The following is a 57,671-nucleotide window of genomic DNA, read 5'->3' on the forward strand; positions in this document are numbered from 1 at the left end:
TTTTCTTGAGCATAGAAGACGCCTACCACTGGATTTGGGTAATGGATTCCGGATTGTTGTTTCGCTGCACGGATTCGGTTTTGCCGTCTTTGATGGTGACGACCACATCGGCGATTCGCGCAATCGATGAATTATGCGTTACCACAATCACGGTTTTGCGGTATTGGCGAGACATCCGCATCAGAAGTTTTAGGACCGACTGTCCGGTTTTGGAATCCAACGCGCCTGTAGGTTCGTCGCACAGCAGCAGCTGCGGGTTCTTGCACAGGGCTCGCGCAATGGCCACACGTTGGAGCTGGCCGCCGGACAATTCTTGTGGGAAGGCATGGATTTTCTCGCCGAGACCAACGTCGGAGAGGACGGCTTGCGGATCGAAATTCTTTCCGCCGAAGCGTGCGACCATTTCCACATTTTCTAGAATGGTGAGGTTGGGGATGATGTTATAGAATTGGAACACAAAGCCGATGGAGTTGCGGCGATACTGTGTCAAGGCGCGTTCCCTCATGTCGGATATATCAGTGCCATCGACTGTGATGGAACCTGATGTGGGTGAGTCCATGCCGCCCAACATGTTGAGCAGCGTGGACTTTCCCGCGCCGCTCTGCCCAAGGACCACACAGAAATCACCCTCGTCGAGGGAGAAGCTGACATGATCCAAGGCCATAGTCTGCACGTCATTGCTGTTGTATTGTTTAGTCAGATTGATGACGTCAATGAACGACATGGTGTTTCTCCTTGCATAAGCTTTAGGATCCCGACTAGCAGTCGCTTGATGGACTGGAAGGTCGGCGTATCCGGTATGGTGTCGGGATTCGCAAATTTCTCACGCAGTATGCCGTTGAGCCCGTATACGATGAAGCATGACAGCTCATGCACATCCACCGCGGCCTCACGCGACGCGACGCCTTTCCTTTCCAGCAATTCGTTAATGATGTGTTCCGCCATAGGAATCTCTTCCGTCATCATGGTCATGCTGATGGTATCTAGAATCTGCTTGTTATCACCATGGTCCAGAAGATTGCGATACCTGTTGAAGTCGCATTCCACTGATTCGATGAGACGGTCAATCTTCCGTTCGGGATCGAGTGTTTCGTCGCGTACGATGCTCCATCGCTGGTCTAACTGCTGCTTGACGATGCGCTGCATGGCCGCTTCGTAGATATCCTGCTTTGACGCGAAATAGTAATAGAACAGGCCGGGGCCCGACGCGTCAGCCTCCTGAATGATGCTCCGGATGGACAGGCCTTCATACCCTTTCTCCAAAAGCATGCGTGAAGCTATGTCAATCATCTGCTCTTTGCGTTTGTCGTACTTAAGCATCCAAGCTCCCTGTCCCGCACATTAATTGAACGATGTTCAAAAATACTACTACGGCACCACAGTCACGTCAACGCATTGGCTTTATTTCACGCCCTTCTCTCCGCTGTCAGCGTAAATAGAGATGGAAATCGGCGACCGCTGCACAAGCCGAGAGGTGATCCAGCAACCACCGATTATCTTCCGCGCATTCATCGCAACAGTTCCCGACAGTGGGCGCACGAGCAAGAGACACGCTACGAGCCACCCCCTCTAGGCCGCTCCGCGTGCCAGCGTCCTGTAACGACGGACGGCTCGACGTCCAACATTCCCATTACGCGACTGCCGTCTCACCTTCGCCTACAAACAGTCCACTGGACTGACTGCTTCACGGCTCAATCGTCTGAGGAGACAGCTCGCCCATTATGGACAATGAATCAACGTCCTCTGGCTTTCGTTCATGTCCGTGGCCGTTCTCCACAGGCCGTCCTGCGTAAGCCCGTAGCGTTCGCGCAGCATGTCGAACGTGTGCAGGCCCTCGCGCATCGCTGCCCGGTATTCGTCGTCGTCCGCCGCGCTGTTGAGGTTGGCGGCGATGGCGAACGTTTCGGATACGAGGCGTTCCATGTCGTGCGTGGACAGATTCTCCGGGTGTCTTTCTCGTCCGTCATCGAGGAAGGGCGGGCGGTTCTCCATCGCGGCGCGCCATTCCTGGACGGCGAGGCTGCGGCTTCTGGCATCGTCCGCCCAGTCATCGCGCAGTCGTTTCAATCGCATGTCGTCGCCGAGCTCGAAGGCGTTGAACCGTTCCATCCGCCCATCCGTGCTATGCCACGTGATCCGGTAGCCGACCACGGGGTGGCCTATAGGAACTTTTGTGGTGCTTTAGGTCTGGTTCTCGGCGTCAGTCGGTGCCGTTGGGATATCGCGTGCCGGTGTGGAATTCGTTCCAGTCGACACCGATCCCGCATGCGGGCGAGACGTCGCCTTCCGGTTCGGGCGACGTCGCTTTCCCGTCCTCCAGCGGATCGTCGGAAATGAACGATTCCGGCCGCGGGTGCGCGGTCTTCATGTAGCACACCCATTCGCACGCGCGGAGCATGTGCTCCTCGGGCAGTCCGCGGTGGTTGCGCAACACGTTCTTGACAACCGAGTTGACGCCACCCTCCAGCCGGTTCGTGGTGCGGGCCACCGGCCCACCCGCGGCAAGCGCTGGCTCGAGAAAGGCGAAGAGCTTCCCCTCGCGGAACAGTTTCTCCAACCGCCGGCAGCGGCGCAGCTCCCCGTGCGTCCACCACCACACACGTCCGGACGCCTTGGGGTTGGCGGGGTCGTCCCTCGCGAAGATGCGTTCGGCGATGAATCCTTTCCAGCGTTCGTGCCAGGCGTTCAGCGCCTCGCCCCATCCGACGGCCTCCTCGGCGGTTTCCACGCCGGCCGGCGGGCCGGACAGTTTTTTCAATTCCCTGCCGGCCTGGAGTCTGGGTCTGGAGGTCAGGTCGGTGCGGGTGTTGCGTTGCACATGCACCAGACGGCGATGGATCCGGGTGCCGGGCCACGCCTCCAGGCACGCCGCCTCCGCGCCGCGCAGCCCGTCGGTGATCAGCACGTCGGGCGTGGGGATCCCGGAGAACAGGGCCAGGTAGGCGGCCTTGGACTCGTGCGCGCACCACTGGAAGGCGAGGACTTCTCCGCTCTCGCCGTCGATGGCGATGATCAGGCACCAGTCGTGGCCCATGTACGTGCCGTCGGCCATGACCGCGTGGCGCTTCGCGTCCGTCGGGGCGATGCGCGGCCGGATTGACCAGCACCATGCGATCCGCTTGCGCAGGGCGCGCGCGTCGCCCGTGGATTCCGACGCCGTCTGGGACGACGGCCCCAGCAGCCATGAGAGGAATTCCTCCAGCGTCTGCGCCCGTCTGCGGCCGCGCTGCGGCATCGTCGAGCTCAGCCGGCAGGCCCGGCATTTCCACCGTTGCGTGCCCTTGCCGGTCCGTCCGTTCTTCTTCATCGCACGCCCGCATACCGGGCATTTCTTCGCTTTGTTGGATGGCGTTCTCACACCATCCAGCCCACCACCGGGAGCACATCATTTTCCACGCGGGGAAAAAGACATGCCGACACGCCTACTCATACAAGGCCAGACCTCGATCATAAGCACCACAAAAGTTCCTATAGGCCCTGTCTATGGGTGGCCAGTTCCTCACCCAAGGCATCCAGTCCGACAAAAAGTTTCTGGCATTGGCCGGCTTGTAACGTCCTGAATCTTCCACCCACTGGGGAACCTTCCCGCCAAGAAGGCAGTTGGCGTACGGATTGTTCCCGCGGGTGGGTGTTTTGGGGACTCGGGAGGCGGGCTATTCTCTAACACGCATGCAGGAGACCTCGAATTTGCGCGTTTGACGGAGACTCTGCTACCGGTTGCGAGGATCCAGCGGATCACGGTCATCGTAGAATGCGTAGATATCCAGACCAAGTTCCTCCACGGGCAAAACTTAAGATTTTCCCAGCAAACGGCGTTTACCATGAACACGCAAGCAAGAAAAACACGGCAAATCATGGAAGGGAGTCCATATGTGCACTGGTGTTCGTTTCTCCGACGATGAGGGAAACACATATTTCGGCCGTAATCTCGACTGGAGCTTCTCCTACGGCGAGACCATTCTGGTCACTCCGCGAGGCTACCAGTACGACTATGTGTATGGGGCCGAAGGCAAGAACGAACCGAATGCGGTGATCGGCGTGGGCGTGGTCATGGCCGACCGCCCCATGTATTTCGACTGCGCCAACGAGCATGGTCTGGCCATTGCCGGACTGAACTTCCCCGGATACGCCTCCTTTGCACACGAGCCGGTCGAAGGAACCGAAAACGTCGCTACCTTCGAATTCCCGCTGTGGGTGGCGCGCAATTTCGACAGTGTCGACGAAGTCGAAGAAGCGTTGAAGAACGTGACGCTCGTTTCGCAGGTCGTGCCCGGCCAGCAGGAGTCCCTGCTGCACTGGTTCATTGGTGACGGCACCCGAAGCATCGTCGTCGAGCAGATGGCTGATGGCATGCACGTTCATCATGACGATGTGGATGTGCTCACCAACCAGCCGACCTTCGACTTCCATATGGAAAACCTGCGCAACTACATGTGCGTGAGCAACGAAATGGCGGAGCCGACCACTTGGGGCAAAGCGAAACTGAGCGCATGGGGTGCCGGCGTGAGCATGCACGGCATTCCCGGTGACGTGAGTTCGCCGTCGCGTTTCGTACGCGTTGCCTACACCAACACGCACTATCCACAGCAGAACAATGAGTCCGCCAATGTGTCTCGTCTGTTCCACACGCTGGCTTCCGTACAGATGGCTGACGGCATGTCCAAGATGGGCAACGACCAGTTCGAGCGCACACTGTTCACCAGCGGTTATTCCGGAAAGACTAACACGTATTACATGAACACGTATGAGGATCCGGCGATTCGCTCGTTTGCCATGTCCGACTTCGACATGGATTCGAGCGAGCTGATCACCGCCGATTGATTCCGGGAATTTCGAGTTCGAAGATTCCAGTTCCGAAGATTCCACAGCAATCGCACTACGTGAACAGTATAAAAGGGCACAACGTCGTAACCGTCGTTGTGCCCTTTTAATCAGTAAAACTGATGAGATTTGATTAAAAAATTAAAATGGTCGAGGCATGCTTTCGAACGTACTTTCAGGCGTTTTCTTCGTTATGTTCCTTATGCGAGGAAGCGAATCGCGACAGAACACCTGACTTACGTAAAGCGCAATACATTCCCCAAGAACCGAAACCGGCGAATGCCACCGCGCTAAGCAGCTCGCAAATAGTGCCGATGATGCCTCGCGGGCTGAAAAACGTGAATGCCTGATAGTAGAAGAACAGCAGGTAGAAGTTGTAGACGATTCCAATCGCCATAGCAGACAGAATGGTGACGCCGAGCGTCCAACGACGGTAGCGGAACAGCGCGAATACCGCTTCTGCGGCTGCCGCCTGCAACAACGCGATCACCACCAGGCTCACACTGTATTTCGTGCCGAGTACCACCTCGACGAACGATGCGACCAAAAGCACGTAGGCCGAAGCTCCCGGCTTGCGCACGATCAGAGAACCCAACGTGGCGGGGAAGTAGAACAAAGCATGAAGTAGCGCCGCTGAACCAGGAAGAATCAAAGTCATCAACGGAAAAAGACCATACGAGAGACCGTCGAACACCCAAAACATCACTCCCGACATCACGCCGACCGCCGCGCCGACCGCGATATCGACCACACGCCATGTGAGGGCCTTGTGTGTTCCTTGGTTTGTTTTCAAAGGCTGCCTTACCTGCTTCGACAGCTTCGCGTCTGTATTATGAATAACGGTTTTAGAGAATGGCTTCGCCATAATGATAATGAATCCTTGCGTTGGTCGATGCCGCGCACCGTGAGTCGGAGATCGCGGCAGTCGCCGTGGGCCGTTCCTCGACCTGCGCGGCTCGGGCAGGAACGACGAAAGGTATTATACGACGTGTTGTTTGCCGAACACGCATCATGGATTTCCCTGTATCCAAAATATCGTTACAAATACTCCAAATCCGGGCGTACGGTCCAGTCCAGTACACCTAATCCGCACGATTTCATTCAACTCAGCAGCATAAGAGCTTTTTGTTGTGAGGTGGCATTCGTCCAAAACAGCGTGATCCTATGTTCCTTACGATGAACACGTAAGTTACGCTTTGCAGACGCAACTTAGCTAATTGTCAGGATTACATGTTCTTTTGCTATGCGACAGCATGCAACACGCCAATTAGACTTCAAGCACTTTAAGTTTTTACAGTGCAGAGTATGAGCACTACAACATGGCATACGATTTGTGAAGCATCCATGATTTCCGGACTTCCCGAATCCACTTTGCGCTACTACGAGCAGATCGGCATCATTGCCCCGATCGCACGTGACCCAAGTTCTGGCCATCGTGCCTACACCGACGAAGACATTCAATCGTTGGTTACTATTTCCTGCTTGTCTGCGACTGGCATGCCGCTTGATGCCATGCGCGAGTATCTGAAAAACCGTTTCGACGGAACCGAAGGTGCGCGCAGGCAAATGGCGCTACTGGACGCGCAGGCGTTGCGCTTGGCCGCAAAAGCCGAAAGCATCCGCATGCAGCAAGCCTATGTTTCCCTCAAAACATTGTATTGGCGTGCCGTGGCGGAAGGCCATGACGACGAAGCGCAACGACTTCTGGAAGAAAACCACGATGTCATCGAAACAGTGAAAAAACAGATTCGTAGCAAGGCTGACGCATAAGTCGAGGCGTCATCGCAGACGTTACCTTAATTCAATTCGTACAACAAAGGAGCAACTCATGAAGGCAGCGATCTTCAAGGGAGTCAAGCAGATGGCATGTGAGGAACATGTCGAACCGACCATCATCGATGGGGGAGACGCCATCATCCGCGTGGTACGCGCATGCGTATGCGGATCCGACCTGTGGTTCTACCGTGACGGTAGCAAGGAGCCCAACACCCAGGCCGGCCATGAAGCCATCGGCGTGGTTGATCAGATCGGCGGCGACGTGACCGTGGCCAAGCCGGGCGATTTCGTGATCGTACCGTTCCCGTTCAGCTGCGGCAAGTGCCCGGTATGCAAGGCCGGTTTCGAATCCAGCTGCCCCCACGGCGGATATTTCGGAGACGAGGGATTGGGCTGCCAGGCGGAATACCTGCGCGTTCCCGAAGCCGACGGCACGCTGGTGGTCGTTCCGGGCGACGCGAAGAGCTTCTCCGACGGAATGCTCGCATCGCTGCTCACCCTCTCTGACGTGATGTCGACCGGTTACCATGCGGCCGCTTCCGCCGAAATCAAGCCGGGAGACACCGCAGTCGTGTTCGGCGACGGTGCGGTCGGCCTGTGCGGAGTGCTGTCCGCCAAGCTGATGGGCGCCACCCGCATCATTTCCATGAGCCGCCATGCCGACCGCCAACGTATCGCACGCGAATTCGGTGCCACCGATTTCGTGGAGGAACGTGGCGACGAGGCCGTGGCCAAGGTACTGGAAATGACTGATGGTTACGGTGCCGACGCCGTGCTTGAATGCGTAGGGTCCGCATTGTCGAACGACACTGCCATGAAGGTTGCGCGTGCGGGCGCTGTAGTCGGACGCGTTGGCTTGCCGCACGGCGTGGAAGCCGATATTCCAGGACTGTTCTACCGCAACGTTGGCCTGCGCGGCGGTCCGGCACCGGTGCGCACGTACGATCTGCAGCGACTGCTCAAGGAAGTGCTCGACGGCAACATCAATCCCGGCATCGTCTACACCTCCGAATACACGCTCGACGATATTCAGGAAGCGTACGCGGCCATGGACGAGCGCCGCACCGTAAAGTCGCTGCTGCGCATCAGCGAGGTCTGAGCAATATACCGACGATAGAATAAGCGCAAATCAAACGAAAGGAAGCAAGTCTTGTTTGAAGAGCTGCACAAACGGATGAATTCGTTCTGGAATAATGACAGGACATTGTCACAAACCGATCCGGAATTCATTGAATTCTTCTCGAATTTCGCTTATGACGAAGTGGTGAACGAACCGGGAGCAAATCATCCTGATTTGGATGACAAGACCCGTTCTTTGGCCATTCTTGCCGTGTTGGTCGGATGCCAAGGCTTGGATGCCTTCGAAATGATGCTGCCGGTGGCCTACGAAACCGGACTATCGTCCATCGCCATCAAGGAAATGGTGTATCAAGCGACCGCATACTGCGGCTTCGGCAAAACTCTGCCGTTCCTGAAGAAGCTCAACAACTTCCTCGGCGCGGCCAACGTGCATCTTCCGCTTGAACCGCAAGGCACCACCACGCCGGAAACGCGTGCCAAGGCGGGTGAAGACAAGCAGATCGAAATCTTCGGTGAAGGAATGCGTGGATTCGCGCAATCCGGTCCCGAAGATACACGGCACATCAACAAGTGGCTTGCCTGCAACTGCTTCGGCGACTACTACACGCGCGGTTGCTTGAGCACGCGTGAGCGTGAAATGATCACGTTGTGCTTCCTCGCCGCGCAGGGTGGTTGCGAACCGCAATTGACGTCTCATGCGAAGGCCAATATGGGCGTGGGCAATGAGAAGGCGCTTCTGATTGCCGTTATTTCGCAGTGCATGCCGTATATCGGATATCCGCGTACATTGAATGCGATTCGTTGCATCAATGATGCCGCCGAGCAGATGCAGGGCTGATTTGCTGTAAGGTTTTACATCGATCGATGCTTCGACAGCTTGCTTGATTCTCGCTCTGATATGGAGGGGGTCGTTTGCCAGTCACGATTGGATTGGCAAACGACCCCCTATATACGTTACTGCTCATATGCGAGCATCACTCGACCCATACGTCCTACTACAGGGAGGATTATTCCACCCACTGGATGAATCTGGACTCTAGAACACTCCTCAGCAATTCAACAGCAATTCAACAAGCTCATTGCGCGCGGCTACGAGACGATTTTGTGGTCGGTGCGGTAAAGGTCAGGCTCTACGTAGATTTCGAAACGGAACCATGGCAATGCGGCACGCACGCTTTGTTCGATCTTGTTCACGGTTTCGACGTCGTAATCGCGGTCGAGTTTGCTGGTCTGCACTTTGACACACAGCAGAATGTCATCCTCAGACATGTGCACAGTCTGCATGTTCAGCAGTCGTTCCACGCCAGGCGTCGAAATAACGGCCTGCTCAATCTCCTTTCGGGTATCAGCGTCAACTGCCTCGCCAATCAGCAATGAACCCGACTTGAACATCAGCAGCAACGATCCCGAGATCAATACAAGACCAACCATCAAACCGCCGATCGCATCGAATATCTCATTGTCGAGCAGAATCGCCAGACCGATGCCAGTTCCTGCGAATGCCAGACCAATCAGGGCAAGCGTGTCTTCCATGATGACGGATGCAAGCTCCGCCGATTTGGTGCGCTTCCAGAAACGGAACACGCCCATGTGGGGTACGCCCGTACGTTCCATGCGCTCGTTCGCTTCCTTGATGCTTTGATGCAGTCCGTAACCTTCCAGACAGGCGCTGATGACCACCACAATGAACGCCACCAGCAGTTCCATCTGGTTGGCATCACGCAACGCGGGATTTGCGGCAATGGCGAGCAGCTTCTTTACCGCTTCCGAAGTGGAGAAGAAACCTCCGACGAAGAACAGCAACGTCGCCACCACGAACGAGGCGAGATACTTGGCCCGATACAACCCGAACGGATGATCGCCGTCCGTTTTATGTTTGGCGAAGCGGCCGCCTACCATGAGTACGATCTCATTGGAGCAGTCGGCGATGGAGTGCACCGATTCGGAAAGCATTGCGGACGATCCGGTGAAGAACGCTGCCGCGAGCTTGGCGATGGCCACGCCAATATTGGCTCCGAGCGCCGCTTTGACGGCCGCACCCTGATGTTCCGTTTCCTGTTGGCGAATATTGTTTGCCGTATTCGCGTTACTGTCGTTCGTACTACTGTCGTTGGAATCTTGCGATTCGTTCATTGCCTTTCCGTTTCTTTCTGGAGTTAATACAGACACATTCAATCATATATAGGGGTGTGATATTCCCGTCGTATTCCGGAGGTGAAATGCCGAAAATGCGTGTAAGGCATGGGTGACTCCCCAATACCGGTAGATTTGCAAAAACCTGCTTTCTGCAACGAGGAGGGATGATTGGGCGGTATGGTTCGGATGTGGTTGGTTTGTTTATCTCGAGAGACGAGACGCTTACGGATGCCAAGGCCGCAGCTGCATGGTCGGCACATGCGAGAAGAATCGGCGGTATGACTGAAGCCGCACATGATGATTATCAGTTGCCCGAAGAATTCGAACACTGTTCGAAACTTGACCCTGTACGCGATGCGCCTAGCGCGTTGGACCGTGTCAAGCAAGTCGTACGCATTTTGCACGAACCAGGCGGATGCCCTTGGGACGGCGAGCAGACCAATACAAGCCTGCTTAAACCACTGTTGGAAGAAACCTACGAATACATCGACGCTGTGGAAACGAACGATCGCGACAACATGCGTGAAGAACTCGGCGACATGCTGCTGCAATCCGTTTTCCAAGCGCAAGTGTGCGCCGTGGATACGCAGGATCCGTTCAACATCGACGAAGTGTGCAACCGTCTCGTAGATAAGCTCATCACCCGCCATCCGCATGTCTTTCAAACGGACGATGCTGCCGACGATTCCGTACCGGCACCGGAAAATGCGCAAGATACGCTGAAACTGTGGGAAGCGATGAAGCAGAAAGAGAAGCATCGTAAGTCTGTGCTCGAAGGCATCTCCCATGCGCAAGGCGCATTGCCGCGTGCTACAAAAATCGTATCGAGAGTACACAAATCGCAGTATCGTAATCAGCTCGAAACCGCATTCAATCCAAGCGCAGAACAGACAGACGAACAGCATGATGTCCGTCATCCTTATGCAGACGAAATCATCGCCATCATCCGCAAAGCGCAATGTGATGGCGTAGACGTGGAATCCGACCTGCGTTGCCGCCTGCGCGGCATAGAATCCGAAATCGAACACATCGAAAGGACCATGAACCATGAGTGACATCAAAGCACTCGACCCAGCACTGCTCAAACAGTATTCCGCGGGCTTCAACGCCGACCGTGCCAATCTGGTGGCCGCCAATGCGGCAGTATCATCCGGAGTACTTGCCGCAGCTACTGACTACAAGGGCGAACGTGTGCTGCAGAATGATTTCTCCATTGAACTGAAGCAGGGGAGTATCACCAATCAGCGTAGCTCGGGGCGTTGTTGGATGTTTGCGGCGCTTAATACGTTGCGTTATGAGTTGATGCATCGTTGGAATTTGGAGGATTTCGAGTTTTCGGAAACCTACCTGTTTTTCTGGGATGCGATGGAGAAGTCGAACACGTATTTGGAGAATGTGCTTGCCACGTTGGATGAGCCGTTGGATAGTCGTGTGTTCGAGGCGATTAATTATGGTCCGGCCGATGATGGTGGTTGGTGGCAAATGTTTGCCAATTTGGTGAACAAGTATGGTTTGGTGCCGAAGAGTGCTTATCCGGAGTCAGCTAATTCGAGGAATTCGGATGCGTTCAAGCAGTATTTAAATACGAAGCTACGTGAGTTTGCGTCCGATTTGCGTGACCGTCATACAGCTGGAACGTCGTTGGATGAGTTGCGTGCGTTGAAGAATGAGGATATGGCCACGGTGTATCGCATGTGTGCGATCGCGTTGGGGGAGCCTCCGGAGCGTTTTGATTTTCTTGCGCGTATGAGCGATGACAAAGATGATGGCAAGAAGAAAACCGCGGGGGAGGGTTCGTCTGAAAAGGCTGCGAAGACCGGCAAGGATGAGCGTCCGCAGATTCGTGAATTCGGTATCACTCCGATGGAGTTTTATAAGAAGTATGTGCCGGTGGATGTGAACGATTTGGTTACGTTGTGCAATGTGCCGATGGAGAGTCGTCCGTTTGGCAAGCGGTATCGTATTCGTTTTTCGGCCAATGTGGCCGAGGCGGGTGATATGGAGTTTGTGAACGTGTCTCTTGACGTGTTCAAGAAGGCTGCTGTGGACCAGATCAGTGGTGGTCATCCGATTTGGTTCGCTTGTGATTGCATGCAGTTTTCGTTGCGTGGCGATGGCTATTTTGATTGCGATACTGTGCGCGTTGACCAGCTTTTCGGTACGGAATTCACGTTCGACAAGGCCACGGGATTGGAGTATGGCGATTGCCCAAGCAATCATGCCATGACGTTGACTGGCGTGAATTTGGATGCTGACGGGCGTCCAAACCGTTGGAAGGTGGAGAACAGTTGGGGCAAGGATAATGGTCAGGATGGCTATTATGTGGCGTCCGATGCTTGGTTCGACCGTTATGTTACCGAACTGATCATTCGCAAGGAGTATCTCGATGAGGCTACGCGCGAAGTATTGGCCACTCAGCCGGTTGAGCTTGAGCCTTGGGAGCCGCTCACCAAGCGAAGCCGGTGAAGGCTTGCGCATATCGCGCATGATTCGGTTTGATTGCAATAAGGAATGAGATAAACAGTGTAGGGCGTCGATTGACAGATTCGGCGCCCTCCACTTATTGCAGTATTTAGTTATTATTTAATTGCTATTCGGCAGTACCAAGGCATGCTTCGAAGGAACGGCGGGTGAGGCGTCCACGGTTGACGACGCCCACGATCTTGCCTTGTTCAACCACCGGCACTTTCTTGTACTGTTGATAGCCGAGCATCTGGCAGACTTGCGCGATATTGGCATCCGATTGCACGGTGACGGCCGGCTTTGTGGCAATAACCATGACGTTCATATCAAGCAGTTCTGCGTGAGACAGTTCCGGGAATTCGCCGCGGGCCATGCCAGTGACCAGCGTGGAAATGTCAGAAACCGGCGCGTTGTCTTGTGCGAAGCGGCGCAGTACGTCGCTATCGGAGATGAAGCCGACCACGTGGCGTTCGTCATCGACGATAGGCATGCCGCTGATGTTCTTTTCCAACATCATGCGCACTGCGTCACGTACCGTGGCATCCGAGGCTACCGTGTAAACGTCATGCTGCATCACATCGGCAACGGTCTTGACATCCAAAGCGGGAACATGCTGTTGCGCAGACTTGTTCCATCCGGCAGCATCGCCGATGGCGTGAACTATCTTGCCGGACAATGGCGCGACGATCAGCATCTGAATCGGCAACGCGATGGTGAAATTGTAGGGGAACATGCGCCAGAATCCCGTGAACGCGCCGAATGTGAAACCGAATGCCATGATGGCGCCGAATACGGTCATGAACACGGTCATCAGCACCACCATGAGGAATTTGACCGTGATGCCTTTCCATACCGCACGGTCGGTTGCCGCGCAGAATGTATTCATAATCGCGCGGGAGCTTGGCGTGCAGATGCACAAATCGCAAATCATGCCGACCACGTAGGCCAACGGCCAGTTGAACAATGCGTAGCTCCACGCCGCCGCACCGACGTCACCGATACGTACGCCGTAATTGAGTGCCGCCATCACATAAATCATGATCGCGGACATGATGAAACTGAAGAGAATGCCTTCCTTGCCGTTACGTGGCACGGAACTTCCTTTCGCTATGCGTTCGATGTGTTGCTGCATCGGCCCCTCTGGTCTGTTCCGCACGTCATGTTCCAACAGGAGCGCGGAAGGCTAGGGGCGCATAACGAAATCCGAAAAGGTTCGGGCGATCGCAATGGCGACTTCCTGGCAAACGAATCGACTCAAGCCCTCAATGGGCATGCAAGATGCGATTCATGAGTCGGGGCCGCTTGCAAATCACAGATTGTTCGCAGACCCCAAGACAAATACGGAAATACCGAACGTGCTCGAAACGCATGTGGAAAGAAAAAGCCGGACGTTTTCGCGTCCGGCATAAATACAATCCGAATAAAACTCGAATTACTCGGCTTACTCTTCGGCGACCAATTCCAGATAGGAATCATTCCACAGGTCTTCATCGCCGTCAGGCATGAGCAGCACACGTTCAGGGTTCAATGCCTGCACCGCACCCTCATCGTGGGTGACGAGCACAATAGCACCTTCATACTTGGCGATGGCCTTGAGGATCTCATCGCGTGAAGCCGGATCAAGATTGTTGGTCGGTTCGTCAAGCAGCAGCACGTTCGCACGGCTCGTCACCAATGTCGCCAACGCTAAGCGGGTCTTTTCGCCACCGGAAAGCACACGGGCCGGCTTCAACGCATCATCGCCCGAAAACAGGAACGAGCCAAGAATCGAACGCGCCTGCGTATCATTCAGTTCCGGAGCCACGTGAATGAGATTTTCGAGCACCGTGGCGTTCAGATCAAGCGTGTCATGTTCTTGTGCAAAATAGCCGATTTTACAGCCGTGACCGTAGTCCACGGAACCGGTGTCCGGCTCTTCCAAATGCGCGAGCAGACGCAGGGTGGTGGTCTTACCAGCACCGTTGTATCCCAAAATCACCACACGCGAACCCTTGTCAATAGCCAGATTCACGCCGGCGAATACAATGTTCGAACCATACGCTTTCGACACATCCTTCGCCATGATCGGCGTGCGACCGCACGGAGCCGGCTCCGGGAACCGGATATCCGCCACTTTCTCCTGCTTTTGTGCCTCGGACGTGTTCTCGAGAAGTTTCTCCGCACGACGCATCATGTTCTGCGCGGCCACGGCCTTGGTCGCCTTCGCATGCAGGCGGATACCCTGCTGCATGAGGCGTTCCGCCTTCTTCTCGGCCACTTCACGTTCGCGACGGCGACGTTCCTCATCAACCACGCGCTGATGCAGGTAGGCTTTCCAACCGAGGGAATACATGTCGATCTGTCCGAGCTGCGCATCCAGATGCCATACCTTGTTCACCACTTCGTCCAACAGTTCGGTGGAGTGGGAGATGACCAGGAATCCACCCTCGTATTTCTTCAGGTATCCGCGTAACCATTCGATGGAGTCGGCGTCCAAATGGTTGGTCGGTTCGTCGAGGATCAGTGTGTCCGCATCAGAGAACAGGATGCGGGCCAATTCGATACGACGACGCTGGCCGCCGGAAAGAGTACCCAACTGCTGGCCCATGACCTCCTGCGGCAGGCCAAGGCTTGCCGCCATTGCGGTCGCTTCGGACTGAGCCGCATAGCCGCCGGCCTTTTCGAAATCCTGCATAGCCTTGTCGTAACGGTTCATCGCTCGGGTCATGACGTCCGGATCCGGATCGGTCATCTCCTTTTCAGCCTTGCGGATACGACTGATGATTGATGCGATGTCTCGCGCGCTCATCATGCGGTCGAGCGCGGTCTGTTCCGGATCGGCAGCATGCGTGTCCTGCGGCAGATAGCCGAGCTTGCCCGATACACGCACTTTGCCGGCGGTGGGCAGCATGTCGCCGGTGATCACGCGGGTGAGCGTGGTCTTGCCGGCGCCGTTACGTCCGACCAGACCGATCTTGTCGCCCTTGGCGACGTGGAAATTCGTGGGATGCAGCAACGTGCGCGCGCCGATCTGAATCTCAAGCTCCTGCGCTTCAATTGCCATGCCTCAACACCTCTGCACTTTCGTTACTGTCGTTCCAAACTGGCTGTGCCGCACATAACGGCCCGCCCATCATTTCATAAGGCCAAACGCCAATCGAACATCATACCGAACGCCTGTAACCACGTGAATCCCACCGCGTGGTACGCAATCGCAAATGGAATAGATTGCGCGGAAGTGTAACAATCAGATTATTCTGGTGAGCAGGCAAATTCGGAAGGGAGCAAACATGAAGAAAGCTTTGATCATTGTGGATGTGCAGCCGACATTTTGCGAAGGCGGCGAACTGGGTGTAGCCGGTGGCAATGCCGTCGCGGAACGTATCGCGGATTACGTGAATGCGCATCGCGGCGAGTACGAATACATCGCAACCACGCAGGATTGGCATATCGAGCCCGGCTCACACTGGTCGGAGCAACCCGACTATGTGGATACGTGGCCCGTGCACGGCAAGGCCGGCTCTCCCGGCGCCGAACTTCATCCAGCGATCGCCGCGCTGCATGTAGAGCATCATTTCAAGAAGGGACAGTATTCGCCGTCATATTCGGGGTTCGAAGGATACGAGGATAATACGGATTCGATTCCTTCCCGCGAACAGGTCGCCTCTGACATGGCTACAGGGCGTACGCTTGCCGTTGCATTGGAATCCGCGGGTATCGAATGCGTCGACGTGGTTGGCTTGGCCGAATCGCACTGTGTCAAGGAAACCGCGCTGGACGCCCGTAAGCTTGGACTTGAAGTGCATGTCATCGAAAACCTGACCGAACCGGTCAGTGAAGAACTCGGCATCGCAGCCCGCCAGCAAATGCTCTCCGCCGGCATCATCCTCGACTAGTTTCTTGAGGAATGGGACAACGAATGGAGAAGGGATTGTTCAGCAGGCGTGTTTATGAGGTGGTGCGGCGCATTCCGAAGGGTAAAGTCGCCACCTATGGGCAGGTTGCGGCTTTGGCCGGAGCGCCACGCAACGCGCGTTTTGTCGGCTATGCCCTGCATTCGAATCCTGAGCCGGGTGTGATTCCATGTCATCGTGTGGTGTTCCGAGACGGCTCGTTGGCGCCCGGATTCGCGTTCGGCGGTCCGGAAAGACAGCGGCTTCTGCTCGAAGAGGAAGGCGTTGTCTTCATCTCTCCGAAAGGTATGCCCGAACTAAGCGAGTCAGGCAAGATGAAAGACTCGAACGCCGGAGCTTCCGGACTGCGAGTCGATCTCGCCCGTTGTCAGTGGGACGCCTAGTCGCTTTCAATCCGTGTCAACCGCTTACGCCCCCAACGACATTTGCTTTATCCGCCGTGGTTGGATAATGGGTGCCTGCCATAAGGCGAAGAAAGCAACGGGGACGCAAAGGTGGAACGACAAGGCATGTGGCAACAGGACGCACCAGGGGCGATATCGGTCGGAATGCCGGTTGTATCGTTGGCACCGGCTCCGCGAACCATGGCATAACATCGGCTTAAGTCGTTGGAAAATAGCGCGACACGCCGCGATTTGCGGAGTTGGCATGCTTCATGTATATTTTCTACTCGTTGCCCACCACGGTGGAAACAACTTGCGGACATAGCTTAGTTGGTAAAGCGCAACCTTGCCAAGGTTGAGACCGCGGGTTCGAGTCCCGTTGTCCGCTCCATTTGAAAGCTTCCGGAAGGAAGCTTTTTTCATATCCGACCGCAAATCCGGGCATCATCCTCAATTCATCCCGACCGAAATCCGAACTGGAATCCTCCTCTGTTGAGAAAACGTTTGACCACAATGTGAACGTTCTCTTGAAAAGAGATAATCCATGCGAGAGGCTAGGAGAAGTTCCGCCAAAACAGGCAACGATGCCGGGGGAGAGCGGAACGGACGGAGGTAAAACAAATGAACGAGAACAGCGACATTATTTTCGTGCCGGACGATTCCGCCAGCCACGAGTGGACGGAACGGGACAGCGAACTCGTAGAGGAGTATGCGGCCCAGCTTATGAGCATGAGCATCTAGCCGGAAATTAGATGGGGCCGGGTTCCCTCTTCCATGACAGGAAAAGACGTCGCTTTCGTACTGTAACTGCGGCGTCTTTTCCTTGTTTTCGTTTAGAATGGAGACTTGCTGCCAAGGCATCGAACACATGGAAGGGCGTATTGTTGGCTGAGATCAGACGGGAGATGGAACGGCTTCGACCCGTATACGAAACCGGTGTCCTACGGTTGCTGCTGCGTAACAATTCCATGCTGTACGTCGCGTTGTTGCGTTCCACGTTCGACCCGCTGACGGGGGAGCTGCCGCGCGAAATCGTCGAAGAACGGTTCGCACGCAGTCTCAACCGGCTCATCGAAACCGACGATTACACGCTGAAAGACGGGCAGACTGCGCGCGAGGCCGCGCATTCGGTCCTGCTTGACCTCGCTCGCGAAAGGGAAGGCGACTACGCCTGGCTCGCCAATTCCATGGACGTGGCCTCGCACCGCTACCTGTACCGTCTCACAGCGCGAGCGCACCGTGCCATCGAAGCGCTCGACCGGCTTGAGGACACCACGAAAGCGCTGTCCGGCGCGCAGGCCAACAGCATCATCATGGAAATCGAGCATGCTCGCATGCAGTTGACCGCCGATCCGCGCGAACGCATCCGCCTGCTGAAGAGGGACATCGAGGAACGGCAGAAGGAAATCGACGAGCTGGAACATAGCGAGGCCTTGGAAAAGCTCACGTCCGAACAGGTCGGCGACATCATCGGCGTGATTCACAACACTCTGCGAGGAGTGCCCATCGACCTGCGCGAGCTCGCCCTTTCCGAACGGGACAACGGCGACGCGCTCCGACGGCGCATGCAGGCCGGCGCCATGAGCGTGGAAAGCATCCTCACCGCATACCATGACGAATACCGACGTGCGTTCCGCGAATCCGACAGCGGACGTCGTTTCGAAGACGCGTTCCAAGTCATCGTCACCGACGAAGGCCGGCGCGAGATCGACGACGCGGTGCGGGACATCGCCAGAAACCCCTATTTGGATGGCGAGCCGAGCGTGCTGCTCAACCAGGTGCGTTCCGAACTCAAACGCATCTATGAAGGCATCGAGGACGTGCGCCGGCAGATCCGCACGTCCGACGAGGCGGTCAGCCGTCTCGTACGCCAGCAGACCGACACGAGCTACCGGACCATGCTCGCCAAACTCAACCAGCTGTTCGCAAAGACCAGCGCCGAAGCCAAAGCCCATCCCAATGACCAAAGCCGGCCCTACCATACGGACGCCGGGCAGGCGAAATTCCCGACATTGCCATCTCGTCCGGCCAGATCAATGGCGCGCGCCGCATCATCCAGCCTGAACGACGCCCCAGCGGCGACCATCGAAGCGCCGGACCTCAAGAACATGGTCGAAATATGCGGGCCACGGCTGACGCGCATGATCAGGCTTATCCGCAGCAATCCGGTGACGACATCGGACGGCATGTTCGTGGACCTCGCGGCAAGCTTCAACCAGCTGCCGAAAGCCGAACGGAGGGAAAGCGAACTGGTCGGCTTCCTCAGCGCCCTGCGCACGCAGGACGACTCGTCATACGTGACATGGCGCTGCATATCGATCGACGGCAGCGAACGCGTATGGCGCACCAAACCCATTCTCACCACCGAAACGACGCTCGACGACATCATCGAGGAGAGATAAGCATGACGGACTATATCGAAGCCAACATCGAGGAAACGATCCTGACAGAAGGGGAGCCGGTATTGGAAGAGGCCGGCAGCCAGCAGGCCTCGACCGCGCTGTTCAACGGCGACACCGGCGACATGCCCGTCGAAGCGCGCATGGCCGCGATCGCGCTCAAACGCGAACGCTACATCGACGGCAGCCTGTATGACCTCGCCTGCGAGAACCGTGAGGTCGTGGAACGTTCGCTCAACAACGACATGCTCAGACTGGTCGACAACACGAAATACCGCATCATGTACGCGTCGCCGGTCACCGACTCGGAGACATGCATCCGTTCGTTGAAAACACGTATGAGCCTCACCCGCGAGGAGGCCGCCACGCTTGCCGCGCTACGCATCAAAGCGTTGGAATACGAAAACCAGAACGCCGAACCATGCGACTGGCTTATCAGCTTCGACGACATCCGCGCATTGCTCGCCACCGGCGCGGGATTCCTCACCGCCAGCAACGACGAGGAAGGCACTGCGAAGAAAATCACGTCCATCATCTCACGCATGCGCACCTACGGGTATCTCGCGCCGATCGAAGACGACGACATGTACGTCCTCACGCCACTGGTGCCCATGGTGCTCGACCGCGGCCTCGCCGACCAGTGGCTCGGATCCGAAACCGCGGACGAGAACGCATCCGCCGACGGCCGCACCAACGCCGGCCCGGACGACAGGCCCATGGAAGACATAGAACAAGACGCATTCGATTTCAACACCGACGACAACCGTTTCGACGAGGAGGAACACTGATGGCAGACGGCATGAAGATCGTTTCCGACAAGTGGATGCTACAAAGCCGACAAATCGTCAACTGGGGCTCATACGGCGGCTGGCACGAATTCCGCCCATCCATGGACGAAACCATGCCGGTGACCCTGCTCGCCGGCGCCAGCGAATCAGGCAAATCCACACTCGTCGACGCGCAAATCTCACTCCTCTACCCATCCGGAACCCCCTACAACAAGGCGTCGAACTCCGGACGTTCGGAACGCAACGACTACACCTACCTGCGTGGCATGATCGGCGTAAGCGATAGCGAAAACGGCGAAACGCCGATCTTCCTGCGCGGCAAAGACGCCGACGACACCCCACAGAACATCTGGGGCGCAATCGTCGACACCTACGTGAACAAAACCGACGGAGGACTGCTCTCCTGCGGCAAATTCCTCTACCTGAACGCCGGAGACGGACAAGACGGACTACGCCGCCGCTACATCACCTGGAACCGAACCATCGACCCACGACTCATGGACCAGTACCGCAACACACCATTCACCCGGTCCATGTTCGAAAAAACCTATCCGGAATGCACCACGCACACCAACGCCGCGGCATTCCACGCCTCCATCTGGCAGGACATGGGCCTAAGCGCCGACGCCTGCCGCCTCCTGCACAAAATACAATCGGCGGACGCCCCTCAAAACTCGACGACATCTTCAAGCAAGGCGTGCTCGACATACCCGAATCCATCCGCCTCGCCCACGAAACCGTCGACGACTACAACCGGTTCAACGAAAACTTCCACAGCATGGAAGACAAAATGGCCCGCGTCGCCATCCTGCAAAACATCCAGACACGCTACGGCGAATACGCAAAGCAAACCAGCGAACGACGCGAATACGAACCCATCAACCCCGACAGCGAACATGGCAACGCAACACTGTCCGCATGGGCGCGCTCGCGCATGGCCAGCGAAGTGCGCGCTGGTCTGCCGGCCGCGCAGCGCAAGGTCAAGGAGTCGCAGGAGGCCATCGATCGGGCGATGCAGCGCGTCGGCGAGCTCAACACGCGAATCGACGCCGTCAAGGAACGTATCCAAGGCATCGACGGCGGCAGTCTGCAGCAGCTCGGCAAGGATCTTCAACGCGTGCGCCAGGACATCGACGAGGCGAGCAGGCAACGTCATGCCATAGCCGAACGATTCGAACAGGTCGAAGGCAGGCTTCCCGACAGCGAGCAGACATGGGACGCCAAACGCGCCATGCTCGCCGAAACGCTCGACACATACGAGGAACGGTTGAAGGACGCGAACGCCAGATTCCAGCAGCTGGTAGGGGAGCGTCACGACCGCCAGCGCGACCGTGACAGCCTACGACGGGACTATCAGCGCAAACTCACGCACAGGACGCGCATCAGCGATGACATGGACGACGCGCGCACGCTTATCATGCGGGCGACCGGATTGGACGCGTCCGAACTGCCGTATGTGGCCGAACTGATGGACGTGAACGAACAGGACGAACAGTGGCGTCTGGCAATGAACGTCACCTACGCGCCCATCGCGCAGACCATCCTCGTCGACAAACGCCACGAGCAAGGATTCGCGGCGAAAATCAGCGCCATCGACCCGAAACTCATGACACGACGCACGTGGCGGTTCATCGACACCGGCATGCAATACGAATCCTCCGCCAGCGAAGGCTGGATGTCGTCGAAACTGCAATACCGGGAGGACTCTCCGTTCGCCGGATGGCTGAAAAACCAGACGACGTCGCCACGGTTCGACGCGCGTTGCGTGCACGCCATCGACGACATGAACCATGACGAACGACAAGTGCAGGCCGACGGACAAATCAAATCCGGCGACCGTGGATTCCACGGCAGCAAAGGACTACACCAGGTCATCGGCTTCATGAACGAACAATACCTGGCCGAACTGAAAAACCAACTCGACAAGGCGGAGCAGGCGTTGCAGAACGCCGACCGTCGAAGCGAACAAATGTCCAACACCATCAGCCTGCTGCAAGACGAGCACGAGCTCGCACGAATCGTAGCCGACATGCCATGGAGCAAAATCGACGTGAACGGACTACGGGAACAGGAAACGCGAATCCGCAGGCAGATCGAACGCATCGAAAACGACCCGGAACTCGGCCAACTGCAAACCGAACTGAAACAGCTCAACCAACAGGCCACCGCCGAAAACAGAAACCAGTACCAAGCCGAAGACGACCTCGACAAGGCCCAACACGCCGTCCAAGCCGAACAAGCATGGCTCGACGCCTACGGCAACGACGACTTCGACGACGCCACACTATCCAGCATGGTATCGAACCTACTCGCCGACGCATACGAGAACTGCTTCGGCGCATCCGTACGCGCGCAAGACCGGCCAAAACTCATCGCAGGCCTCTTCGACCATGAAAGCGAAACACCATTCCACACGCGCGCGCTACGCAACATCGCACGCATCGCACGCACACGAATCCAAGAAATCGACGCCAGATCCAACCAACTGCGCGCCGACACGGAACGCATCATGGACGACTACCTCAACAACCACTCCACAGATGACAACACCGTCATGGCAAGCGTGGAAGACTACCGATACTTCCTCGACGAACTCAACGAACTCAACATGCTCGTCACCCGCGCCGCAACCGACGAAGAATACGCCAACAGCGTCAAAAAACTCTACATGAGCTTCCAACAGCTCAACCGCGCGCTACGCACCGACGAAGAAAACATCAAAGAACAGCTCAACCGCATCAACAGCATGCTCAAAGGACAACAATTCGGCCCACAAGGCGGCAGACTATCACTCGACGTGACCTTCAGCCCAATCGACCGACAATTCGAAACAACCCTCAGCCGCATCCTGTCAAAACTGGAAGACTGGACGCGCAACGCAAGCGACAATCCCACGGAAACACGCAAAGCATTCAACAACTGCGAAACATTCGTGAACAGACTGCACAACGAACTCGACAAAATACACGACACCAACGGCATCAAAGCATACGGCGCACGCAACCTCGACCCACGCGTACGCAGCTCATTCTACGCAATCGTGCACCACGACAACGCCCCCGACGAACGCATCAGCTCCACCGGCGGAAAATCCGGCGGAGCCCTCCAAGAACTCACCTCATTCGTCTACGGCGCAGCCCTCATCTACCTACTCGGCGGAGACCTCACCGCACGCCCCACCTACACCACGCTCTTCCTCGACGAAGCACTCATCAAAGCCGACGGCCGCTACACCAAACGCGCGCTCGCCGTACTACCCCGACTCGGCTTCCAAATCATCGTCTCCGCCCCGGAAAGCAAAACCGCGGAAATCCTCAACGTCGCCAACAGAGCATACGTCGCATACAAAGACCCATCCACCGGCAACTCATACCTACAGGAACTCGACAGCGAAACCATCACACAGGACGAAACACAGCCCACCACCGCACCCGCGAAACCAACAACGGAGGCATAACCCATGGCAACGGCCAGAAGCACCACCAACAGCGACATCCACAGCCAACTCAACGGATACGTCACCGACTATCTCACCAAGCACATGTATGACGCCAACACCTCCTGGCCATTGCGCAAAACCATCCGACTACCCAAACAAGCCGAACTCGAAGCCCACTACACGCACATCCGTGCCCAAGACGAAGCCATCCGCAACTGGGCACAACAACACCACTGCGAAACCAGCGAAAAAACTAAAATCATCTCCAATGGAATCGTCCGACAAACCAGCCAACTCATCGACTCGGTAACCATACCCGACCTCAACACGGCCCTCAACATCACCACACCACAAACACGCAAACTCTACCAACGCGAACACCAACGCGCACACACCATCACCAACCAATTCAACCTCGACTCCAACACCTCCATAAACATCGCCAAAATCCTCAAAAACCATGACGACACCGGTCATACAAGCCGCACACTACTTCGCCAACCACAACACCGAAAACATGACCCCACGCATGGTCCCCATCCCCGGATTCAGTGCAAAATGGCTAGGCAAAACAACATCAAACCGCTGCAAAGCAATCTGCAAACTCCTCAAACGAGAACAACTAGCCCTCAACGACCGCCACGGAGAAATCCGACTCCGACTCCTCGACACACAACACCACAACCAACCAGACCTCATCGTGACACAACCATGGATAAACGGCGCGCCACACGACATCACCCACATCATCATCGTGGAAAACAAAGACACCTACCAAGCCATACCCACAACAGAACACGCCATCTGCATATTCGGCAGCGGACACGCGGCAACCCGAATCAAAACACTACTACCTTGGATCACAACCACACCCCACATCATCTACTGGGGAGACATAGACGCAGACGGTCTCGAGATACTCTCCGAACTACGACAAACCGGCATCGCCTGCGACTCCATACTCATGGATAGCACAGCATACAAAACATACGAACCATACGGCACCAAACTCAACACAAAAAAACAACCCCTCAAAACACGCGACCCCAAACCAACACCAGGACTCACACAACACGAAAGAAACTTATACGAACAACTCTGCACCGGGAAAAATACAACCTACCTACGAATCGAACAAGAACGCATCCCCATCAACGACGCAATGACAATACTCCACAACCAACACCAATGGAACACAACACACCACAAATAGAACAGCTGTTCGAAATCACGATAAAAATGAGGTATCCTAAATAACTAGAACCAAGAACACCCACCAGCGGAGGCAGGCCGTGGCAACCAAACACACCAACGCAACAAGCGGCGAAATCATAGTCGAACGCATACTCACCAGCGACGCATTCCTCACAAAAGAAATCAAAAAAGCCCCCTCAAAACAGAAAACGGATCACTCACAGCCGACCTCGAACACCTACCCAACGACCTCAAAATCGTCATCCAAGGCGCTCGTGAGCATAACCTGAAGAACGTGGATCTTGAGTTTCCACGCAATCGCATGGTGGTGTTCACAGGGTTGTCGGGCTCCGGCAAATCCTCGCTCGCGTTCGACACGCTGTTCGCCGAAGGCCAGCGCAGGTATGTGGAATCGCTGTCGGCGTACGCGAGACAGTTCCTGGGACAGATGGACAAGCCGGACGTCGATTTCATCGAAGGCTTGAGCCCGGCCGTGTCGATCGATCAGAAGACCACGAATCGTAACCCGCGTTCGACGGTCGGCACGATTACGGAGATTTACGATTACCTGCGACTGTTGTTCGCACGTACGGGCGTTCCGCATTGCCCGGAATGCGGCGCATTGGTAAGTGCGCAGACGCCACAGCAAATGGTGGATGCGCTGCTGCAGTATCCGGAACGTACACGATTCCAGATTCTTGCACCGGTCGTCCGTGGGCGTAAAGGAGAGTTCGAGGACTTACTCGAACTATTACGCGGTGATGGCTATGCGCGAGCGTTGATCGATGGCGAAATGAAGCAGCTGTCTGACGACATCAAACTCACCAAGCAGAAGAAGCACACCATCGAAGTGGTGGTAGACCGACTGGTGGTCAAGGACGGTGTTCGTCAGCGTTTGACCGATTCCATTGAAACCGCGTTGAGGCTCGCCAAGGGTATCGTTGTAGCCGATTTCGTGGATTTGGATGAGAAGGATCCCGACCGCCGCAAACCATTTTCCGAGAAACGAGCATGTCCGAACGGTCATCAGCTTGAGCTTGACGAGATTGAGCCTCGTACATTCTCATTCAATGCGCCGTACGGCGCCTGCCCCGTGTGCACCGGCATCGGATACAAGCTGGAGATTGATCCGGAACTGGTGATTCCCGATCCTAGCAAAACCCTGAATGAGAATGCCATCGAACCGTGGGGCATGACCAAAGGCACTGGCGAATATTACCGTCATGTGCTTGAGGGACTCGGCGATGAGATGGGATTCGATCTTGACACTCCTTGGAAGGATCTTCCGGAGGAGGCTCGTCAGGCCATCATGTATGGGCGTGATTTCAAGGTTCAAGTCTCATATCGTAATCGTTGGGGTCGTATGCGCGAATACTCCACCGGTTTTGAAGGTGTAGTGCGCACACTGATGCGCAGACATGACGAGACCGATTCTGACCAGATGAAACAGTACTACGAATCGTACATGCGCGAAGTGCCATGCCAGGCATGCCAAGGGCGTAGACTTCGCCCCGAGGTATTGGCGGTGACCGTTGACGGCGAGTCCATCGCCGACGTGTGTGACATGTCTGCCGAGAAAAGCCTCGCATGGGTGAATGGCTTGCAGCTTGAAGGGTCGGCCGCCCAGATTGCAGGCGAAGTGCTGAAGGAGATTCGTGCCCGTCTTGGATTCCTCAACGACGTCGGGCTCAATTACCTGACGTTGTCCCGCGCGGCCAAGACCTTGTCTGGCGGCGAGGCACAGCGTATCCGTTTGGCGACTCAGATCGGTTCCGGACTGGTGGGCGTGATGTATGTGCTTGACGAACCGTCCATTGGTCTGCATCAGCGAGACAACGAACGCTTGATCACCACGTTGCATCACCTACGCGATCTCGGCAATACGCTGATTGTTGTGGAACATGATGAGGACACCATCAAGAACGCCGACTGGGTCATCGACATCGGACCGGGAGCTGGCGAGCATGGTGGCGAGGTCATCTATTCTGGTCCCGCAAAAAAGCTCATTGACGCTCCACGCTCGGTTACAGGAGACTATATCGCCGGTCGCCGAAAGATCGAAACGCCACAGTCCCGACGCAAAGTACGCAAAACTAAACAACTGCGCGTGGTCGGAGCCCGTGAAAACAATCTGAAGGATCTGACGGTTAATTTCCCACTGGGAGTCTTCACCTGCGTGACGGGCGTTTCCGGTTCCGGCAAGTCCACTTTGATCAATCAGATTCTGTATCCAGTGCTTGCCGACAAACTTAACGGCGCACGCATCGTTCCCGGCAAGCATACCCGGGTGGAAAGCGTGGGCCAGTGCGACAAAGTGATCCACGTCGATCAGAACCCGATTGGACGTACCCCTCGTTCCAATCCGGCCACCTATACCGGAGTATGGGACAAGATCCGCACGTTGTTTGCTAAAACTCCTGAAGCTCAGGTACGCGGATATGGTCCAGGGCGTTTTTCGTTCAATGTCAAAGGCGGACGGTGTGAAGCATGCCGCGGCGACGGCACACTGAAGATCGAAATGAACTTCCTGCCGGACGTGTACGTGGACTGCGAGGAATGCCATGGCAAACGTTACAATCGCGAAACGCTGGAAGTGAAATACAACGGCAAATCCGTTGCCGATGTGCTTGACATGCCAATCGAAGAGGCTGCCCAGTTCTTCAAGGCCTATCCTTCCATTTCTCGCTATCTCGACACGCTCGTTCAGGTGGGCCTGGGATATATCCGACTCGGACAGCCAGCTCCAACGCTTTCCGGAGGCGAATCGCAGCGAGTGAAACTTGCCACGGAATTGCAACGAAGGTCTACGGGTAAAACCGTATATATTCTTGATGAACCTACCACAGGCTTACATTTTGAAGATGTGCGCAAACTACTGCTTGTCCTGCAGGGATTGGTAGACAAAGGCAATACCGTCATCGTTATTGAACACAATCTCGATGTGGTCAAATCGGCTGACTGGCTTATTGATCTTGGCCCAGAGGGCGGAGATGGAGGCGGCACTATCGTTACTGAAGGCACGCCGGAACAGGTGGCGCAGTGCGAGCGGTCCTGGACCGGCAAATTCCTTAAGGACATGCTGTGAGCACACCCATTGAACGTCACAGTCCGGAAGTCTGGCGCAAAACCGTCGAGCAGATGAGCGTTGACAGCAGTGATGCCGTAGGGAGTGCCCTTTCTGGCGGAAATGCTCCTTCCTGCGGAGGAGTGAACAAGAATGGCGCGCCTCTGCTGGGAGATTCGCGTGACCTGTTTCGTCCGAAAACATCTGATATTCCGGCACAGCCGGGCGTCTATAAGTGGCGAGACGGTGAAGGCAGGGTCATTTATGTGGGCAAGGCCAAAAACCTGCGCAACCGTTTGACCAACTACTTCCAGCCGTTGTATCAGCTGCATCCACGCACCCAGACCATGGTGCTTACGGCACGCAGCTTGGAATGGACGGTCGTAGGTACCGAACTTGAGTCATTGACGTTGGAATACACGTGGATCAAAGAGTTTGATCCACGATTCAACGTCGTGTTCCGAGACGACAAAACCTACCCGTATTTGGCGATCTCATCCGCAGAGCATGTGCCGCGGGTGTGGGTGACCAGAAGTCGCAAACGTCGAGATACCAGATATTTCGGTCCCTATGCCAAGGTGTGGGATTTGCGGCATAGTCTTGATCGGCTGCTGAAAACCTTCCCTGTGCGCACATGTTCGCAAAACGTCTATCACAAGGCGGAAGTTACCCGGCGCCCATGCCTGTTGGCTTCGATCGGCAAATGTTCAGCACCTTGCGTCGGGCGCATCAGTGCAGCGGAACACCGGAAAATGTGCGAACAGCTCGTCGGCGTGCTGACCGGTCGCATCGGCAAATCGTATATCGCGCAGCTCACTCGCGAAATGAAAGAAGCAAGTGCTGAACTTGAGTTTGAAAAGGCAGCACGATTGCGTGATCAAATCCAAATGCTGTCCACGGTGGTCGAGCAGAATGCCGTAGTGTTCGATTCCGATGTCGATGCCGACTTTTTCGGCGTCGAATCGGATGAGCTGGAAGCATCCGTGCATGCATTTTACGTACGTGCCGGTTCCATTCGCGGGGAACGCAATTGGAGCGTGGAACGGGTTGAAGATGTGACAGACGAGGAGCTGATCGCAGACCTCATCGTGCAAGTGTATTCGGAAACCGCGGGGGATACGTCCAATGTCTCCCAGTCAACCGTCGTCACCGAACAACGTAATGCCATCGGATCAACGCAAACCGTGACTGCGACCGATGCGTTGGCGCGCGCACAGGCAACGCGAGAACGCAATGAACGTCAGGGGCAGACTGGTCGTGCGGATTTGCTCGCTCCTATCTCTCCGGTGCCGCGTGAGGTGATCGTTCCCATCGAGCCAGTCCGGCGTGAGGAGTTGGAATCGTGGCTCAGCGGACTGCGTGGCGGTGCTGTGAACATTCGCACGGCCAGCAGGGGAGGCAAAAAGCAACTCCTGGACCGTGCCAACGACAATGCCAGGCAGGCGATGCAGCGCAGCAAAATGAGCCGTATCAGTGATATGGGCGCCCGCACTACGGCCATGAATGATGTCGCCAAGGCGCTTGGGCTTGAACAGGCACCGTTACGCATCGAATGCTATGACATTTCCAATACCGTTGGTGGTGCGTTCCAGGTCGCTTCCATGGTGGTGTTCGAGGATGCGATCGCCAAGAAGTCGGAATATCGTCGTTTCGCCATTCGCGGCGCGGACGGGCAAGGCGCGCTTGACGATTTGAGCGCATTGTATGAGACGCTGACGCGTCGATTCCGGCATGGCAATATCGCAGGCGATTCCGGCGAAAGCATGGACAACGAGCGGCGGGCATCCGAACAGGGCGAGGAGCCGTCGGTGCAGCAGAACGTCGACCGCCACCATTTCGCCTATAAGCCGAATCTCGTGGTGGTCGACGGTGGCAAACCGCAGGTCATGGCGGCAGCGAAAGCACTTGAGGATTGCGGCGTGGACGATGTGGCTGTCTGTGGATTGGCGAAACGTTTGGAAGAGGTATGGGTTCCGGACGACGATTATCCGATCATTCTCAAACGTCAGTCCGAAGGCATGTATTTGCTGCAACGTGTTCGTGACGAGTCGCATCGTTTCGCCATTACCTACCATCGCCAGACACGAAGGAAAGGTGCGTTGCGTTCCGCATTGGACGATATTCCCGGCGTTGGAGAGGCGTATCAGAAGCGTCTGCTGAACCATTTTGGTTCGGTTCGTGCCATGCGGGAGGCGAATGTCGAGGATTTCGAGCAGGTCAAAGGCGTTGGGAAAGCCAAAGCCGAAGCCATTTATCAGGCGTTGCACGCCCATGACGGGCAGCGACCGACGGAAGATGCAGTTTCGCCGAATAGTCCGAAGGATGGAATGGATTAGGATTGAGTAGCGAAAAAAGACAATCGGATTGCTAGCATGATGACGGTGGGTATTAAGGGAGGGAATATGGCTGAAGTCAATCATCGGTGCGCGGTTTTGGGCAAGCCGATCGCGCATTCGTTGTCTCCGGTGCTGCACAATGCCGCTTATCAGGCGTTAGGACTTGATGATTGGGCGTACGACAAGCATGAGGTAGGAGAACCCGATCTTGAAGGTTTTCTCGAATCGCTTGACCCGACTTGGGCTGGCCTCAGTCTGACCATGCCATTGAAGAAAACAATCCAACCGTACGGTACGCCCTGCAATATGTGGGCGAAGGAGCTTATGATAGCCAACACCGCGGTGTTCGATTGGAACGAGACCTGCGTCAACGGTAATCCGGATCTTCCCGCCATCAAGCTGTATAACACGGATGTGCAAGGCATCGAGCTCGCTTTCGAACACTCGTATCAGACACGCAGGATGGAGCCGAAGACGGACCGCTCGGGAACGACTGTGATCATCGGCAACGGCAACACGGCGACGTCAGCGTTGGCCGCGTGCGTGGAATCCCCTGCAATCGGACACGTCATCGTCGTAGCTCGCCATCCCGAAAAGAACACCGCTCTCAAACCTCTTGCCGAACAATATTTGCCGTCGGATCGACCGATAACCATTGTCGGTATGGATCATGCTATTGAGGCGTTACGCCATGCAGATATGGCGATAAACACCATCCCTGGCCTGGCTGCGGACAGTATCGCCGAAGCTTTGGAAACGTCAAATGTGAACATGGGCGGAACATTGCTTGACGTCGTGTACGATCCACGTCCTACCAAACTGATGCAGGCTTGGCGCCAAAGGGAAGGAACCGCCATCGGCGGCGAGGAAATGCTGTTGTACCAGGCCATGGTGCAGGTTTGGCTGATGACGGGAATCTGGAATAATGATCCGCCGAGTGGCATGATTGATCAGGACCGCACCGCGCGGTTGGAACAAGCCATGCGCACCGCACTTGAGGAGGCTCTGTAATGGCACAAGAAGATATCAATGCACAGGCGAATGGCACGCATGCCAGCGCTCCTTCGCCTGCCGAAGGTTTTGAAGTATTGCTGATCACCGGCATGAGCGGTGCAGGGCGATCACACGCGGCTAACAGTATTGAAGATATGGGCTGGTATGTGGTCGATAACATGCCTCCCAAACTGTTGGTGCCGCTGGTCGACATGATGACCACCGGATCCAACATCCATAAGCTTGCGGCAGTCGTAGATGTGCGTTCCCGCGATTATTTCGACGACCTGTCCGCAGTGCTCAGCCATTTGGATGATCTTGGTGTGAAAACACGCATCCTGTTCCTTGATGCCAGCAACGAAGTGCTGATCAAACGATACGAATCCGTACGCAGGCCGCATCCGCTGCAACAGGGCAACCGGCTGATCGACGGCATTCTCGAGGAACGTGACCTTCTTGAGAATCTCAAGGAGCGTGCGGACATCGTCATTGACACGTCGTCATTGAGCATCCACCAGCTGTCCACGAAACTATATGAGGCCATGCTTGGATCTGGGCCGACCACGGTTTCCGTGCACATCTTCAGTTTCGGGTTCAAATATGGTATTCCCATCGACGCCGATTTTGTCGCCGACGTGAGATTTCTGCCGAACCCATTCTGGGTGCCGGAGTTGCGTTCGCTCACTGGACGAGACAAGGCAGTCAGCGATTACGTGCTTTCCAGTGAAGGTGCCGCCGATTTCCTTGACGCATACGAAAAAGCGATTGCGATTGCGATCGAAGGGTATGCGCAGGAAGATAAACATTATGTGACGATTGCAATCGGCTGCACCGGAGGACAGCATCGTTCCGTTGCGATGAGCGAGGCCTTGGCCAAACGCTTGCGCGCGAGGGGGCTATCGGTTTCCGTTTCCGCACGTGAGCTTGATAAGCGGTAAGCGGAAAAATGACCGTATTCTGAAAAAATAGTGTCCATATATAAAGAAATCGGGCTGTGATTGTCCAAGATATTCGGTATCACAGTAAGCCGTGGTAGTGCGGAGTGATTCCGCGACTCGCCTGAAATTTAGGGAAGAACAGCAAGGTAGGAGGTTGGCTCTTGGCTCTTCTGGATGACGTCAAAAGCGAGCTGTCCGCAATCGACAATGAATTGCCAATCGCCAAAAAGGCGCAAGCTACGGCAATGATTCGGTTCGGCAATGGTTTGCACTCGGTGGATCACCACATTCTTGTGCAGGTGCAGCTCGACTCCCAAGATGCGGCCACTTGGCTGCAAGACACCATCAAGAACCTGTATGGTCACGAAGCCACGCTCACTCCTGTCTCTAGGCAGACGCCGACCGGTACGGTGCAGCGTTATGTGATTCGCGTGCCGAAGGGCAGTGCGGCACTTGTGTTGCAGACCGGTCTATACAGCCGCTACACGAAGAATATGGTGCTTGGTCTGCCGAGCGATATCATCAATGGCAAGATCGCTCAGATCAAAGCCGCATGGCGTGGTGCGTTCCTTGCGAACGGCCGTCTGTCCGACCCGGGCAAGGCCAGCTATCTCGAGATCGTATGTCCGAACCACGAGGCCGCTTTGGCCTTAGTTTCCACCGCACGCCGCTTGGGCATTACCGCCAAGCCACGTAAGCTGCGCAGCTCCGAGCGCGTGACCCTGCGCGACCCTGATGCCATCGAACGCATGCTCATCCTTATGGGTGCCCCGCGTTCAGCACGCGAATGGACTGGAAAGCGTTCCGACGGCGAAGCACGGGGCAAAGCGAACCGTTTGGCCAACTTCGACGACGCCAACATGCGCCGCAGCGCCAAGGCGGCCGCGGAAGCATGCGATAAGGTGCGTCAGGCATTTGAGATCCTCGGCGACGATGTTCCCGATAACCTCAAGTCCGCGGGCCAGCTCCGTCTCGATCATGCGGATGCGTCGCTGGAACAGCTGGGACGTTTGGCCGATCCTCCTATTACCAAGGATGCCATCGCCGGTCGTATTCGTCGACTGCTGCAGCTCGCCGAAAAAACCGAGAAGGCGCGCCGACAGTCGGTCTGATTAAGCTTTTTTACACGAAACACCATGACTGTTTTCGAACAGCATGGTGTTTTTGTTCGTTTGAGCTTGTATTATTCGTAAATGGCAATATGGCCATTCCACGCTTACAAGCGGCTAGGAAAGGATATACATGAAGACACTCAAGGATCTTGGAGATCTCAAGGGCAAGCGCGTTCTCGTTCGCGCTGATTTCAACGTTCCGCTGGACGGCACCACGATTACCGATGACGGTCGTATCAAGGCCGCCCTGCCGACCATCAAAGCCCTGCGCGAAGAAGGCGCAAAAGTCATTCTGATGGCCCACCTCGGCCGCCCGAAGGGCAAGGTCGTTCCGGAACTGTCCCTCGCTCCGGTCGCCGCTCGTCTTGGCGAACTGCTCGGCATTGAGGTTCCGCTGGCTGAAGACACCTACGGCGAAGATGCTCAGGCCAAGGTCGCCGCAATGAACGATGGCGATGTCGTGCTGCTGCAGAACGTGCGCTACAACCCGGAAGAAACCAGCAAGGATCCGGAGGAGCGTTCCGCTTACGCCAAGAAGATCGCAGCCCTCGGTGAAGCATTCGTGTCCGACGGCTTCGGCGTCGTGCACCGTGCGCAGGGCTCCAACTACGACGTTGCAGCTGATCTGCCGGCAGCCGCCGGCCTGCTGGTCGAGAAGGAAGTCAAGGCTCTGTCCCGCGCCACCGTCGAACCGGAGCGCCCGCTGACCGTCGTGCTTGGCGGTTCCAAGGTTTCCGACAAACTCGGCGTAATCGAGAACCTGCTTGACAAGGCCAACCGTCTGGTCATCGGCGGCGGCATGGTCTACACCTTCCTCAAGGCCAAGGGCCTCGAGGTCGGCACCTCCCTGCTGGAAGAGGATCAGGTCGAAACCGTCAAGGGCTACATCGAGCGTGCCGAACAGAACGGCGTCGAGCTCGTGCTGCCGACCGACATCGTGGTGAACCCGGTCTTCCCGAAGTCCGACGAGGACATCGCTCCGGAAGTCGTGGCAGCCGACGCCATTCCGGCTGACAAGATGGGTCTGGATATCGGTCCGGATTCCCAGAAGCTCTTCCACGACAAGATTGTGGATTCCAAGACCGTCGTGTGGAACGGCCCGATGGGCGTGTTCGAGGTTCCGGCATTCGCAGCCGGCACCGAAGCCGTGGCCCAGGGCTTGGTCGACGCCACCACGGCTGGCGCGTTCACCATCGTCGGTGGCGGTGACTCCGCCTCCGCAGTGCGCAACCTCGGCTTCCCGGAGGATGGCTTCTCGCACATCTCCACCGGTGGCGGCGCTTCCCTCGAGTTCCTCGAAGGCAAGGAACTGCCGGGCCTGAAGGTGCTCGACTGATTATTTGACACATAATCTGGAGGTGCTCCCTTATCGACAAAGGTGGGGAGCACCTCTTGTTGTCAACAGCGCGAAACGCGACACATAAACACTGAACGGAAACAAGAACGGAGGCAGGCAAACACATGGTATCACAACGAATTCCACTGGTCGCCGGCAATTGGAAGATGAACTTCGATCATCTTGAAGCCACCTATTTCGTTCAGCAGCTTGCATGGAATCTCCGTGACATTCATTTCGACTACCGTCATTGCGAAATCGCGTTGATGCCCTCCTTCACCTCATTACGTAGCGTTCAGGTGTTGGTCGAATCCGACAATTTAAAGATTCGCTATGGCGCACAGGCTGTTTCCGTAACGTCGCAGGGTGCATTCACTGGTGACGTATCCGCAGATATGATCGCCCATCTCGGCTGCTCATATGTGATTGTCGGCCATTCTGAACGCCGCAAATACCATCCGGAAGACGATGCGAACATCGTGGATCAAGTGCGTGCGGTTTTGGCTGCAGGCATGCAACCGATTCTTTGCGTCGGCGAAAGCTATGAGGAACGACGCAAGGGCATCGAACTCGATTTCGCCGTGGGACAGGTACATGACGTCACACGCGATCTTTCCGACGAGGAAGCATCACGTCTGATTGTGGCATATGAACCGGTGTGGGCCATCGGCACCGGAATGGTAGCGACTCCGCAATCCGCGCAGGATGCTGCCAAGGCGATTCGAGACGATTTGTCCACAACCTTTGGCTCGCATGTAGGTGAGACCGTGCGTATTCTATATGGAGGTTCCGTTTCTTCGAAAAATGCCGTGGAACTGATCGGCGAGCCTGATGTGGACGGATTCCTTATCGGTGGTGCCGCGCTGAATGTGGATGAGCTCACCAGAATCTGCCAGCTCACCATAAAAGCAACTTTGTGACGCCACGTTTTTAAAGCAAATATTTCAAGGTGTGGTCAATACTCAATTTTCTCAATACCTTGCGCTATCGTTAACAACAGTGTTTACGAACTGGAGGTTCACTCGTGTCCGCTATGGCCATCGTTAAGCTTGTGCTGCAGATTGTTCTCGTTATTTTCAGCCTCTTGCTCACCCTGCTGATTCTGATGCACAAGGGCAAGGGCGGTGGCCTCTCCGATATGTTCGGAGGCGGCCTCACCCAGAATGCGGGTTCCTCTGGCGTCGCCGAAAAGAATCTGAACCGTTGGACCGTCATCATCGCACTGCTATGGGTGGCCATCATCATCGCCCTCGGTTTGATGACGAAGTTCAGCCTCATCTGATTGACTTTGTCACTTCGGCCCATGACTGGATACGGTCATGGGCCGAAGTGTTTTTATCGTAGTATTGGCTGCAACATATGAGCGAAGGATTGATTTGACGCCTTTGAAAATCGAGAAAAACCAAGAAACCACGATGGTCGTTGCGGATTTGGATGGCACGCTGCTGCATGACGGCGAAACGTTCGAGGAACGTTTCCTGACGCAATATTCCATCGATGTGATCAATCGCATGCACGACAATGGCATCGTTTTCGCTGTGGAAACGGCACGTCCGGTCAGCACAGGCTTTTCGTTCGTGGAAAAACTGCCTGTCGACGCCGTCGCTTATCTCAACGGTGCGTTGATAGATTTCAATCCGGCATCATCGAATTATGAAATGCTTACTTCGCCGACGCTGCCGGAAGACGGCCATCTTAAGAAAATCGGTTTTTCATCGAAACGCGCCTGCGAAGTCTGCAAAAATCTATTAGCTGAGCTACCTGGCATGGAAGTCGGCATCGTCATGGATGACGTGCGGTACACCAATTTCGATGTCTCCAAATACTGGAAGACGCAGACTTGGCGATACACTGACTTCGACGATGTTCCTGAAGGTATCGCCGATAAGCTCATTATCTTCCCTAACGATGAGCAGTGGAATCAGGTCGGTTCTCTTGTGCCCAGCGACTTTGACGTTCACATCTCTGAGGGATCGCTGTGGATGTTGATGAATCCCCAAGCCAACAAGGAACATGCATTGAATCTGCTGGCAGAACATTTTGAGACGCCAATGAGCAAAACCATCTCATTCGGTGATGATTTGGTCGACATTGCCATGCTATGCAAATCCGGAAGGGGAGTGGCGGTGGCGAACGCTAACCCGGATGTGTTGAACATCGCAGATGAAATCTGCCCATCCAATAACGATGACGGTGTGGCACAGTGGATTGAAGATAATCTGCTGTGATGTCTCGTGATGTTCAAGAATTACATGAGTTGAACTTCATGAATTGAACTTTTGTTGCAAAGGGATACGAAATGGTTACATTTGATATTGAACTTCTGCGATTTCAATGGGTAGCTTGTGCTAGGATTTGAACTAGTGTTTGATGAGAATTGAACTGAAAGGACTGGTATGACGGAATCATTCTCCAGCCGGTTGAACGTTGCGATGGCGTTCCGCAATGTCAAACAAATTGATTTTGTGCATGCGGCTGAGAAGTTCAATATCAAACTTGGCAAAAGTCATATGAGTCAGTACGTGAGCGGCAAAACCGTGCCACGTGCCGATATCGCCCATTTCCTTGCGGCTTTTCTGCAGGTCAATGAGGACTGGCTGATGGGAAAGGACGTTCCCATGGAGCAGAACGCCGTCATCTTGCCTGAAATCGAGTCTGATGAAACCCAACCTGATAGCAATTCTGCATCAGCGCAACCAACAGAAGGAAAGACCATGCGTACCTTTACGAAATCCCATAAGCTCGACAATGTGCTCTACGACGTTCGTGGTCCGGTGGCGGACGAGGCGGCACGCATGGAAGCAGCGGGAACGCATATTCTGAAACTCAATATCGGCAATCCTGCGCCATTCGGGTTCCGGACTCCGGATGAAGTTGTGTATGATATGGCGCAGCAGCTCCCTGAGACCGAAGGATATTCACCGTCCAAGGGTCTGTTCTCGGCGCGCAAGGCCATCATGCAGTATGCACAGCTCAAGAATATTCCGAACGTCTCCATCGACGATATCTTTACTGGCAATGGCGTCAGCGAGCTCATCAATCTGTCGCTGTCCGCATTGCTGGACAACGGCGACGAAGTGCTGGTGCCTTCGCCGGACTATCCTCTGTGGACAGCCTGTGTGAATTTGGCTGGCGGCACCGCCGTGCATTATATCTGTGATGAGGAATCCGAATGGTATCCCGATATCGACGATATCCGCTCTAAAATCACGGATAAGACCAAGGCAATTGTCATCATCAATCCAAATAATCCGACCGGAGCGCTTTATCCGAAAGAACTGTTGCAGCAGATTGTCGATATTGCCCGGGAACATCAGCTCATTATTTTCTCCGATGAGATTTATGATCGTCTAGTCATGGATGGGTTGGAGCATATTTCCATCGCATCGCTGGCTCCGGACCTGTTCTGTGTGACGTTCTCCGGTCTGTCGAAGTCGCATATGATTGCCGGATACCGCATTGGATGGATGATACTTTCCGGCAACAAGCGTATTGCAAAGGATTACATCGAGGGCTTGAACATGCTGGCGAACATGCGTATGTGCTCGAATGTCCCCGCTCAGTCGGTGGTGCAGACCGCTTTGGGTGGGCATCAGAGCGTCAAGGACTACATCAAACCAGGTGGCCGCGTGTACGAGCAGCGCGAACTGGTCTATCAGATGCTCAATGAAATTCCCGGCGTTACCGCAGTTAAACCGAAAGCGGCGTTCTATATCTTCCCGAAGCTGGATGTCAAAAAGTTCAATATTCACTCCGATGAGCAGTTCGCATTGGATCTGCTGCATGACAAGCATATTCTGATCAGTCATGGCGGTGCGTTCAATTGGCAGAATCCAGATCATTTCAGAGTGGTATATCTGCCGCGTATCACGATGCTGAAGGAAACCATAAGTGAGATCGCTGATTTCTTGAGCACATATCATCAGGCATAATGGCCTTGGTTGCTCGAAGAACATTCATGGGGTGAAGCGTGCGCAGTATCGCGACACTCCACCCCAAAATATTTATAGTCACATTGACCATAAATGGGGTTACGATGGCTCTGGCCTTAGGGTCGAGCAATCGTTCCGTCGTGAATTCGCAACGATCATACCCTCTCTGGGGGTACCGATTTGCTCCTGTCGCCATCATTGTGATTCGGCAGGAGCCTTTTGTTTTCAACGGGTTGCACCTGCCGGCGATGTGGCGTGCCAGGAGCATCGAGGTCAGCGCTGCCACCAACGATGCACCTTTGCCCTCGTTCGTGTTCGTGTCGTCGTTGTTGACGATGTCGTACAGCGTGTCGTCGAGCAGTTCGGCCGGCGGCATGCCCAGGGTGACGGCCGCGGCCGCGATGGCGTTGAGGTCCCATGCGGCGTCGAGGTTCATTCTGGCCGATATGGTGGCCTTGGTCACGCCGGCCGCCTCGCACAGGGCCTGCTGTTCGAGTTCTTCCTTGGCCAGGTGCAGGCGCACGTTCCATGCGGCGACCTCACGCAGGTGCTCTCCCAGTTCGACGGCCTGTGTCCTTGCCGTGGTGTTGCCGGTCATATCCGTTCCTTTCGCTCGCGTGCCCTTGGGGGCTTGTGCGCACCATGCTATGGGCGGCGCGCTTGGTTGCGCAATACGACCGCCTCCCCGGTTCGGTCTGGTCGAACTGGGCCGGGAAAAACATGGAAAACGAAAGCGCTCCGCACCGTGTTGGCGCTTGGTGCGGGGCTGATCGACAACCTTGGGCGGGATTCCGAGCGATTCAAGTGACAAGAGTCCCGGGATTCGCCCTCCATTGAAAGAGAGTTATCGCAATGACCAATCCTACCATCGCTTCCGCCCCGCGTGCGGCGGGAGCCATGAAAACCATCCCGTCGCTGCGCGTGCGGATCGCCCGCGCGCACCTGCTGGCGGTGCTGCTGCATCCCGCGCGCTCGTCGCGCCGTCGCCGCCGGAGCGCCTGAGATGGGCCGGGCTGTGGCGGCGGTGGCCGTCGTCGCAATCGTCGTGTGTCTGCTGGCGGTGTGGGCGTTGTGCCGCGCGGCCGCGTTGGGCGACCGCATCGGCGAACGGCTCCATGATGCCAGGGGTCGCGAGGAGGATGCGCGATGAGCGGGCCGGCGGAGCAGTGGGCGTGGCAGTTGCAGGACGAGCGGCTGAGCCTGTCGGAGAAGTTCGTGTTGGTGCATCTGGCGCGAAGGGCGTATTACGACGACGGGTGCGGCGCGTGGCCGTCGGTCAACACCATCGCGGCACATTGCCATTGCACGCGCCGTTCCGTGCTGCGCGCGTTGAAACGTTTGCAGGAGCTGGGCTACTTGCGCGAGGGCGACCAAGAGCTGGCCGCGCGCAATCCCCGCAGCCACGAACCCATCCCCAGGGGCCATCGCTCCAAGGTATGGGACGTGGTGATGAAGGGCGCGCGGACCGAGCCGGAGGACATCACCGATCCCGGCGAGACCAGCGCGGGCAAGGGTGTTCCGGCGAAGCCTAGTGCGGCCGGACCATCGCGGAGCAAGGAGTGCGCGCGGGGTGACATGGTGTCACCTGACGCAGTGTCACCTGACACAATGTCACTCCAGGGCGATTCCGACGGTGGGGTGACATCCTGTCCGAAGAGAGGTGACGTCATGTCACCCAATAGACAAGTGATAACCAATGCTCCCCTTGTCCCCTACGGGGACATTCCCCTCGCCGGGGAACAACCCGAAGAGGAACGAAGCGAGCATGATGCCCCGGATTGGCGTCTGGCGCTGCCACCTCGGGGAGTGCGCGACCCATTGTGGACGCCAGGGGCGGAGGATGCGGACGAGCGGGTGCGTTCCCGGGCCTTGCAGGAGGTTCGCGTGCTGACGCTGATCCATGACCGTGTGGCGGCCATCGACCCGAAGGCAGCCAGGCCGGCGTCGATGCGAGACCGACGCAAGGTCCACGAGCTGCTGATGGAACGCTCTCTGACGGAGGTCGAGACGATCCTTGATTGGGCGTATGGCAATCCGCGCTGGATCTCATGGCTGGTGGACGGCACGATGGTCGAACGCTACTTCGCGCAGGTCAGCCTCGACATGCGCACCAAGCGGGCACGAGGTCCGCAGCATTCCGCCGGTCACGCCTCCGCTACCGAACGCACGCTGGCCCATGATCCAGACCGGCCGGTGGCGGTTAGTTCGGGCTTGGCCTAGCGGGTGCCGGTCTACGGCGGCGGCATCCTGTCGATCGCATTGTGCCAGGCGCACCTCGACGGCGAAACCAAGCAGGCAGAGTGTCCGGTGTGCGCCTACGACCGGCACAACCAAGCCACCCACGCCATCGGCCTAGAGAAAACCGGCCGTGCCGAAGACAAGGAATCCCACGGGGAGGCCAGGCCATGACCGGTATGGCGGATGCCGCGCCCCGTTCGCCGGAGGCGTGGAAGAGCATGGGATGCTGCGCGAATTTCCCGCAGCCGTGGGCCGACCTGATGTGGGGTCTGGAGTTCGAGGACACGCATCCCTTGGCCCGCGTGTTCCGGCAGGCGGGCGCGTCGGTATGCGAGCACGACTGCCCGGTGAGGGCCGAATGCCTGGCCTACGCCGGTGCCGCCGGCTTGGAATGGGGCTTGTACGGCGGCCGCTCGTGCACCGACCGCCGTCAGATCGCCCGCCTGGCGGAGGCCGACGGCGTGCCCTGCCGCGACCGCACGGTGCCCTGGGTCCGCCGCTGGGGCCTGTTCGTCGACTGGATCCAAGCCCATCCCGAGGTCTTCGACACGGCCCGGGACAAGGCCAGCATGGAACGCGGGCAACGCCGATGGCGCGCCGCAGGCCGCGCCCAGCCCGGAGACGGGCCACATGACCGTCAAACCATCATGCAAGCAGACAATCAAACAATCCGACAACCAAGCAATCAAACAATCAACCATGCCGACGATCCGGCGAATGGTCCCGAATCCAAGGAGGAAGCATCATGCGAGTAGCGTTGGCGAACGCAAAGGGCGGGGTGGCCAAAACCACCAGCTGCATCTATCTGGCCGCCGTGCTGGCCCGGCGCGGCATCAAGGTGGCAGTCTACGACGCGGACCCGCAGTCCAGCGCCAGCCTATGGGCGGCCGCCGCCGAACAGGCGGGAGACCTGCTACCATTCGACGTGCTGCCGGCCAACATGGCCACCCTCGCCCACCTGGGCGGCGCCCCGGCCACAAAGGAATGGTCGATCATCGACGCCCCTCCGCAAGGCCCGCTGCTCGACAAGACGCTGGCCGTGGCCGATTTCGTCATCCTACCCACCTCGGACTCGCCGATGGACCTCCAGCAGGCATGGGACACGCTCGACCGCGCCCGACATGCCACCAGGGCAGCCCTGCTGCCGGTGCGCGTCGAGGCGAACACCAACGCCTGGGCCCAGACCCTAGCCACGTTGGAGCAAACCGACACCGCGCGCTTCGACACCTTCATCGCCAAACGACAACCGATCAAGACCTCGCTCGGCATGAACCCCAAACAACTGTACGAATACCGGGAACTGGCCGACGAACTGACGCGCATCGCCAAGGAGGAACTGGCATGAAAGGCAACTACCAGCCACTGCCCCGACCCGTGCCCTTCGACAAAGTCCTCGACCAACAGGCCGAAGACAAACAACCCACCGGGAAGAACAACGCCGGCGAACCGCTGGTCATGCTCTCCCTGCGCCTGCCCGTCCGGCTGAAGAACCGCCTCAAAATCGCCGCCGCCGAACACGGCACGCCATGCAACAGATCCTGCGCCACGCCATCGAACACGAACTCGACCGACTCGCCAGCAACGACTGAATAAGGGACACCGTACATGCCGAGATGCGAGGATTGAGGAATTGATAGTTGCTATGGTAAAATCCAACTAAATTTGATGGAACACCTGACATGCCAAGGTGGTTCCGAAGCAGGAAGGCCTTAGAGCATTGGTGATTTGAGCAGTGGTGGATTGCATGAGGAGAGATTCCGCGTGTTCTGCGCATTATCGCGCGTATCTGCCATTGTACCAATCGCAATGCCTGATTCGATGAAGTTCTCGTTAGCATAGCGACTTTCGGTGCCGTCACGAGGACTGCTTTCTGAATGCAGCTTGGCAATAAATGACACAGTCCGCCACTTTTCGATAGTCACAGTTTGATTAATGCGCCTTATCGAAAGAGGCTTCCATGAGTCAGATATTGACACTAACCGATATTTCCTACTGCTATCCGGGCGCGCCGGAACCATTGTTCGAACATCTGTCCGCGACATTCGCGGCCGGCTGGGCCGCAGTGCTGGGAGACAATGGCATTGGCAAGACCACACTGGCCAAACTCGCCTGCGGCATGCTTTCCCCCGATTCGGGGACAGTCTCGCCGAACCCGTGCAAGATGGCAGTCGCCTACTGTCCGCAACGTACTGATGAAACGCCTACGAATCTGGATGATTTCGCGGCGGATTGGACGGGCGAGACCATCGCCATCCGCGACGCGCTGAACATCGGCGACGATTGGGCATACCGATACGAGACTCTCTCTGGAGGCGAAGCCAAGCGGCTGCAAATCGCTTGTGCGCTGGCCGGCGATCCCGACGTGCTGGTGTTGGACGAGCCAACCAATCATGTGGACGGCAGGACGCGCCAAGCCATCACGCAGGCGATGCGTCGGTTCGATGGCATAGGCATCGTGATCTCCCATGATGTCGAACTGATCGACGCGACGTGTTCGCGCTGCGTGATGCTGGAGCGCCGACATGCGCGTGGGCGTAACATCACGGCGGCGAACACCTATCAGGGTGGATATACCCAGGCCGCGCAGCAGATGCGCGACAATCAACGTGCCGATACGGCCGCCATACAGTCCACTCGAAAGGAGCTGCAACGCATGCAGCGCATCAAGCGGGAGCGGGCGCAGCGTGCGCGCGAACTGGATATGCGGAAGAATCAGGGAATGCGCATCGATATCAAGGACATCGACGCTCGCAAAGCCCTGAAAAATCTGAAACCGGCTATCGGCACCACTGTCGCACAGACAAGCGCGTAATTCGACGGGCGTATCGCCGCCGCCACCGACAGACTTGCTCACCTCAGCGAAGCGGCCAAACGCTACGACGGCACCATCTGGATGAACGTCATGCCGAGCTCACGCAGGGAATTGACGCGCATCCCCAACGACCACGCCATCGCGGACCAACCCGATATGCTGAGCATCGGCCCGCGCGACCGCATCGGCATCAGCGGTCCAAATGGCAGCGGTAAAACCGCATTGATACGACGATTGATCGAAGCGCTGGAGCGTGATGAAGCGCAGCGGCATTCGGAGAGAATGCCATATCTCTATATTCCCCAAAATTCCAGCGACATGGATACCGCCAACGCAATGAACCGCTTGCATGCTTTGACGGACGAGCAACGCGCCATTGTGCTCAGCGCCTACGCCCAACTTAACGCCGACCCCGACAGACTGCTCGCCGGCGGCAATCCCTCGCCAGGCGAACTACGCAAACTTCTGTTGTGCCTCGGCATGATTGAACAGCCACAGCTCATCATCATGGATGAGCCGACCAACCACCTCGACCTGCACTCCAAACAGGCACTTGCTAATACGCTATCCTCCTATGCGGGCGCATTGGTCGCAGTCAGCCATGACGAATGGTTTCTGAATGCCGTCACATCGATTCGATGGCGATGCGCGTCATGACGCTATCTATGAGTTTACGTTCCTTCGTAAGACTTGGATATCGGCAAGACGCATTCCTTTTCGTATGAAGCTGTATCGATGGCAATGACCGAGCAAGAGGACACCAGTATGACACGACCGATTATGCCGCGAGCACATGGCAAAAAACTTCACATGGAGGCGAACATGGCTCATGTTCCTTCGGCCATCGCAATCACGGCGATGCGACCGGAGGAATATCCGTTGCTCGTCGAGTTCCTGTATCAGGCGATTCATGTATCGCCGGGAACCCCGGCACCGGACAGGAGCGTTGTCGAGCTGCCGGAATTGCGGCGATATATCGAGGGATTCGGACGGCCCGACGATGCCTGCATGGTTGCTCGCGCCGGACTACCGAACGGTCCGCAAATCGTGGGTGCCGCATGGGCCAGAATCTTCCCGAACAACTCCGCAGGCTACGGTACCATCGACACGGCAACGCCGGAAGTCTCCATATCCTTGCTTCCCGACTGGCGGAACCGAGGCATAGGGCACCGCCTGATGACGGCGTTACTGGACCGACTGCGAACCGATGGTCACGCCGCAGCCAGCCTCTCGGTCCAGCGCACCAACGCCAACGCCCTCCATCTCTACGAGTCGCTTGGCTTCACCATCATTAGCGAACACGACGGTGAACTGGTCATGCGCGTGGCTCTCGCGGATTGAGGCAGTGTCCCACACATCATCCGCATGGAGCCAGTGCGTAAGCCACCCACTGTGATATGTGCGGCTGCAAGTCCCGCATTCATACAAGCAAACAATCTGACATACAGATGCAGTCTATTCCTTATTATGTTTTCGGCTTTGCTCTTGATAAGAGCCAGCACCACATCCATCCTCGATGAATGTGGGCAGGCTTTCGCAATGTGCCACATGACGCAACGTGTAGTCGGCGTGAACCGCACCACCGCGCAGGTGTTCACGCATGAAGCTCACGAATGATACGACCTCGAAAAGCTTTTTGGGAGGCTCGTTCCCAATCTTGTCCTCAGTGTGCAGCCTGTCAGTCTGAAGTCAGCTTTCAACTGGCAAATGTTCAAAGAGACGGGCTAGCGCAGTGGATAGATCCGCTCCTTCGAAAGCAAAAGTCGCAGCAGCACGTGTCTGCTTGTCCGCGTTGAAGGCAAGCGAGACACCGACGGCTTTGAACAGCGGTAGGTCAGAACGACTGTCACCAATAGCGATGCAATTCGAAGCTTCAACTCCCAAGCATTCACATTGCTGCCTCATGAATGTTACTTTGGTTTGTTCATCGGCATATGCCGCTGTTTTACCAATAAACACGCCATCCTTGACAGCAAGTTCTGGACCGCACCATGCTTCAAATCCAAATCTCTGCGCAAGGCTCTCGGAAACGACTGTCCAAGCGCAGGATGCGAGGACTGGCTTGATTCCCCTCGACTTGCATTCCGCAACGGACTGTGCGATTCCTTGCACAAGCGGGAGATCGTTCAACCATCCGTGAATTTCACTTACCCGATGGCCAGTGTATCCACGAGCATCAATATCGCATACCGTGTCATTTCCGATCTCACCGCGTGCGTATCGATCCTCTGCATCTCGCATCCTGTCGCCGGTACCCAACCGGTCCGCAATAAATGCGCCAGAGCTAATGCCGTATGTGAGCGTTCCGTCGATATCAAAAAATGCAATTCCCGCCATTCATCCCTCTTCATTTACTGGTTCAGCCCGAACCTCCCAGCCGGTAACTAAGCCAATAGCGTATCAAAAGGCACACATATCAGAAAAGAAAGGCAGATAGTCCCATTAAACCGTTTCATGCGATTGCAGTTGTCCGCCGCTGGCTACGGCTGGCAGGGGGAAGCTGGGAAAGGCGTCCCGGCGGAAGGCCCGCCGGTGCGTTCTTCTTCCAGGGACAAGGAAGGATGCGGGCGGCCGTGAATGGTCGCCCGCATTTTCCGTATCCGTGTGAAACGGGAGGGAGCGCATCATGGGGCGCTTTCGACTGAAAGGACGGATACGTATGTCAGGTGGGAAGAAGAGCAGGCGCACGATGCTGATGGCTGCCCTGACCGCAGGGGCGTTGGCCTTGGGATATCTGGCGCCAGCCGCGTTCGCCGAGGGCGGTGGTGGCGGTTCCGGCGGGCAGGTTCCATCGCAGACCGCCGACGCGCATTGGATCTACAAGGATTCCTGGCCCGTCACTCTGGAGGGCATGAAGCAGGCGATACGTGATTCGGGCACCACCCTGTCTTCCGATTTGGAGGATGGGTCGAATCAGTTCGTGGATATGAATGCCATCCTTGCCGACGCGATCTCGGAGTGCAAGGCCTCATACACCGGGGAGGGTGACGCGGAATGCCGGATGGTCGCTGTCGGCTACGCGCGCCTCGGCAACGGCGTGTTCAGCGGTTCCTATGTCAGTTCGAACGCGCGTCAGCGTTGGGAGTCCCAATGGGCCGCCGAAGGGCGCGGCACCTACCAGTACCAAGGCCAGTCGTACACGACCGGCACCACGTGGACCGATCGGCTTGGCGTGCGTTCGGTGGATAGCCTGGTGCAGGATTCCATCAACGCCAATCCCGATGCCTCGTTCCGTGTGGTCGTGCTGGCCAAGAACCAGCCGCCCGTCGATTATCCGTTGACCGTCACCACCTCGCACCGCCAGCAGACCGACATGCAGGTCGGCTCGACCACGCCGGTCGGCGACACCATCCACGCGAACAACGGCGGCTCGTCGATCAAGGAGACCCTGCACGGCACCGCGATCGTGCACTACGATGGCGGCCCCTACACGCCGACGGGCAGCGTGAGCAAGCCGATCAGCTTCGCCAACAGCGGCGACACCGTGATCGACAACCTGGCCTCGCCGGGTGATTTCGGCATGGATTCCTAGGCCGAGGGCACATATTGGATCGACATCCAAGTGCCCAGGCAGGGAAGCATGCAGGCGGCCGTGGACACCACGGACCGGGATCCGGCGGAGACCTGGAAGGTCAGCGCCGTGCCGCCGGCCGATCCGGTCAAAAGCATCGAGGAAGGCGTCAGCGCCGACCGAATGACCAACCGCACCACCATCACGTATGGGACCGGCCGGGGCGGTTACGAGCTGAGTTTCAGGGACGTGATCGAACCCAACGGCGTCGATTACACGGTGGACGGCTTCACGCTCGTGGACGCCACCGACAACAATCGCGATGTCTCCAACGAGTTCGAGATCGGTTGGGACCGCGCATCGAACACGGTCAGCGCGGTCCGTTCGGCCGACAAGGGCATGATGCCGTTCGACCACGAGTATGTGTTCGGCTTCGATGTGACCGTCAGCCTGCCATCCGATTACCAGAACATCAGCGACCATGCGTGGGGCAAGTGGAACCAGCTGCCCGAGGCCGACGCGGGAGAACGCGAGTTCGACACCTGGCGTCCCAATCCCGACAAAAGCTGGATCATGCTCGACACTAATGGCAAGTGGCAGGCCGTGATCGACCCCGACCGCACCAACCAGACCGGCGGCGACGGCAAGGTGTTCCTCGACGGAGACCGCGTGGCCTCCGTGGTCAACGGCACCGTGCCGGCGAACCTGATCCAGGCTCCGCAGACGCTCACCTTGGTCGATGATTGGACAGCCGCCGATTACCTGTTCGACGCCGATGAAGCGGCGAACGTCCGAGTGTACGAGGCGGACGCGGGCACCGATCGTGCCAGCAGCGTGAGCGACATCGCCAACCGTGGCCGTGACATCACCGACCAGTGGGACATCACGATCGATGGCACCGTGGTCACCGCCACGACCAAGGCCTCCTACCTGACCGGGTTGAAGGACTTGGAGAAGGCCAGGCAGATCACGATGCTCGTGCCCGGCCGCGCGAACTACGCCAACGGGGCCGGGGCGGGCCAGGTGCGCGATGACTTCGGCATCGAAGCGGACGACGAGATCACGTTCTGCACCGCCGGCAAGAACGGCGCGGAGCTGACCAACGCCGGCTCGCAGACCATCAACACCCACACTGTCGAGACCAACGAGCCGAAGGTCTGCGGTTACGTGCCGCCCGTGGTCAAAGATGTGGTCGGGGAATCCTCCCAAGGCGGCGGCCAGGACAGCGTGGACGGCAAGATCGTCTTCCCCGGCCAGCGTCTCGAATACCGTCTGGAGACCCAGCCGCATTTGCCCGACAGTCTTGCCTACACCATTGTCGAGGTGGCGGTCACCGACACGTATGACGAGCACTTCCAGCCGGACAAGCAGACCCTGGAGGTCACCGACCTGACCACCGGCAAGTTCATCCCCAAGAGCCAGTACCGCAGCGAGTGGAACGACGCGAACCATGCCGTGCGTCTCGTGTTCGCCGACGACTATGTGCGGGCGAACTGGCTGGCGGGCACGAATCCCAGAATCATCATCAGATTCGAGGGCGTCGTGGCCGAAGACGCTCCGGCCGACACCGTGGTTGACAACCAGGGGGCGTTGACCTTGAACAACTCGGTCACACCAAGCAACAAGGTGTGGAACGATCCGCCCGACTTCCAGCCGGGCAAGGAGGACACCCAGGCCGACCCGTCCATTTCGATCGACGGCAAGACCGCGTTGCTTGGAGACCGCATCTACTATCGGATCGACCTCGACGCCAAGCAGACGAACCATGCCTACAAGGTGTGGCGGCTGGGCATGGTCGATGACTGGGACGACGAATACCTCGAACTCGACGAGAGCCACATCACCGTGACTGACAAGGCCAACGGCAGGGATGTGACCGACCGGTTCAACATCCAGGCCATCGACGGCGTGGCATACGTGTTCGCCAAAACCGTTGACACCGAGGTTCCGGCGACGGGAGAGACCATCAAGGGCGACCCCCAGCCAGCCGATCTCAAGATCTACGCCGCACTTGGCGACAAGGACCACGACCCGTTGAAGGACCCGGCCATCGACCAGTCGCTTCTGGGCACCTCGTATGAGGTCACGCTGCCGATGACCGTCATCAAGGTCACCGACGATTACGTGGTCACGAACACGGCCACCCAGCTGGTCAACGACGTGCGCAAGGACACCAACCAGGTTTCCAACCCCTTGAAGCCGATCAACCCGGCCAAGGATGTCGTGGTCAAGGTGGACGGGCAGAGCGTGGATGGCAAGAGCATCTATCTCAACAGCCTGTTCCTCTACCGGCTCGACAGCTCCACGCTGCCGCCCGACCGCGCCTACCCGCAGGTCTCCGACTGGTCCATCAGCGACCCGCTCGACACCCGGTACGACAAGTTCACCGGCCAATGGGCCGTCTACGCCGCCCGCGACCTCATCAAGGACTGCGAGACCCTGGCCGAGCGGGGCGAACGCATCGCCGGCTCCGACTTCGACGCCAGCCGTTTCGGCGGAGAACTCTTCGAGCTCGCCACCGACGAGCGCGGCGTGGTCACCGTGCGTGCCACGGAGCTGATGCTTGGACTCGTGTCGGCCGACACCGAGCATGAGCAGGCGTGGACCGCGTTCATCCAATGCCAGCGCATCGCCGTGGGCGGTCCCGTGGCCAACCAGTTCACCGAGACCATCAACGGGGTCGAACGGCCCTCGAACACCGTCACCACGCACACGCCCGACATGACGCCCCGGCTCACCATCGAGAAATGGGACGAGCAATCCGGCTGGCCCGACGGCGACCGTGACACCGTTGACGAGGCGCTGAACATGAACGGGAACGACACTCGCATCGTGTTCACCATCACCAACGCATCGCCCACCGACCCTGACGCCGGAGACGGCCCTTGGTTCAAGGCGAGCGAGCTGAGCCTCACCGACCAGCTCGTCGCCGGCGACGGCCAGATCGGCGAGTTCGAGTATCCCGATGACTGGCAGACGCTGATCCTCAAGCCCGGAGACAGCGTGGAGGTCAAGGCCACCCTCAGTGGCGTGAGCGAGCATCACACCGACCGCGCCATCGTCACCGGTGTGCCGCTCGTCCAATGCGTCGTCTCCGACCCCGACCCCTTCGACGGCAAAGACGAGGAGAAACTGCCCGAGGACGCGGTGGAGATCGACGGGCGAACCCTGTGCGCGGACACCACCGTGACCAGCAACACCGACGACTGGAACGGCTACCAGCCCAAGGACAATCTGGCGACCACCGGCACCAACATCGCCGGCCTCATCGCCGTCATCCTCGTCCTCGCGCTCCTCGGCACCGGTGCAACCGCCGCGATCCGCCTCACCCGCGCCAACGGCCGCCACACCGGGCACGAGAACGACGCGAATGATGATGGCGCTGGCCGTGATGGCAGTCCCAATGGAGATGGCCCCGAGCCGGACTTCGCCCAACTCGTCACCACTATCAATCCCAAGGAGCCGCCCATGAACTAATAACAACCACCCATCTGCTGCTTAGAGCCAACTTTCGTATTCCAGTTGGCAGTTAGACGGTGATACCATGCAACTGTCCCGGCAAAACGGGGCAGTGCATACTAGGCCCGCAGGCGTAGTCCTGCGGGCCTATTTCGTCTGTTCCCCATCGGCTTTAGCCAACGTTCCCCCATGACAGCGGACTATGATTCGCTGCTTTAAGCACTGGCAAGTGAAACTCGATGCCAGGTTTCTCTCCCCACGGCACTCTAGCTAAATCGGTTATGTTGCCTGGCCATTCAGGCACCTTATTACTAGAACTGAGATCAAACAAAGTGAAAGCGAATGGCGGTATCCTGATACATGCCATTTTGCAGCACGTGTAATCCGCAAATATGGGAACCATCCATCCGGTGAACAGCTTTTGTTCACGCAGGTTATCGACTATAAACATATGGAGTCTGTATCGCTGGGGGAAAACAGTGCTCTCCCTATCCAAGAGATAGTCCTTACAGTCATGCATATCACCAGCTGATACACAGAAGTTCGACATCACCTGCTTCACAAATGCAAGAGGCATGAGCCTATCTGTCTTGAAATGAATGGATTTATCCCCTTTCTGAAAGTCAGAGACAAGGATTTGCTGTCCAGTTGCACGATAGAACTCACTGAATGGCTTGACGTAGTTTTGACCAAGATAACTATTGCATGAGCTGCAAATCGTCTTGAATCCTTGACCTCTTTGCAATTGCCGATACTTCAGGCCTTCCATGTCATCCTGCCCGGTCAAGCTGCTCTTCACGGCGTCAACGCCTGAATAGAGCTTCACCGTGTGATCATTACCCACAGATTGAGGAGGGATGTGTTCAAAGCTCAGCGGCCCTTCTTTACCGCAGATTCGGCAAATGTCATCTGCCATTTCACGTCATCTCCAAACGTTATTGCCACAGGCCGAGGAATGCTGCGGCAATGAAATCGAGAAGCGCAGCACCGACCAGAATCAATGCATATAGGTTGAAATAACTGCGCATCAATTTAAGTTTTGCAACATGAAGTTTCTCGTTTGTTGATTCAAAGTATTCCATCGATCCCGACACGACTTTTTCTATCGCAGGAAAGACCGCGCCAATGATGGCGAGCGACGAAGTCACGAGTGTAGCCTTTGCGCCGTCTTGCAGAATGGTGAATGAGAGAATCCCCACACCAATAGCTAATCCGATGGCGATGATTGCGTACCATGCTGCTGCTTTCCGAAGGGAGACTCGATCGGCTTCGTCTAGTTCTTCCCAGTTTGAAGCAGCGCCGAGAGATTGCTTAATCCAAAGATCATTCTGCTGCTGGTCGTTATTTTGCATTCTTTTCCCTTTCCCGGGCATCTTTTGGCGAATACTATAGCGTCTTGATTTACCTATTTCTGTAAGTATGCTGAACGAATGCTGTGTGAATTTGTCCGCCGCTGATTCCACGGGACTGCACGAGGATGGCCGTATGCGTAGGCATGGCGGTGGGCCGTGCCGTTCCTGTGCGGAGGAGTGCGGCTGTGGATTTGATGAACCAGGTGCTGGAGTTGTTCGTGAAGTTCGCGACGATTGGCGGTGGCTTGTGGCTGGTGTGGGGCGCGGTGACATTCGGTGGTGGTTTGAAGGATCATAACGGGCCGCAGACGCAGTCGGGCCTGTGGCAGATCGTGGGCGGCGGCATGATTATCGCGGCGGCGCAGATCTTCAGCGCCGTGGCGTTGGGCTGAGCCGGCTTGAGGCATCGGGGATCCCGGGATGGAGGATTTCATCGTTGCGATGCTCAACATGATCGGGGCGGTGGCGCCGGTTCGATAGCCACTGGCATGCTGTCGCAGGGGCCGGAGACGTGGAATCCGGCGCTTTACCAGTTGGCCGTGAACGTGCATGACGTGGCGGTCAAGCCGTTGACCTCGGTGTTTCTGGCGGTGGTGTTTACCTTGGAGTTGGCGCGTAATTCCACGCGCATCGAGTCCGACCGCGAGTTGGGCGTGAAGATCGTGGCGAGCCCTTCCTGCAAGTCCGGCCAAGCCTCGTAGTCGGCGATGGTCTCCCAATCCTCGATGGACAGCTGGGCCGCGCCCACATGTGAGCGCACATCATCGTCGATGGCCGCGACCTTGAGACGGCGGCGCAACAGCGACACCGAACGACCGGTCTTGCGCGCGGCCTCCTCGACGCTCGACCCCAAGCCCAACAATCCTTGGTAGCCATCGGCTTCCTCGACGACGGTCAGGTCGGTTCGCTGGCTGTTCTCGACCAGCATCAGCTCGCGCTGTTCCCGTTCGTCCAGCTCGGCCACGACCGCCGGAACCCGTTCCAATCCCGCCAGTTTCGCGGCCGCCAGCCGCCGATGGCCGATGACCAGCGTGAACCGTCCCTCCGGCGCGGGCACGACCAGCAGGTTCTGTCGGATGCCTTGGGCGCGGATTGAATCGGCCAGCTCGCCCACATCGCCCACGTCGCGGCGGGGATTCGCCGGATTCGGGTCGATAAGCGCCGTTTCGAGCATGACCACCCCGCCGGCGGCTGGCGCAAGGCCGGTGGTTTCATTGATGGCGGCGATGGTGTTTGCGGTTTCCATGATGGGTTTCCTTTCGAAAAAGAGTTGTCTGAGTGATTGAAGTGGGAAGCGGCGGGCCGCCGGAATCATGTCGTTGTTCAGAGCGCCCAATCGGGCAGCATTCCGTGCTCGCAGGCCGTGACCACGAGGGCGGCCAGCGTGCATTCCTCGTCCGCCAGCAGGGCCTTGAGCCCCCATTCCGCCGCGCGGCCGACATGGCCGGCCGACCACGACAGGTAGGCGCACACCGTCAGCAACTGGGCCCGCCTGCTCTGGGGCACGCGCTCGACGAACCCGGCGAGGATGTCCACCGCGAGGTCGAGGCGTGACGTGTCGGGCTTCTGGCCGGCGTGGAACCAACCCTCCAACACGCGCTCCAGCAGCGCCGTCGATTTCAGCGAATATCGTTCCTCGACCATGACGCGCAGTTGCTTCATGGAAACCTCCGGGCTGATTGCGGTCACGATAAGCGTGTCGCGAGAACGAAGGTCGGCGTCCAGCGTCACGGCCAACGCCAATTGCTCGCGGGCCGTGAAGCCCTCGCCTTTGCCAGCCAGCAGCCTGCGCCACTTCCTCAGCAAGGGCGTGAACCATTCGGCCGCCGCCTCACGCGGCCCCATATCGATGCGCGCCTGCCGGTATTCCTCGGCCAGTCGCTCCACCAGCCGCTCGTCGGCCGGACGCACTGGGGCAATGGTGCCAGTCATATCCATCGGTCCTTTCCGTGGTGTCCGAACCCCCAAGTCCGCTTCCACGCGGCCCATGCCCGCGAGCCATGCGAGCGGCCAAGAGCAATGTCATGCGCTGCAAGCGCATGGCCCAGGGCCGCGATCCGCCCGACGATGGAGGAGAGTATGTCGCGCAGCCCCGTCTGAAGCATTCTCTCCGCAATCAGCGGGCGTCACCCGACGACCACAGCCAAACGTCAATGTCGCTATGGTTGTTGCATGGCACGCAGATATGGAAAAGTCCCGGCGATTGTCGCCGGGGCCAAGTGTTTAGGAACTTTTCGACAGACCGCAGCCGCGTTGCTGTATCAGTCCCGCATCAATCAGCCGAAAACCGAATGACAGATGAATTGGTTCATCCGATCATAGGGATCGCATAACGGCTGAGCACCATTGCTGCAATGCCGAGTAATCCTCTTCTCGGGCTTCGCTAGGGTCGATGCTGTGCGCGAGCAGCATGCGCTCCGATGGGTCGTCCAGAGCGGCAAGCAGTTCACACTTGGTCGGGACGAACACGCCGGCACGGACTGCGTGGACGATCTGCAAGGAGAAGAAGAACCCCTTGAGCATGGCGCGTAAAGCGTCCAGACGGGCATCCGCAGACAGCTCCCGCGTCGTCAGATACGTGTGATTGGTCATGTGATAAAGGTTCGCCACGCTCACCCTCGCGCCCAGCCGGACATCGGCCGGACCATAGGCGGGAAGCAAAGCGCACAGGTTGCCATGCCAGACCTGGGTGCCATGCTCGAACTGCGCGAGCTCATAGGCGGGCCATGCGGCCAGTTCGTCGCGCCCGCAGGTGAAGCCGACGGCCTTGTCTCCCTCCGGCACCGTGCGCATCGCCTCGTGGAAGTGGTCAAGATCGGTCAGATCCACATGGTCGAGCACCACCAGCAAGTCGATGTCGCTGTCCGGCCGGACCTCGCCACGCAGATAACTACCCTGCAATCCCATGCACAGCAAGCGTTCGCCGAACGCCTCTCGCAATGCCGCCATCGCCAGCGGCTTCCATTCACCTAGATCAATCATCGTCAAACTCTCGCAATCATCAGCCAATGTTAAAAGGGCAAAGAAAGTTCAGTCTAGCAAAGAACAGTTCCCCGATTAGGCGTGCCGTCATCGCGGGATGCCTTGTCGGGGTACTGTCCGTCTTTCAGCTGGCCAGGTTGAGCTCGTCGATGGCTTGCTTGAAGTCCGCGATCATCCGGGTCAGTTCGCGCACCCTTTGCTCGGTGATATTGACGATGTCTTCCAAACTGTCCGTCGGCGTTCCCTCCGCATAGGCTTCCTGAAGGAACTCGTCGGCCAGTAGGTTGACGATTTGGCGTTGGTGCTCCGCGACGACGCGCTGGTAATGCTTGATGGCGACCTTTTCGCTGGCGTGGCCTAGCTGGTTCATCACCTCGCGTAATGTGCCGCCCTTGAGCATCAGGAGGGTGGCGTGGCTGGCGCGCAGGTCGTGCAACATCAGATCGGAGCGTCCTGCCTTCTTGCACGCCCGAGCGAACTGCGCCTCCAGCGTGGTCTGGCTCATGACTTTGACCCTTCTGGGCACGAACACCGGCGAAGTGGGGTCATCCAGATCGCAGAACGTGTGCAGGTGCTCGCGAATCATATCGACCAAGGCGTCCGGGATGGGAAGGTCCCGGACGCTGCGCCTGGTCTTGGTCTTGGCGAACCTTGCCTCTCCTCGATCCAGATGTCCCCGGTTGACCGATCTGCGCACACGCAGAACCTTGTTGTCCAGGTCGATGTCACCGACCTGCAGGCCGCAGAGTTCCCCGCATCGCAATCCGCCGGCAAGCGTGGAGAGGAACACCGTCAGCCGCGTGTAATCCGGCATGTTCTCGGCCAGCACGCGCAGTTGCTTGGGTGTGACCGGTGGTATGTCCTCCCTTGCGGAATCCGGCTCCGGCGGTATCGGAAAGATGAACGGATTGTCCTTAAGCAATGGCAGGGATCCATCCAGGCTCATGGTCGTGGCCGAGCGGAACACGGCCTTGAGCCGCATGCAGGCCCGTCGGAACGACCACTGCCCCTCGGGATGCGGGCCGTCATACCAGCTTTTGATATGTCTGGGCTTGATTTCCGTCAGGCGCAGCCCTTCGAACGCGGGCATGAAATGGGCGATGTCCAGGTACAGGTTGCGTCTGGTTCCTCCGGCTATCCGTTCGCCGTTGGGCAGCGTGTATTCGGCGGCCCATTGCTCGACATACTCCTTGAACATCATCTGGTTGGCTCGTTCCCGCCTCATGCGGTCACGGGGATGAACCCACGTTTGGATGCCTTTGGTATGTAGATCGACCAGATGATGCTCGTTCTCCAACCACACATGAGCCTCGTGCTCCTGATGTGGCTTGAATTGCTTCTGCACCTTCTTGCCATGATCCACGGGGTTCGGATAACGAACCTGCCATGCGCTGAGGCTACCGGAATCGTCGTATCGGGGAATGACGGTACCCCATTGGCTACGCGGCTTGGACATGACTTTCCCCACTGGAATGTTAGTTTTTGGCATGATTGCTCTCCCTTGAACAAAAAGTGCACCCAAATATGCACTTAAGGGAGATTGAAGAAAACCTGCATATGCAGCTCAACACAAGGCGGCAAGTCTGCGCGATTTCGGTACGCGGCTAGAGCGTCCTTGGTTACTTCGGCTACGATAAAGCCAAGCCTAGGAACCTTGAAATACCGCCCAAGCTAGGGTGTTTGCGACGGTGCAACCCTATGCTATAGTGGCATCCAGAATTGAAGTTGAATCATGCACCACTTCCGGAGAGGAGGTAGGGCGCATGAGCGGTGATGTTGTTGCCCCCCCTTGGAGGGTGCGACGCGCAGGCGATTCAAGCGATTCGGCAGGCTACCGGTTTTACGCCTCGTGTGGAATAAACATGAAAGACATGTAGAACAATAAAAGAAGTTCCCCCTGCCAGAACTCTGGCAGGGGGAACTTCTTTAGCTTAAATCGCTCTAACGCCTAAGCAAGAAGCTCAGCCGTTGACACGGTCGATGCCGGCCTGGACGTCGGTGAGGACGGAATCCCAGGACTTGATGAAGGAAGCGACGCCGTCGGCTTCCAGCTTGTCAGTGACAGCCTTGAAGTCGATGCCCAGCTCAGCGAGCTTGGCCATGATGGCGTGGGACTCTTCGTAGGTGCCCTTGATGGTCGGGGCGCCGTTGCCGTGATCGGCGAGAGCGTTCAGGGTCTTCTCCGGCATGGTGTTCACGATGAGCGGAGCGACGAGCTCGTCAACGTAGACGCAATCGGAGTAGGCCGGGTTCTTGGTGCCAGTGGAGGCCCACAGCGGACGCTGCTTCTTGGCACCCTTGGCTTCGAGAGCAGCCCAACGCGGATCGTTGGCGAACTTGTTCTCGAACAGCTCGTAAGCGAGGCGAGCGTTGGCGATAGCGGCCTTGCCCTCGAGAGCCTTGGCCTCATCGGAGCCGATCTCCTCAAGCTTGTTGTCGACGGCGGTGTCCACGCGGGACACGAAGAAGGAAGCGACGGAACCGATGTGCTTCAGGTCATGGCCGTTGGCGTCAGCCTGAGCGATGCCTTCGATGAAGGCGTCGATGACCTGCTCGTAACGCTCGAGCGAGAAGATCAGGGTGACGTTGACGGAGATGCCCTTGGCCAGGGTTGCGGTGATTGCCGGCAAGCCTTCGAGGGTTGCCGGGATCTTGATCATGGCGTTCGGACGGTTGACCTTCTCCCAGAGCTCGACAGCCTGCTTCTCAGTGGCTTCAGTCTCGTGGGCCAGACGCGGATCAACTTCGATGGAGACGCGGCCATCGACGAAATCGGTGGCTTCGGCGATCTCACGGAAGATGTCGGTGGCGTTACGCACGTCGGTGGTGGTGAGCTCGCGGATAGCGGTCTCAACGTCAACCTTGCCGAGCTCCTTGAGCTGTGCATCGTACGGGCCGACCTGGCTCAGAGCCTTCTGGAAGATGGACGGGTTGGTGGTGACGCCAACGACGTTCTTGTCCTTGATGAGCTCCTGCAGGTTGCCGGACTCAATACGGGTGCGGGACAGGTCGTCCAGCCAGATCGAGACACCGGAGTCAGAGGTGCGCTGAGTTGCTTCAGTCATTGTTTTTCTCCTTGATACCTTTTTGGATCAAATCTTTATCTATTGTGCGGTAAAAGGGGAGAGGCACATGCATTGTGCCCCTCCCCGTCGAATCACTTGGCGGCTTCGACTTCCGCGATGGAGGCCTTGGCGGCTTCGACAACATGCTCGGCGGTGATGCCCAGATCGA

General features: G+C 57.1%; 45 protein-coding genes, 1 tRNA gene and 7 pseudogenes (1 of these 53 cut by a window edge). 34 read left to right on the top strand and 19 right to left on the bottom strand.

Going from position 1 to position 57,671, the window contains the following annotated elements:
* Positions 1 to 22: 22 nt before the first annotated feature.
* The 4 genes and pseudogenes from AH68_RS05350 to AH68_RS05365 all read right to left on the bottom strand — a co-directional run bounded on the left by AH68_RS05350 (position 23) and on the right by AH68_RS05365 (position 3,358).
* Positions 23 to 724, bottom strand: a complete 702-nt coding sequence (locus tag AH68_RS05350; RefSeq protein ID WP_032744429.1) for an ABC transporter ATP-binding protein — start codon at positions 722 to 724, stop codon at positions 23 to 25.
* Positions 697 to 1,320 (bottom strand): TetR/AcrR family transcriptional regulator, encoded by a 624-nt coding sequence (locus tag AH68_RS05355; RefSeq protein ID WP_039198328.1) that lies wholly within the window; start codon positions 1,318 to 1,320, stop codon positions 697 to 699. Before AH68_RS05355 ends, AH68_RS05350 begins: the two co-directional genes overlap by 28 nt.
* Before the next feature lie 399 nt (positions 1,321 to 1,719).
* Positions 1,720 to 2,151, bottom strand: a pseudogene (locus AH68_RS10825) (relaxase); the annotation flags it as partial.
* Between the two features lie 49 nt (positions 2,152 to 2,200).
* Positions 2,201 to 3,358 carry an IS1249 family transposase gene (locus tag AH68_RS05365; protein ID WP_081995882.1) on the bottom strand — a complete coding sequence of 386 codons (1,158 nt, stop codon included), beginning with the start codon at positions 3,356 to 3,358 and terminating at the stop codon, positions 2,201 to 2,203.
* A gap of 512 nt (positions 3,359 to 3,870) precedes the next feature.
* On the opposite strand from AH68_RS05365, the gene bsh reads away from it, so the two are divergent.
* Positions 3,871 to 4,821 carry a choloylglycine hydrolase gene (gene bsh, locus AH68_RS05370; RefSeq protein ID WP_039198334.1) on the top strand — a complete coding sequence of 317 codons (951 nt, stop codon included), beginning with the start codon at positions 3,871 to 3,873 and terminating at the stop codon, positions 4,819 to 4,821.
* A 175-nt stretch (positions 4,822 to 4,996) separates the two neighbouring features.
* On the opposite strand, the gene AH68_RS05375 is transcribed toward bsh, so the two are convergent.
* Complete coding sequence (locus AH68_RS05375) at positions 4,997 to 5,686, bottom strand: ECF transporter S component (protein ID WP_039198336.1); 690 nt, start codon at positions 5,684 to 5,686, stop codon at positions 4,997 to 4,999.
* Positions 5,687 to 6,126: 440 nt separating this feature from the next.
* On the opposite strand from AH68_RS05375, the gene AH68_RS05380 reads away from it, so the two are divergent.
* From AH68_RS05380 to AH68_RS05390, 3 genes are read left to right on the top strand one after another with little or no spacing between them, the layout of a single operon-like run.
* On the top strand, positions 6,127 to 6,591 hold the full coding sequence (locus tag AH68_RS05380; protein ID WP_081995883.1) for a MerR family transcriptional regulator: 465 nt from the start codon (positions 6,127 to 6,129) through the stop codon (positions 6,589 to 6,591).
* 58 nt (positions 6,592 to 6,649) lie between these two features.
* Positions 6,650 to 7,696, top strand: coding sequence for a zinc-dependent alcohol dehydrogenase family protein (locus AH68_RS05385; protein WP_039198338.1), 1,047 nt, complete (start codon positions 6,650 to 6,652; stop codon positions 7,694 to 7,696).
* Positions 7,697 to 7,747: 51 nt separating this feature from the next.
* A complete protein-coding gene (locus tag AH68_RS05390; protein WP_039198340.1) occupies positions 7,748 to 8,515 on the top strand; it encodes a carboxymuconolactone decarboxylase family protein in 768 nt (255 codons plus the stop codon).
* 251 nt (positions 8,516 to 8,766) lie between these two features.
* Here AH68_RS05390 and AH68_RS05395 read toward each other — a convergent pair whose 3' ends face one another.
* A complete protein-coding gene (locus AH68_RS05395; RefSeq protein ID WP_039198342.1) occupies positions 8,767 to 9,810 on the bottom strand; it encodes a cation diffusion facilitator family transporter in 1,044 nt (347 codons plus the stop codon).
* A 281-nt stretch (positions 9,811 to 10,091) separates the two neighbouring features.
* Here AH68_RS05395 and AH68_RS05400 point away from each other — a divergent pair, with 281 nt between their 5' ends.
* Positions 10,092 to 10,868: a MazG nucleotide pyrophosphohydrolase domain-containing protein gene (locus tag AH68_RS05400; protein ID WP_144245761.1), complete on the top strand. Its 777-nt coding sequence runs from the start codon at positions 10,092 to 10,094 to the stop codon at positions 10,866 to 10,868.
* The gene (locus AH68_RS05405) at positions 10,861 to 12,279 is read left to right on the top strand and encodes a C1 family peptidase (RefSeq protein WP_039198345.1); all 1,419 of its coding nucleotides are present in this window, start codon (positions 10,861 to 10,863) and stop codon (positions 12,277 to 12,279) included. The genes AH68_RS05400 and AH68_RS05405 overlap by 8 nt, the downstream gene beginning before the upstream one ends.
* 124 nt (positions 12,280 to 12,403) lie before the next feature.
* On the opposite strand, the gene AH68_RS10305 is transcribed toward AH68_RS05405, so the two are convergent.
* Both AH68_RS10305 and AH68_RS05415 read right to left on the bottom strand, forming a co-directional pair.
* On the bottom strand, positions 12,404 to 13,408 hold the full coding sequence (locus AH68_RS10305) for a CBS domain-containing protein (protein WP_081995885.1): 1,005 nt from the start codon (positions 13,406 to 13,408) through the stop codon (positions 12,404 to 12,406).
* A gap of 309 nt (positions 13,409 to 13,717) precedes the next feature.
* Positions 13,718 to 15,319: an ABC-F family ATP-binding cassette domain-containing protein gene (locus tag AH68_RS05415; RefSeq protein ID WP_004222045.1), complete on the bottom strand. Its 1,602-nt coding sequence runs from the start codon at positions 15,317 to 15,319 to the stop codon at positions 13,718 to 13,720.
* A 226-nt stretch (positions 15,320 to 15,545) separates the two neighbouring features.
* On the opposite strand from AH68_RS05415, the gene AH68_RS05420 reads away from it, so the two are divergent.
* The 18 genes and pseudogenes from AH68_RS05420 to AH68_RS05505 all read left to right on the top strand — a co-directional run bounded on the left by AH68_RS05420 (position 15,546) and on the right by AH68_RS05505 (position 38,083).
* Positions 15,546 to 16,151 carry an isochorismatase family protein gene (locus tag AH68_RS05420; RefSeq protein ID WP_039198347.1) on the top strand — a complete coding sequence of 202 codons (606 nt, stop codon included), beginning with the start codon at positions 15,546 to 15,548 and terminating at the stop codon, positions 16,149 to 16,151.
* Between the two features lie 23 nt (positions 16,152 to 16,174).
* A complete protein-coding gene (locus AH68_RS05425; protein WP_004222051.1) occupies positions 16,175 to 16,552 on the top strand; it encodes an MGMT family protein in 378 nt (125 codons plus the stop codon).
* 315 nt (positions 16,553 to 16,867) lie between these two features.
* A tRNA-Gly gene (locus tag AH68_RS05430) sits at positions 16,868 to 16,943 on the top strand.
* A 514-nt stretch (positions 16,944 to 17,457) separates the two neighbouring features.
* A complete protein-coding gene (locus AH68_RS05440) occupies positions 17,458 to 18,954 on the top strand; it encodes a DUF3375 domain-containing protein (protein WP_052189166.1) in 1,497 nt (498 codons plus the stop codon).
* Between the two features lie 2 nt (positions 18,955 to 18,956).
* Entirely contained in the window at positions 18,957 to 19,739 is a 783-nt protein-coding gene (locus tag AH68_RS05445) for a DUF4194 domain-containing protein (RefSeq protein WP_039198350.1), read from the top strand.
* Positions 19,739 to 23,196 (top strand): annotated as a pseudogene (locus tag AH68_RS05450) (ATP-binding protein). The gene AH68_RS05445 and the pseudogene AH68_RS05450 overlap by 1 nt, the downstream one beginning before the upstream one ends.
* Before the next feature lie 84 nt (positions 23,197 to 23,280).
* A pseudogene (locus tag AH68_RS10995) lies at positions 23,281 to 23,517 on the top strand (DUF3322 domain-containing protein); the annotation flags it as partial.
* Between the two features lie 121 nt (positions 23,518 to 23,638).
* Positions 23,639 to 24,391, top strand: coding sequence for a DUF2220 domain-containing protein (locus tag AH68_RS05455; protein ID WP_236682354.1), 753 nt, complete (start codon positions 23,639 to 23,641; stop codon positions 24,389 to 24,391).
* Between the two features lie 79 nt (positions 24,392 to 24,470).
* Positions 24,471 to 27,457, top strand: a pseudogene (gene uvrA, locus AH68_RS05460) (excinuclease ABC subunit UvrA).
* Positions 27,454 to 29,772, top strand: a complete 2,319-nt coding sequence (gene uvrC / locus AH68_RS05465) for an excinuclease ABC subunit UvrC (protein ID WP_039198351.1) — start codon at positions 27,454 to 27,456, stop codon at positions 29,770 to 29,772. Before uvrA ends, uvrC begins: the two are co-directional and overlap by 4 nt.
* Positions 29,773 to 29,838: 66 nt before the next feature.
* Positions 29,839 to 30,783, top strand: coding sequence for a shikimate dehydrogenase family protein (locus AH68_RS05470; protein WP_039198352.1), 945 nt, complete (start codon positions 29,839 to 29,841; stop codon positions 30,781 to 30,783).
* Positions 30,783 to 31,703, top strand: a complete 921-nt coding sequence (gene rapZ, locus AH68_RS05475; protein WP_033501847.1) for an RNase adapter RapZ — start codon at positions 30,783 to 30,785, stop codon at positions 31,701 to 31,703. The genes AH68_RS05470 and rapZ overlap by 1 nt, the downstream gene beginning before the upstream one ends.
* 161 nt (positions 31,704 to 31,864) lie before the next feature.
* Complete coding sequence (gene whiA / locus AH68_RS05480) at positions 31,865 to 32,815, top strand: DNA-binding protein WhiA (protein WP_033501849.1); 951 nt, start codon at positions 31,865 to 31,867, stop codon at positions 32,813 to 32,815.
* Between the two features lie 130 nt (positions 32,816 to 32,945).
* A complete protein-coding gene (locus AH68_RS05485) occupies positions 32,946 to 34,151 on the top strand; it encodes a phosphoglycerate kinase (RefSeq protein ID WP_039198356.1) in 1,206 nt (401 codons plus the stop codon).
* Between the two features lie 125 nt (positions 34,152 to 34,276).
* Complete coding sequence (gene tpiA, locus AH68_RS05490) at positions 34,277 to 35,071, top strand: triose-phosphate isomerase (RefSeq protein ID WP_039198358.1); 795 nt, start codon at positions 34,277 to 34,279, stop codon at positions 35,069 to 35,071.
* Between the two features lie 113 nt (positions 35,072 to 35,184).
* Positions 35,185 to 35,433, top strand: a complete 249-nt coding sequence (secG, locus tag AH68_RS05495) for a preprotein translocase subunit SecG (RefSeq protein WP_033501852.1) — start codon at positions 35,185 to 35,187, stop codon at positions 35,431 to 35,433.
* A gap of 133 nt (positions 35,434 to 35,566) precedes the next feature.
* Positions 35,567 to 36,379: an HAD family hydrolase gene (locus tag AH68_RS05500; RefSeq protein ID WP_052189255.1), complete on the top strand. Its 813-nt coding sequence runs from the start codon at positions 35,567 to 35,569 to the stop codon at positions 36,377 to 36,379.
* Positions 36,380 to 36,547: 168 nt separating this feature from the next.
* On the top strand, positions 36,548 to 38,083 hold the full coding sequence (locus tag AH68_RS05505) for an aminotransferase class I/II-fold pyridoxal phosphate-dependent enzyme (RefSeq protein WP_081995886.1): 1,536 nt from the start codon (positions 36,548 to 36,550) through the stop codon (positions 38,081 to 38,083).
* Here the strand turns inward: AH68_RS05505 and AH68_RS10100 are convergent.
* A complete protein-coding gene (locus tag AH68_RS10100) occupies positions 38,019 to 38,681 on the bottom strand; it encodes a hypothetical protein (protein ID WP_052189167.1) in 663 nt (220 codons plus the stop codon). The two genes, AH68_RS05505 and AH68_RS10100, sit on opposite strands and share 65 nt — an antisense overlap.
* Before the next feature lie 254 nt (positions 38,682 to 38,935).
* Here AH68_RS10100 and AH68_RS10885 point away from each other — a divergent pair, with 254 nt between their 5' ends.
* The 6 genes and pseudogenes from AH68_RS10885 to AH68_RS05535 all read left to right on the top strand — a co-directional run bounded on the left by AH68_RS10885 (position 38,936) and on the right by AH68_RS05535 (position 41,914).
* Entirely contained in the window at positions 38,936 to 39,085 is a 150-nt protein-coding gene (locus AH68_RS10885; protein ID WP_014484172.1) for a hypothetical protein, read from the top strand.
* A gap of 144 nt (positions 39,086 to 39,229) precedes the next feature.
* Positions 39,230 to 39,382 (top strand): annotated as a pseudogene (locus tag AH68_RS11000) (helix-turn-helix domain-containing protein); the annotation flags it as partial.
* 369 nt (positions 39,383 to 39,751) lie between these two features.
* A complete protein-coding gene (locus AH68_RS11005; RefSeq protein ID WP_236682484.1) occupies positions 39,752 to 40,303 on the top strand; it encodes a hypothetical protein in 552 nt (183 codons plus the stop codon).
* 185 nt (positions 40,304 to 40,488) lie between these two features.
* The gene (locus AH68_RS05525) at positions 40,489 to 41,076 is read left to right on the top strand and encodes a WhiB family transcriptional regulator (protein ID WP_039198364.1); all 588 of its coding nucleotides are present in this window, start codon (positions 40,489 to 40,491) and stop codon (positions 41,074 to 41,076) included.
* The gene (locus tag AH68_RS05530; RefSeq protein ID WP_039198366.1) at positions 41,067 to 41,666 is read left to right on the top strand and encodes a ParA family protein; all 600 of its coding nucleotides are present in this window, start codon (positions 41,067 to 41,069) and stop codon (positions 41,664 to 41,666) included. Before AH68_RS05525 ends, AH68_RS05530 begins: the two co-directional genes overlap by 10 nt.
* Entirely contained in the window at positions 41,663 to 41,914 is a 252-nt protein-coding gene (locus AH68_RS05535; protein ID WP_015439131.1) for a hypothetical protein, read from the top strand. The genes AH68_RS05530 and AH68_RS05535 overlap by 4 nt, the downstream gene beginning before the upstream one ends.
* A 116-nt stretch (positions 41,915 to 42,030) precedes the next feature.
* On the opposite strand, the gene AH68_RS10585 is transcribed toward AH68_RS05535, so the two are convergent.
* Complete coding sequence (locus AH68_RS10585; protein WP_144245710.1) at positions 42,031 to 42,243, bottom strand: hypothetical protein; 213 nt, start codon at positions 42,241 to 42,243, stop codon at positions 42,031 to 42,033.
* A gap of 35 nt (positions 42,244 to 42,278) precedes the next feature.
* Between AH68_RS10585 and AH68_RS11340 the strand changes: the two are divergent.
* Together AH68_RS11340 and AH68_RS05545 are read left to right on the top strand one after the other, a co-directional pair.
* Positions 42,279 to 43,790 (top strand): annotated as a pseudogene (locus AH68_RS11340) (ATP-binding cassette domain-containing protein).
* A gap of 165 nt (positions 43,791 to 43,955) precedes the next feature.
* Positions 43,956 to 44,474, top strand: coding sequence for a GNAT family N-acetyltransferase (locus tag AH68_RS05545; protein WP_012577972.1), 519 nt, complete (start codon positions 43,956 to 43,958; stop codon positions 44,472 to 44,474).
* Positions 44,475 to 44,822: 348 nt separating this feature from the next.
* Here AH68_RS05545 and AH68_RS05550 read toward each other — a convergent pair whose 3' ends face one another.
* Entirely contained in the window at positions 44,823 to 45,470 is a 648-nt protein-coding gene (locus AH68_RS05550) for an HAD family hydrolase (protein ID WP_003832791.1), read from the bottom strand.
* Positions 45,471 to 45,792: 322 nt separating this feature from the next.
* Here AH68_RS05550 and AH68_RS05555 point away from each other — a divergent pair.
* A pseudogene (locus AH68_RS05555) lies at positions 45,793 to 50,121 on the top strand (LPXTG cell wall anchor domain-containing protein).
* Positions 50,122 to 50,275: 154 nt separating this feature from the next.
* On the opposite strand, the gene AH68_RS05560 reads toward AH68_RS05555, so the two are convergent.
* Both AH68_RS05560 and AH68_RS05565 read right to left on the bottom strand, forming a co-directional pair.
* Positions 50,276 to 51,019, bottom strand: a complete 744-nt coding sequence (locus AH68_RS05560; protein ID WP_052189168.1) for a hypothetical protein — start codon at positions 51,017 to 51,019, stop codon at positions 50,276 to 50,278.
* 19 nt (positions 51,020 to 51,038) lie between these two features.
* Positions 51,039 to 51,455 carry a hypothetical protein gene (locus tag AH68_RS05565; protein WP_014484997.1) on the bottom strand — a complete coding sequence of 139 codons (417 nt, stop codon included), beginning with the start codon at positions 51,453 to 51,455 and terminating at the stop codon, positions 51,039 to 51,041.
* 185 nt (positions 51,456 to 51,640) lie between these two features.
* Here AH68_RS05565 and AH68_RS05570 point away from each other — a divergent pair, with 185 nt between their 5' ends.
* Positions 51,641 to 51,847: a hypothetical protein gene (locus tag AH68_RS05570; protein WP_016462535.1), complete on the top strand. Its 207-nt coding sequence runs from the start codon at positions 51,641 to 51,643 to the stop codon at positions 51,845 to 51,847.
* Positions 51,848 to 51,981: 134 nt separating this feature from the next.
* On the opposite strand, the gene AH68_RS05575 is transcribed toward AH68_RS05570, so the two are convergent.
* The 6 genes from AH68_RS05575 to tkt form a co-directional block, all read right to left on the bottom strand.
* Positions 51,982 to 52,845: a ParB/RepB/Spo0J family partition protein gene (locus AH68_RS05575; RefSeq protein WP_395947786.1), complete on the bottom strand. Its 864-nt coding sequence runs from the start codon at positions 52,843 to 52,845 to the stop codon at positions 51,982 to 51,984.
* The gene (locus tag AH68_RS05580) at positions 52,779 to 53,387 is read right to left on the bottom strand and encodes a hypothetical protein (protein WP_236682357.1); all 609 of its coding nucleotides are present in this window, start codon (positions 53,385 to 53,387) and stop codon (positions 52,779 to 52,781) included. Before AH68_RS05580 ends, AH68_RS05575 begins: the two co-directional genes overlap by 67 nt.
* Before the next feature lie 384 nt (positions 53,388 to 53,771).
* Positions 53,772 to 54,437: a nucleotidyltransferase family protein gene (locus AH68_RS05585; protein WP_033501911.1), complete on the bottom strand. Its 666-nt coding sequence runs from the start codon at positions 54,435 to 54,437 to the stop codon at positions 53,772 to 53,774.
* Between the two features lie 124 nt (positions 54,438 to 54,561).
* Positions 54,562 to 55,926 (bottom strand): tyrosine-type recombinase/integrase, encoded by a 1,365-nt coding sequence (locus tag AH68_RS05590; protein WP_052189169.1) that lies wholly within the window; start codon positions 55,924 to 55,926, stop codon positions 54,562 to 54,564.
* A 472-nt stretch (positions 55,927 to 56,398) separates the two neighbouring features.
* The gene (tal, locus tag AH68_RS05595; protein ID WP_003834796.1) at positions 56,399 to 57,502 is read right to left on the bottom strand and encodes a transaldolase; all 1,104 of its coding nucleotides are present in this window, start codon (positions 57,500 to 57,502) and stop codon (positions 56,399 to 56,401) included.
* 92 nt (positions 57,503 to 57,594) lie between these two features.
* Positions 57,595 to 57,671 carry the end of a transketolase gene (gene tkt, locus AH68_RS05600; protein WP_039198384.1) on the bottom strand. Its footprint extends 2,032 nt past the window's final position, so the window shows 77 of its 2,109 coding nt (coding positions 2,033-2,109); its start codon lies beyond the right edge, outside the window — the gene reads right to left on this strand; its stop codon occupies positions 57,595 to 57,597.

Origin of the sequence: Bifidobacterium catenulatum PV20-2 (genome assembly GCF_000800455.1) — a bacterium.
GTDB lineage: Bacteria > Actinomycetota > Actinomycetes > Actinomycetales > Bifidobacteriaceae > Bifidobacterium > Bifidobacterium kashiwanohense_A.

Excerpts from the sequence above, each read along its gene's own strand:
- AH68_RS05550 (WP_003832791.1), bottom strand. The coding sequence starts at position 45,470 with ATGGCGGGAATTGCATTTTTTGATATCGACGGAACGCTCACATACGGC.
- AH68_RS05420 (WP_039198347.1), top strand. The coding sequence starts at position 15,546 with ATGAAGAAAGCTTTGATCATTGTGGATGTGCAGCCGACATTTTGCGAA.
- AH68_RS05545 (WP_012577972.1), top strand. The coding sequence starts at position 43,956 with ATGGCTCATGTTCCTTCGGCCATCGCAATCACGGCGATGCGACCGGAG.
- AH68_RS05590 (WP_052189169.1), bottom strand. The coding sequence starts at position 55,926 with ATGCCAAAAACTAACATTCCAGTGGGGAAAGTCATGTCCAAGCCGCGT.
- AH68_RS05500 (WP_052189255.1), top strand. The coding sequence starts at position 35,567 with ATGGTCGTTGCGGATTTGGATGGCACGCTGCTGCATGACGGCGAAACG.
- AH68_RS05400 (WP_144245761.1), top strand. The coding sequence starts at position 10,092 with ATGACTGAAGCCGCACATGATGATTATCAGTTGCCCGAAGAATTCGAA.
- AH68_RS05350 (WP_032744429.1), bottom strand. The coding sequence starts at position 724 with ATGTCGTTCATTGACGTCATCAATCTGACTAAACAATACAACAGCAAT.
- AH68_RS05405 (WP_039198345.1), top strand. The coding sequence starts at position 10,861 with ATGAGTGACATCAAAGCACTCGACCCAGCACTGCTCAAACAGTATTCC.
- AH68_RS05575 (WP_395947786.1), bottom strand. The coding sequence starts at position 52,845 with ATGCACGCTGGCCGCCCTCGTGGTCACGGCCTGCGAGCACGGAATGCT.
- AH68_RS05470 (WP_039198352.1), top strand. The coding sequence starts at position 29,839 with ATGGCTGAAGTCAATCATCGGTGCGCGGTTTTGGGCAAGCCGATCGCG.
- AH68_RS05485 (WP_039198356.1), top strand. The coding sequence starts at position 32,946 with ATGAAGACACTCAAGGATCTTGGAGATCTCAAGGGCAAGCGCGTTCTC.
- AH68_RS05415 (WP_004222045.1), bottom strand. The coding sequence starts at position 15,319 with ATGGCAATTGAAGCGCAGGAGCTTGAGATTCAGATCGGCGCGCGCACG.
- AH68_RS10885 (WP_014484172.1), top strand. The coding sequence starts at position 38,936 with ATGACCAATCCTACCATCGCTTCCGCCCCGCGTGCGGCGGGAGCCATG.
- AH68_RS05440 (WP_052189166.1), top strand. The coding sequence starts at position 17,458 with ATGGAACGGCTTCGACCCGTATACGAAACCGGTGTCCTACGGTTGCTG.
- rapZ (WP_033501847.1), top strand. The coding sequence starts at position 30,783 with ATGGCACAAGAAGATATCAATGCACAGGCGAATGGCACGCATGCCAGC.
- AH68_RS05565 (WP_014484997.1), bottom strand. The coding sequence starts at position 51,455 with ATGCAAAATAACGACCAGCAGCAGAATGATCTTTGGATTAAGCAATCT.
- bsh (WP_039198334.1), top strand. The coding sequence starts at position 3,871 with ATGTGCACTGGTGTTCGTTTCTCCGACGATGAGGGAAACACATATTTC.
- secG (WP_033501852.1), top strand. The coding sequence starts at position 35,185 with ATGGCCATCGTTAAGCTTGTGCTGCAGATTGTTCTCGTTATTTTCAGC.
- AH68_RS05580 (WP_236682357.1), bottom strand. The coding sequence starts at position 53,387 with ATGACTGGCACCATTGCCCCAGTGCGTCCGGCCGACGAGCGGCTGGTG.
- AH68_RS05385 (WP_039198338.1), top strand. The coding sequence starts at position 6,650 with ATGAAGGCAGCGATCTTCAAGGGAGTCAAGCAGATGGCATGTGAGGAA.
- AH68_RS05585 (WP_033501911.1), bottom strand. The coding sequence starts at position 54,437 with ATGATTGATCTAGGTGAATGGAAGCCGCTGGCGATGGCGGCATTGCGA.
- tal (WP_003834796.1), bottom strand. The coding sequence starts at position 57,502 with ATGACTGAAGCAACTCAGCGCACCTCTGACTCCGGTGTCTCGATCTGG.
- AH68_RS05455 (WP_236682354.1), top strand. The coding sequence starts at position 23,639 with ATGACGACACCGGTCATACAAGCCGCACACTACTTCGCCAACCACAAC.
- AH68_RS05530 (WP_039198366.1), top strand. The coding sequence starts at position 41,067 with ATGCGAGTAGCGTTGGCGAACGCAAAGGGCGGGGTGGCCAAAACCACC.
- AH68_RS05380 (WP_081995883.1), top strand. The coding sequence starts at position 6,127 with ATGAGCACTACAACATGGCATACGATTTGTGAAGCATCCATGATTTCC.
- AH68_RS05505 (WP_081995886.1), top strand. The coding sequence starts at position 36,548 with ATGACGGAATCATTCTCCAGCCGGTTGAACGTTGCGATGGCGTTCCGC.
- AH68_RS10100 (WP_052189167.1), bottom strand. The coding sequence starts at position 38,681 with ATGACCGGCAACACCACGGCAAGGACACAGGCCGTCGAACTGGGAGAG.
- AH68_RS11005 (WP_236682484.1), top strand. The coding sequence starts at position 39,752 with ATGTCACCCAATAGACAAGTGATAACCAATGCTCCCCTTGTCCCCTAC.
- AH68_RS05425 (WP_004222051.1), top strand. The coding sequence starts at position 16,175 with ATGGAGAAGGGATTGTTCAGCAGGCGTGTTTATGAGGTGGTGCGGCGC.
- AH68_RS05395 (WP_039198342.1), bottom strand. The coding sequence starts at position 9,810 with ATGAACGAATCGCAAGATTCCAACGACAGTAGTACGAACGACAGTAAC.
- AH68_RS10305 (WP_081995885.1), bottom strand. The coding sequence starts at position 13,408 with ATGCAGCAACACATCGAACGCATAGCGAAAGGAAGTTCCGTGCCACGT.
- tpiA (WP_039198358.1), top strand. The coding sequence starts at position 34,277 with ATGGTATCACAACGAATTCCACTGGTCGCCGGCAATTGGAAGATGAAC.
- AH68_RS05560 (WP_052189168.1), bottom strand. The coding sequence starts at position 51,019 with ATGGCAGATGACATTTGCCGAATCTGCGGTAAAGAAGGGCCGCTGAGC.
- AH68_RS05525 (WP_039198364.1), top strand. The coding sequence starts at position 40,489 with ATGACCGGTATGGCGGATGCCGCGCCCCGTTCGCCGGAGGCGTGGAAG.
- AH68_RS05375 (WP_039198336.1), bottom strand. The coding sequence starts at position 5,686 with ATGGCGAAGCCATTCTCTAAAACCGTTATTCATAATACAGACGCGAAG.
- AH68_RS05355 (WP_039198328.1), bottom strand. The coding sequence starts at position 1,320 with ATGCTTAAGTACGACAAACGCAAAGAGCAGATGATTGACATAGCTTCA.
- AH68_RS05535 (WP_015439131.1), top strand. The coding sequence starts at position 41,663 with ATGAAAGGCAACTACCAGCCACTGCCCCGACCCGTGCCCTTCGACAAA.
- AH68_RS05445 (WP_039198350.1), top strand. The coding sequence starts at position 18,957 with ATGACGGACTATATCGAAGCCAACATCGAGGAAACGATCCTGACAGAA.